This window comes from Streptomyces sp. NPDC056480 (assembly GCF_042795405.1).
Taxonomy (GTDB): domain Bacteria; phylum Actinomycetota; class Actinomycetes; order Streptomycetales; family Streptomycetaceae; genus Streptomyces.
Genome location: NZ_JBHTSA010000008.1, coordinates 1 through 55,002, shown reverse-complemented (window position 1 = coordinate 55,002; position 55,002 = coordinate 1). Strand labels below are relative to the sequence as shown.

The 55,002-nt window shown below is 71.8% G+C and carries 55 protein-coding genes; 38 read left to right on the top strand and 17 right to left on the bottom strand.

The features are described from left to right. Positions 1-40 precede the first annotated feature (40 nt). The 7 genes from ACFQ79_RS06405 to ACFQ79_RS06375 all read left to right on the top strand — a co-directional run bounded on the left by ACFQ79_RS06405 (position 41) and on the right by ACFQ79_RS06375 (position 7,284). The gene (locus ACFQ79_RS06405) at positions 41-913 is read left to right on the top strand and encodes a helix-turn-helix transcriptional regulator (RefSeq protein WP_356551563.1); all 873 of its coding nucleotides are present in this window, start codon (positions 41-43) and stop codon (positions 911-913) included. 101 nt (positions 914-1,014) lie between these two features. Continuing rightward, entirely contained in the window at positions 1,015-2,472 is a 1,458-nt protein-coding gene (locus ACFQ79_RS06400; RefSeq protein ID WP_383579723.1) for an aldehyde dehydrogenase family protein, read from the top strand. A 201-nt stretch (positions 2,473-2,673) separates the two neighbouring features. Next, complete coding sequence (locus tag ACFQ79_RS06395) at positions 2,674-3,213, top strand: DinB family protein (RefSeq protein ID WP_383579721.1); 540 nt, start codon at positions 2,674-2,676, stop codon at positions 3,211-3,213. A 45-nt stretch (positions 3,214-3,258) separates the two neighbouring features. Continuing rightward, positions 3,259-3,873, top strand: a complete 615-nt coding sequence (locus ACFQ79_RS06390; protein ID WP_383579719.1) for a PadR family transcriptional regulator — start codon at positions 3,259-3,261, stop codon at positions 3,871-3,873. Positions 3,874-3,990: 117 nt separating this feature from the next. Continuing rightward, a complete protein-coding gene (locus ACFQ79_RS06385; protein WP_383579717.1) occupies positions 3,991-5,061 on the top strand; it encodes an ATP-binding cassette domain-containing protein in 1,071 nt (356 codons plus the stop codon). After that, positions 5,058-5,822 (top strand): ABC transporter permease, encoded by a 765-nt coding sequence (locus ACFQ79_RS06380; protein WP_383579715.1) that lies wholly within the window; start codon positions 5,058-5,060, stop codon positions 5,820-5,822. The genes ACFQ79_RS06385 and ACFQ79_RS06380 overlap by 4 nt, the downstream gene beginning before the upstream one ends. Positions 5,823-6,177: 355 nt before the next feature. Beyond that, the gene (locus tag ACFQ79_RS06375; protein ID WP_383579713.1) at positions 6,178-7,284 is read left to right on the top strand and encodes a WD40/YVTN/BNR-like repeat-containing protein; all 1,107 of its coding nucleotides are present in this window, start codon (positions 6,178-6,180) and stop codon (positions 7,282-7,284) included. Between the two features lie 96 nt (positions 7,285-7,380). Here the strand turns inward: ACFQ79_RS06375 and ACFQ79_RS06370 are convergent, their stop codons facing one another. Together ACFQ79_RS06370 and ACFQ79_RS06365 are read right to left on the bottom strand one after the other, a co-directional pair. After that, entirely contained in the window at positions 7,381-8,802 is a 1,422-nt protein-coding gene (locus tag ACFQ79_RS06370) for a glutamate decarboxylase (RefSeq protein ID WP_383579711.1), read from the bottom strand. 46 nt (positions 8,803-8,848) lie between these two features. After that, entirely contained in the window at positions 8,849-10,132 is a 1,284-nt protein-coding gene (locus tag ACFQ79_RS06365) for an ion channel protein (protein WP_383579709.1), read from the bottom strand. Positions 10,133-10,326: 194 nt separating this feature from the next. Between ACFQ79_RS06365 and ACFQ79_RS06360 the strand changes: the two genes are divergently transcribed. Next, a complete protein-coding gene (locus ACFQ79_RS06360) occupies positions 10,327-10,566 on the top strand; it encodes a TipAS antibiotic-recognition domain-containing protein (protein WP_383579707.1) in 240 nt (79 codons plus the stop codon). Between the two features lie 112 nt (positions 10,567-10,678). Here the strand turns inward: ACFQ79_RS06360 and ACFQ79_RS06355 are convergent, their stop codons facing one another. Next, positions 10,679-11,047 carry a YbjQ family protein gene (locus ACFQ79_RS06355; protein WP_073907940.1) on the bottom strand — a complete coding sequence of 123 codons (369 nt, stop codon included), beginning with the start codon at positions 11,045-11,047 and terminating at the stop codon, positions 10,679-10,681. Between the two features lie 150 nt (positions 11,048-11,197). On the opposite strand from ACFQ79_RS06355, the gene ACFQ79_RS06350 reads away from it, so the two are divergent. Next, the gene (locus tag ACFQ79_RS06350; RefSeq protein WP_383579705.1) at positions 11,198-11,911 is read left to right on the top strand and encodes a DedA family protein; all 714 of its coding nucleotides are present in this window, start codon (positions 11,198-11,200) and stop codon (positions 11,909-11,911) included. Positions 11,912-12,102: 191 nt separating this feature from the next. Here ACFQ79_RS06350 and ACFQ79_RS06345 read toward each other — a convergent pair whose 3' ends face one another. Further along, a complete protein-coding gene (locus ACFQ79_RS06345; RefSeq protein ID WP_383579703.1) occupies positions 12,103-13,710 on the bottom strand; it encodes a threonine/serine exporter ThrE family protein in 1,608 nt (535 codons plus the stop codon). A 325-nt stretch (positions 13,711-14,035) separates the two neighbouring features. Next, positions 14,036-14,527 (bottom strand): inorganic diphosphatase, encoded by a 492-nt coding sequence (locus ACFQ79_RS06340; RefSeq protein WP_024758444.1) that lies wholly within the window; start codon positions 14,525-14,527, stop codon positions 14,036-14,038. 102 nt (positions 14,528-14,629) lie between these two features. Between ACFQ79_RS06340 and dacB the strand changes: the two genes are divergently transcribed. From dacB to ACFQ79_RS06300, 8 genes are all read left to right on the top strand, one after another. After that, entirely contained in the window at positions 14,630-16,033 is a 1,404-nt protein-coding gene (dacB, locus tag ACFQ79_RS06335) for a D-alanyl-D-alanine carboxypeptidase/D-alanyl-D-alanine-endopeptidase (protein ID WP_383579701.1), read from the top strand. A 93-nt stretch (positions 16,034-16,126) separates the two neighbouring features. Further along, positions 16,127-17,266, top strand: coding sequence for a zinc-dependent metalloprotease (locus ACFQ79_RS06330; RefSeq protein ID WP_383579699.1), 1,140 nt, complete (start codon positions 16,127-16,129; stop codon positions 17,264-17,266). A gap of 208 nt (positions 17,267-17,474) precedes the next feature. Beyond that, entirely contained in the window at positions 17,475-18,494 is a 1,020-nt protein-coding gene (tilS, locus tag ACFQ79_RS06325) for a tRNA lysidine(34) synthetase TilS (protein WP_383579697.1), read from the top strand. A 41-nt stretch (positions 18,495-18,535) separates the two neighbouring features. Next, positions 18,536-19,075, top strand: a complete 540-nt coding sequence (gene hpt, locus ACFQ79_RS06320; RefSeq protein ID WP_030219931.1) for a hypoxanthine phosphoribosyltransferase — start codon at positions 18,536-18,538, stop codon at positions 19,073-19,075. A 172-nt stretch (positions 19,076-19,247) separates the two neighbouring features. Further along, entirely contained in the window at positions 19,248-21,266 is a 2,019-nt protein-coding gene (gene ftsH / locus ACFQ79_RS06315; RefSeq protein WP_319316256.1) for an ATP-dependent zinc metalloprotease FtsH, read from the top strand. A 100-nt stretch (positions 21,267-21,366) separates the two neighbouring features. Beyond that, positions 21,367-21,972, top strand: coding sequence for a GTP cyclohydrolase I FolE (gene folE / locus ACFQ79_RS06310; RefSeq protein WP_383579694.1), 606 nt, complete (start codon positions 21,367-21,369; stop codon positions 21,970-21,972). Between the two features lie 69 nt (positions 21,973-22,041). Next, entirely contained in the window at positions 22,042-23,034 is a 993-nt protein-coding gene (locus tag ACFQ79_RS06305) for a hypothetical protein (RefSeq protein ID WP_383579692.1), read from the top strand. A gap of 56 nt (positions 23,035-23,090) precedes the next feature. After that, positions 23,091-23,621, top strand: a complete 531-nt coding sequence (locus ACFQ79_RS06300; RefSeq protein WP_383579690.1) for an SMI1/KNR4 family protein — start codon at positions 23,091-23,093, stop codon at positions 23,619-23,621. Positions 23,622-23,648: 27 nt separating this feature from the next. Here the strand turns inward: ACFQ79_RS06300 and ACFQ79_RS06295 are convergent, their stop codons facing one another. From ACFQ79_RS06295 to ACFQ79_RS06270, 6 genes are all read right to left on the bottom strand, one after another. Beyond that, the gene (locus tag ACFQ79_RS06295) at positions 23,649-24,131 is read right to left on the bottom strand and encodes a DUF3180 domain-containing protein (protein ID WP_383579688.1); all 483 of its coding nucleotides are present in this window, start codon (positions 24,129-24,131) and stop codon (positions 23,649-23,651) included. Between the two features lie 62 nt (positions 24,132-24,193). Next, positions 24,194-24,793 carry a 2-amino-4-hydroxy-6-hydroxymethyldihydropteridine diphosphokinase gene (gene folK, locus ACFQ79_RS06290; protein WP_383579686.1) on the bottom strand — a complete coding sequence of 200 codons (600 nt, stop codon included), beginning with the start codon at positions 24,791-24,793 and terminating at the stop codon, positions 24,194-24,196. Beyond that, complete coding sequence (gene folB, locus ACFQ79_RS06285) at positions 24,790-25,149, bottom strand: dihydroneopterin aldolase (protein ID WP_056569486.1); 360 nt, start codon at positions 25,147-25,149, stop codon at positions 24,790-24,792. Before folB ends, folK begins: the two co-directional genes overlap by 4 nt. A 144-nt stretch (positions 25,150-25,293) precedes the next feature. After that, entirely contained in the window at positions 25,294-25,761 is a 468-nt protein-coding gene (locus ACFQ79_RS06280) for a nuclear transport factor 2 family protein (RefSeq protein WP_383579684.1), read from the bottom strand. Continuing rightward, positions 25,758-26,618 (bottom strand): dihydropteroate synthase, encoded by an 861-nt coding sequence (gene folP / locus ACFQ79_RS06275; protein WP_383579683.1) that lies wholly within the window; start codon positions 26,616-26,618, stop codon positions 25,758-25,760. Before folP ends, ACFQ79_RS06280 begins: the two co-directional genes overlap by 4 nt. 28 nt (positions 26,619-26,646) lie before the next feature. Continuing rightward, positions 26,647-28,491 (bottom strand): phosphatidylglycerol lysyltransferase domain-containing protein, encoded by a 1,845-nt coding sequence (locus tag ACFQ79_RS06270; RefSeq protein WP_383579682.1) that lies wholly within the window; start codon positions 28,489-28,491, stop codon positions 26,647-26,649. 165 nt (positions 28,492-28,656) lie between these two features. On the opposite strand from ACFQ79_RS06270, the gene ACFQ79_RS06265 reads away from it, so the two are divergent. Further along, positions 28,657-29,769 (top strand): alpha/beta hydrolase, encoded by a 1,113-nt coding sequence (locus ACFQ79_RS06265; protein WP_383579680.1) that lies wholly within the window; start codon positions 28,657-28,659, stop codon positions 29,767-29,769. A gap of 13 nt (positions 29,770-29,782) precedes the next feature. Here the strand turns inward: ACFQ79_RS06265 and ACFQ79_RS06260 are convergent, their stop codons facing one another. Next, positions 29,783-30,790, bottom strand: a complete 1,008-nt coding sequence (locus ACFQ79_RS06260) for an ABC transporter ATP-binding protein (protein ID WP_383579679.1) — start codon at positions 30,788-30,790, stop codon at positions 29,783-29,785. Between the two features lie 143 nt (positions 30,791-30,933). Here ACFQ79_RS06260 and ACFQ79_RS06255 point away from each other — a divergent pair, with 143 nt between their 5' ends. The 5 genes from ACFQ79_RS06255 (at position 30,934) to ACFQ79_RS06235 (ending at position 35,047) form a co-directional block, all read left to right on the top strand. Beyond that, positions 30,934-31,620 carry an ABC transporter permease gene (locus tag ACFQ79_RS06255; protein ID WP_383579677.1) on the top strand — a complete coding sequence of 229 codons (687 nt, stop codon included), beginning with the start codon at positions 30,934-30,936 and terminating at the stop codon, positions 31,618-31,620. Position 31,621: 1 nt separating this feature from the next. Then, the gene (locus tag ACFQ79_RS06250) at positions 31,622-32,323 is read left to right on the top strand and encodes an ABC transporter permease (RefSeq protein WP_383579676.1); all 702 of its coding nucleotides are present in this window, start codon (positions 31,622-31,624) and stop codon (positions 32,321-32,323) included. Between the two features lie 6 nt (positions 32,324-32,329). After that, positions 32,330-33,337, top strand: a complete 1,008-nt coding sequence (locus tag ACFQ79_RS06245; RefSeq protein WP_383579675.1) for an ABC transporter substrate-binding protein — start codon at positions 32,330-32,332, stop codon at positions 33,335-33,337. Positions 33,338-33,467: 130 nt separating this feature from the next. After that, positions 33,468-34,562 (top strand): hypothetical protein, encoded by a 1,095-nt coding sequence (locus ACFQ79_RS06240; RefSeq protein WP_383579673.1) that lies wholly within the window; start codon positions 33,468-33,470, stop codon positions 34,560-34,562. Continuing rightward, positions 34,559-35,047 (top strand): GNAT family N-acetyltransferase, encoded by a 489-nt coding sequence (locus ACFQ79_RS06235; RefSeq protein WP_383579672.1) that lies wholly within the window; start codon positions 34,559-34,561, stop codon positions 35,045-35,047. Before ACFQ79_RS06240 ends, ACFQ79_RS06235 begins: the two co-directional genes overlap by 4 nt. A 92-nt stretch (positions 35,048-35,139) precedes the next feature. Here ACFQ79_RS06235 and ACFQ79_RS06230 read toward each other — a convergent pair whose 3' ends face one another. After that, complete coding sequence (locus tag ACFQ79_RS06230) at positions 35,140-36,282, bottom strand: NADH-quinone oxidoreductase subunit D (protein WP_383579670.1); 1,143 nt, start codon at positions 36,280-36,282, stop codon at positions 35,140-35,142. A 4-nt stretch (positions 36,283-36,286) separates the two neighbouring features. Continuing rightward, on the bottom strand, positions 36,287-37,402 hold the full coding sequence (locus tag ACFQ79_RS06225) for an SAM-dependent methyltransferase (RefSeq protein ID WP_383579668.1): 1,116 nt from the start codon (positions 37,400-37,402) through the stop codon (positions 36,287-36,289). A 96-nt stretch (positions 37,403-37,498) separates the two neighbouring features. On the opposite strand from ACFQ79_RS06225, the gene ACFQ79_RS06220 reads away from it, so the two are divergent. Genes ACFQ79_RS06220 through ACFQ79_RS06210 form a run of 3 tightly spaced genes read left to right on the top strand, consistent with a single transcriptional unit; the run spans position 37,499 to position 40,031 of the window. Continuing rightward, the gene (locus tag ACFQ79_RS06220) at positions 37,499-38,707 is read left to right on the top strand and encodes a sensor histidine kinase (protein WP_383579667.1); all 1,209 of its coding nucleotides are present in this window, start codon (positions 37,499-37,501) and stop codon (positions 38,705-38,707) included. A gap of 17 nt (positions 38,708-38,724) precedes the next feature. Continuing rightward, on the top strand, positions 38,725-39,402 hold the full coding sequence (locus tag ACFQ79_RS06215) for a response regulator (protein ID WP_383579665.1): 678 nt from the start codon (positions 38,725-38,727) through the stop codon (positions 39,400-39,402). Positions 39,403-39,419: 17 nt separating this feature from the next. Further along, positions 39,420-40,031, top strand: a complete 612-nt coding sequence (locus ACFQ79_RS06210; RefSeq protein ID WP_383579663.1) for an AAA family ATPase — start codon at positions 39,420-39,422, stop codon at positions 40,029-40,031. 36 nt (positions 40,032-40,067) lie between these two features. Here ACFQ79_RS06210 and ACFQ79_RS06205 read toward each other — a convergent pair whose 3' ends face one another. Beyond that, positions 40,068-41,156 (bottom strand): DUF5937 family protein, encoded by a 1,089-nt coding sequence (locus ACFQ79_RS06205; protein WP_383579661.1) that lies wholly within the window; start codon positions 41,154-41,156, stop codon positions 40,068-40,070. A gap of 147 nt (positions 41,157-41,303) precedes the next feature. Here ACFQ79_RS06205 and ACFQ79_RS06200 point away from each other — a divergent pair, with 147 nt between their 5' ends. Beyond that, the gene (locus ACFQ79_RS06200; protein ID WP_383579660.1) at positions 41,304-41,510 is read left to right on the top strand and encodes a hypothetical protein; all 207 of its coding nucleotides are present in this window, start codon (positions 41,304-41,306) and stop codon (positions 41,508-41,510) included. 161 nt (positions 41,511-41,671) lie between these two features. On the opposite strand, the gene ACFQ79_RS06195 is transcribed toward ACFQ79_RS06200, so the two are convergent. Further along, positions 41,672-42,829 (bottom strand): threonine aldolase family protein, encoded by a 1,158-nt coding sequence (locus tag ACFQ79_RS06195; RefSeq protein ID WP_383579658.1) that lies wholly within the window; start codon positions 42,827-42,829, stop codon positions 41,672-41,674. Between the two features lie 125 nt (positions 42,830-42,954). On the opposite strand from ACFQ79_RS06195, the gene ACFQ79_RS06190 reads away from it, so the two are divergent. From ACFQ79_RS06190 to ACFQ79_RS06145, 10 genes are all read left to right on the top strand, one after another. After that, positions 42,955-43,920, top strand: a complete 966-nt coding sequence (locus ACFQ79_RS06190; protein WP_383579657.1) for a Rossmann-like and DUF2520 domain-containing protein — start codon at positions 42,955-42,957, stop codon at positions 43,918-43,920. Continuing rightward, positions 43,917-44,999 (top strand): pantoate--beta-alanine ligase, encoded by a 1,083-nt coding sequence (gene panC / locus ACFQ79_RS06185; protein WP_383579655.1) that lies wholly within the window; start codon positions 43,917-43,919, stop codon positions 44,997-44,999. Before ACFQ79_RS06190 ends, panC begins: the two co-directional genes overlap by 4 nt. After that, positions 44,996-46,690, top strand: a complete 1,695-nt coding sequence (locus ACFQ79_RS06180) for an L-aspartate oxidase (RefSeq protein WP_383579654.1) — start codon at positions 44,996-44,998, stop codon at positions 46,688-46,690. Before panC ends, ACFQ79_RS06180 begins: the two co-directional genes overlap by 4 nt. Then, positions 46,691-47,713: a carboxylating nicotinate-nucleotide diphosphorylase gene (gene nadC / locus ACFQ79_RS06175; RefSeq protein ID WP_383579653.1), complete on the top strand. Its 1,023-nt coding sequence runs from the start codon at positions 46,691-46,693 to the stop codon at positions 47,711-47,713. After that, positions 47,713-48,519 carry a type III pantothenate kinase gene (locus tag ACFQ79_RS06170; protein WP_187621655.1) on the top strand — a complete coding sequence of 269 codons (807 nt, stop codon included), beginning with the start codon at positions 47,713-47,715 and terminating at the stop codon, positions 48,517-48,519. The genes nadC and ACFQ79_RS06170 overlap by 1 nt, the downstream gene beginning before the upstream one ends. Positions 48,520-48,849: 330 nt before the next feature. Next, a complete protein-coding gene (locus ACFQ79_RS06165) occupies positions 48,850-49,431 on the top strand; it encodes a hypothetical protein (RefSeq protein ID WP_383579842.1) in 582 nt (193 codons plus the stop codon). 14 nt (positions 49,432-49,445) lie between these two features. Continuing rightward, entirely contained in the window at positions 49,446-49,628 is a 183-nt protein-coding gene (locus ACFQ79_RS06160) for a hypothetical protein (RefSeq protein ID WP_383579651.1), read from the top strand. Positions 49,629-49,818: 190 nt separating this feature from the next. After that, on the top strand, positions 49,819-50,268 hold the full coding sequence (locus tag ACFQ79_RS06155) for a BlaI/MecI/CopY family transcriptional regulator (protein WP_383579650.1): 450 nt from the start codon (positions 49,819-49,821) through the stop codon (positions 50,266-50,268). A gap of 29 nt (positions 50,269-50,297) precedes the next feature. Continuing rightward, a complete protein-coding gene (locus tag ACFQ79_RS06150; RefSeq protein WP_383579648.1) occupies positions 50,298-50,843 on the top strand; it encodes an amino-acid N-acetyltransferase in 546 nt (181 codons plus the stop codon). Positions 50,844-51,030: 187 nt separating this feature from the next. Then, on the top strand, positions 51,031-51,366 hold the full coding sequence (locus tag ACFQ79_RS06145) for an Lsr2 family protein (protein ID WP_030324199.1): 336 nt from the start codon (positions 51,031-51,033) through the stop codon (positions 51,364-51,366). On the opposite strand, the gene ACFQ79_RS06140 is transcribed toward ACFQ79_RS06145, so the two are convergent. Beyond that, entirely contained in the window at positions 51,345-51,935 is a 591-nt protein-coding gene (locus ACFQ79_RS06140; RefSeq protein ID WP_383579647.1) for an SCO3374 family protein, read from the bottom strand. The genes ACFQ79_RS06145 and ACFQ79_RS06140 overlap by 22 nt on opposite strands. A gap of 494 nt (positions 51,936-52,429) precedes the next feature. Between ACFQ79_RS06140 and ACFQ79_RS06135 the strand changes: the two genes are divergently transcribed. Further along, positions 52,430-54,952 carry an ATP-dependent Clp protease ATP-binding subunit gene (locus ACFQ79_RS06135; RefSeq protein WP_030324202.1) on the top strand — a complete coding sequence of 841 codons (2,523 nt, stop codon included), beginning with the start codon at positions 52,430-52,432 and terminating at the stop codon, positions 54,950-54,952. Positions 54,953-55,002: the final 50 nt, after the last annotated feature.

Genomic DNA, 55,002 nt, shown 5'->3' with positions numbered 1-55,002 from the left:
CTCGACGGGGGCTCGACACCGTAAGGGGAGGCTGGGAGCCGTGACCGCAGGCGAATCGGGCGGAGCGAGCGGGAGTGTGGTGCGGCGCATCCTGCTGGGCTCACAGCTGAGGCGGTTGCGCGAGTCGCGCGGGATCACCCGCGAGGCGGCCGGTTACTCGATCCGCGCGTCCGAATCCAAGATCAGCCGTATGGAGTTGGGACGGGTGAGCTTCAAGGCCAGGGACGTCGAGGATCTGCTCACGCTGTACGGGGTCGGGGACGAGGCCGAGCGCGGCTCGCTCCTCGGGCTCGCCCGCGAGGCCAACGTCGCCGGCTGGTGGCACAGCTTCGGCGACGTCCTGCCGGGCTGGTTCCAGACGTACGTCGGCCTGGAGGGCGCCGCCTCCCTCATCCGCGTCTACGAAGTCCAGTTCGTCCACGGCCTGTTGCAGACCGAGGCGTACGCCCAGGCCGTCGTCACCCGGGGCATGCCCGGCGCCCCGGCCGCCGAGATCGACCGCCGCGTCGCGCTCCGCCTCGAACGGCAGAAGGTCCTCGTCTCCGAGCGCGCCCCGCAGTTCCACGCCGTGCTCGACGAGGCCGCGCTGCGCCGCCCCTACGGCGACCGGTCCGTCATGCGGGGCCAGTTGAGGCATCTGATCGAGATCTCCGAGCACCCGGGCGTCACGCTCCAGATCATGCCCTTCAGCTTCGGCGGGCACGCCGGCGAGAGCGGCGCCTTCACGATGCTGAGCTTCCCCGAGTCCGACCTCTCCGACATCGTCTACCTGGAGCAACTCACCAGCGCCCTCTACCTCGACAAGCGCGAGGAGGTCGCCCAGTACCAGCGTGTGATGGAGCGGCTGCAGAAGGAAGGGCCGGATCCGGCCGAAAGTCGGGACCTTCTTCGGGGACTCCTCCAACTCACCTGACACATCAGTACGATGACGTGACATCAGTGCCGACGTTTCGGCGTTTCCACGTCACTTCTGTCATCCGTGCGGAAGTAGAGCGGGTAGAGGGGTCTCGATCCATGTCGCACTTCACCGACCTGGCCCACCAGTACATCGACGGCGAGTGGAAGCCCGGCAGCGGCTCGTGGGACATCATCGACTTCAACCCGTACACGGGGGAGAAGCTCGCGTCGATCACGGTCGCCACCGCCGGTGAGGTCGACCGCGCGTACCGTGCCGCGGAGCGCGCCCAGGCCGAGTGGGCCGAGACCAACCCGTACACCCGTCGGCTCGTCTTCGAGCGTGCGCTGCGGATCGTCGAGGACCGTGAGGAGGAGATCGCCGAGACGATCGTCGCCGAGCTCGGCGGCACCCGTCTCAAGGCGGCCTTCGAGCTGCACCTCGCCAAGGAGTTCCTGCGCGAGGCGGTGCAGCTGGCGCTGCGCCCCGAGGGGCGCATCCTGCCGTCCCCGGTCGACGGCAAGGAGAACCGCGTCTACCGCGTCCCCGTCGGCGTCGTCGGTGTCATCTCCCCCTTCAACTTCCCCTTCCTCCTGTCGATCAAGTCGGTCGCGCCCGCGCTGGCCCTCGGCAACGCCGTCGTCCTCAAGCCGCACCAGAACACCCCGATCTGCGGTGGCACCCTCGTCGCCAAGGTCCTGGAGGAGGCCGGCCTCCCGGCCGGTCTGCTGAACGTCGTCGTCACCGACATCGCCGAGATCGGCGACGCGCTCCTGACCCACCCCGTCCCGAAGGTCATCTCCTTCACCGGCTCCGACAAGGTCGGCCGCCACGTCGCGACGGTCTGCGCGCAGAACTTCAAGCACGCCGTCCTCGAACTCGGCGGCAACAGCGCCCTGATCGTCCTCGACGACGCCGACGTGGACTACGCGGTCGACGCGGCCGTCTTCAGCCGCTTCGTGCACCAGGGGCAGGTCTGCATGGCCGCCAACCGGATCCTGGTGGACCGGACGGTGGAGGAGGAGTTCACCGAGAAGTTCGTGGCGAAGGTGAAGACCCTGCGCGTCGGCGACCCCGCCGACCCCGCCACCCACATCGGTCCGCTCATCAACTCCCAGCAGGCGGAGGCCGTCTCCTCGCTCGTCGACCAGACGGTCGAGGCGGGCGCCACGGCGCTCCTGCACGGCACGGTCGACGGCAACCTCGTCTCCCCGTCCGTCCTCACGGGCTTCGCCCCGGACGACGCGATCCTGGGCCAGGAGATCTTCGGACCGGTCGCCCTGATCGTCCCGTTCGACGGCGAGGAGGAGGCCGTACGGATCGCCAACGACACCCCGTACGGGCTCAGCGGTGCCGTCCACACGGGGAACGTCGAGCGGGGCGTACGGGTCGCCAAGCGCATCCACACCGGCATGATCCACATCAACGACGGCACCGTGCACGACGAGCCGATCGTGCCCTTCGGCGGCGAGAAGCACTCGGGCGTCGGGCGGCTCAACGGCGAGGCGATGGTGGAGAGCTTCACCACCCAGAAGTGGATCTCGATCCAGCACGGCCGGAGCCGTTTCCCCTTCTGATTCCCCCTGGGGGCGGTCCCCGCCTGAGGACACTGCCCTCTTGAGGGCACTCCCCGCTTGAGGGCACTCCCCGCTTGAGGACGCTGCCCGCTTGAGGACGCTGCCCGCTTGAGGACACTGCGCTCTTGAGGACACTCCCTGTCCGCAAGCCTCCGTAGCGTGGTCGGTGTCGAAAAGGTTCAGCTACGGAAGGCGGACATCATGGTGGCTCTGGTTCCCACGGAGGCTCACGGCGACGAGCGCGGCGCGCTCCTCAACTTCGTCGAGGCCCAGCGTGCCGCGATCCGCCGCTCCCTCCTCGGTCTCACCGAGGAGCAGGCGGCGAGTCGCCCCAGCGCCAGCGAGCTCAGCCTCTCCGGGCTGCTCAAGCACGTCGCCGAGGTCGAGCTGAACTGGCTCCGGCTGGCCCAGCAGTCGCCGAACGAGCGGCAGCGCTCCCAGGAGACCTGGGGCGAGGGCTTCCGGCTCGTGGACGAGGAGACGATCCCCGAGATCGTGGAGTTCTGGGCGGGCGTGGCGAAGGAGACCGAGGAGTACATCCGCTCGGTGCCGAGCCTGGACGACACCTTCCCGCTGCCCAAGGCGCCCTGGTTCCCCGAGGACGGGCGGGTCTCGGTCCGCTGGATGCTGCTCCACCTGGTGCAGGAGGCCGGCCGGCACGCCGGGCACGCGGACGTCATCCGCGAGTCCCTGGACGGCAAGACCTCCTTCGAACTGATCGCGGCGGAACAGGGGCGGTGACCACGCGCGCGTACCCTGGTCAAAATTGACTAGGAGGTACGTGGGATGTCGGCGATCCGTCTTCTCGTCCTGGGCGCGGTCAAGCAGCACGGCCGCGCCCACGGCTACCAGGTCCGCAACGACCTGGAGTTCTGGGGCGCGCACGAGTGGTCCCACGCCAAGCCCGGCTCGATCTACCACGCGCTGAAGCAGATGGCGAAGCAGGGACTGCTGCACGCGCACGAGGTGGCGCCGAGCGCGGTGGGCGGGCCGCCGCGCGTCGAGTACGAGCTGACGGAGCGCGGTCTCGAGGAGTACTACGCCCTGCTGCGCGAAGCGCTGACCACGTACGACCAGAAGATGGACGTCCTGTCGGCGGGCATCGGCTTCATCGTGGACCTGCCCCGGGCGGAGGCCGCGGAGCTGCTGCGGCAGCGGGTGCGGGCGCTCGACGAGTGGCGGACCGCGGTCACGGAGTACTACACGCCGGAGGGCGGCCCCGGTCAGCTCGGGCACATCGGCGAGATCATGCACATGTGGGTCCACTCGGCGGACGCCGGCAAGGAGTGGACGCTCGGCCTGATCGAGCGGATCGAGGGCGGGGCGTACGTGTTCGCGGGCGAGGGCGAGCCGTTCGTCGGCGTGCTCGCGGAGGGCGAGGAGAACCCCTTCGCGACCTGATCGCGCGCACGGCCCGAAGAAGCTAATCAAGTTTGACTAACCCCCGGGAAGGGCATAGCTTGCTCCGTCGGCGGCAGCTGGTCAAATTTGACTAAGACGATTTCTGGAGGAATCGACATGGCAGTGACTGGGGACGCGATCCTCGTGGAGGGCGCGCGCAAGCGGTACGGCGAGAAGGAGGCCCTGGCCGGTCTCGACCTCACGGTCCGGCGCGGCACGGTCCACGGCCTGCTCGGGCCCAACGGCGCGGGCAAGACGACGACCGTGCGGATCCTGGCCACCCTGCTCCGCCACGACGAGGGCCTGGTGCGGGTGGCGGGGCACGACGTGCGGACCGAGGCCAGGGAGGTACGGCGGCGGATCGGGCTGCTCGGGCAGCACGCGGCCCTCGACGAGGAGCTGGGCGGCCGGCAGAACCTGGAGATGTTCGGCCGGCTCCACCACCTGGGCGGGCGGCGCGCGGGCACGCGGGCCGACGAGCTCCTGGAGCGGTTCGGTCTCACCGACACCGGCCGCAAGCCGGTCAAGCAGTTCAGCGGCGGGATGCGGCGGCGGCTCGATCTGGCGGCCTCGCTGATCACGGAGCCCGAGGTGCTCTTCCTCGACGAGCCGACGACGGGACTCGACCCACGCGGGCGTGGCGAGGTCTGGGAGTCGGTGCGCTCGCTCGTCGGCGGGGGCACCACGGTGCTGCTGACCACGCAGTACCTGGAGGAGGCCGACCAGCTCGCCGACCGGATCTCGGTCGTGGACCAGGGGCGGGTCGTGGCCGACGGCACGGCCGACGAACTCAAGGCGCGGGTCGGCGTGGACCGCATCGACGTGGTCGTACGGGACGGGGCGCGGCTCGACGAGGCGGTCGGGCTGCTGCCCGTGCCGCGGGCCGAGGTGAGCGTGGACGCCGACCGCCGGCTGCTCAGCGCGCCGGTGGCGGACCGGATGGCCTCGCTCACCGAGACCGTGCGGGTGCTGGCGGCGGCCGGGATCGAGGCGGAGGACATCGCCCTGCGGAGGCCGACGCTGGACGAGGTCTTCCTCCATCTGACGGGTGCGCCGGATGCGGCGGGTGCGTCGAGCGTGGCGGGTGCGTCGGGTGCGTCGGGTGCGTCGGGTGCGTCGGGTGCGGCGGGCGCGTCAGGTGCGGCGGGCGCGTCGGGTGCGCGTGAGGACAAGGAGGTGGCGGCATGAGTGCGGCGTACGTGGTGAGCGACTGCTGGACGATGACCCGCCGGGAGCTGGCGCACTGGGCGCGGCAGCCGGTGCAGGTCCTGGTCGGGCTCGTGTTCCCGGTGATGATGCTGCTGATGTTCGGCTACCTGGTCGGCGGCGGGCGGAGCGTCGACGGCGACTACGTCGACTTCCTGGTGCCCGGGATGCTCACGCTGACCATGGTGTTCGGGCTCGAAGGCACCATGACGGCGGTGACGCAGGACCTGAACAAGGGCGTGATCGACCGGTTCCGGGCGATGCCGATGACGGACGGCGCGGTGCTCGTGGGGCGGGCGGCCGCCGACATGCTCCAGTCGACGGTGGGGCTGCTCGTGATGGTCGGCGTCGGGTACGCGATCGGCTGGCGGGCCGACGGCGGACTGGGGAGCACCCTGGGGGCACTGGGGCTGCTGCTCCTGCTGCGGTTCGCGATGCTGTGGATCGGGATCTTCCTCGCGCTGGTCGCGGGGCGGGCCGAGCTGGTGCAGGCGGTGCAGATCCTGGTCTGGCCCATCGGGTTCCTCTCCAACGCCTTCGCCTCGCCGGACTCGATGCCGGGCTGGCTCGGCACGTTCGTGGAGTGGAACCCGATGTCGGCGACGGCGACGGCGGTCCGTGACCTCTTCGGCAATCCGGGTGGCGAGCCGGGGCACGTCTGGGCGGCGGTGGTGTGGCCGCTGGTGCTCCTCGCGGTCTTCTTCCCGCTGGCGGTACGGAAGTTCGGGCGGCTCGGGAAGTAGCCGGGAACCGGTGGCGCGGAGGTGGGAACCCGAGGGCGGTGAGCGGTGTATTGAAAGCAGCGGTTCACCGCGGACCGCCCGAGGGAGGACAGGGGGACGTGCGATGCGCAGGCCCGTGGGAGGAGTGGCCGGCGCCGTCGTGGCGCTGGTGCTGGTGGTGTTGAGCGGGTGTACGGGGTCGAAGCCGGCTGTGGAGGCGGGGGGACCGGGGGCCTCGGGGAGTCCGGGGGCTTCGGGTGGCCCGAGTGCTTCGGGGAGTCCGGGTGCCTCGGGAGGTTCGGGGAGTCCGGGGGCCTCGGGTGGCCCGAGTGCTTCGGGAGGTTCGGGCGCTTCGGGAGGGGCCGGCAAGGGGCCGGTGGCGCGTCCGGATCCGGGGCTGTTCGGGGCGCCGCCCCGGGTTCCCTCGGCCCCGGGGCTGCCCGGCTGGGCGCACAGTCTGGGCTTCGCGCGGGACGGCAGCGGGTTCGCCCTGCTCGCCTCGTGCGTGAGCGACCCGGCGGCCCCGGAGAACGGCTTCTGCCGGCAGCACGTGGCCGTCCGGGACGCCGGGGCGAAGGAATGGGTGCTGCGCCGGTCCCCGCTGCCGCGGGTGTCGGGGACGGACGGCGTGTCGGCGAACCTGGTGGCCCTCGGCCCCGGCCGGGCGCTCGTCGAGGAGGGCGGCGCGGGGTTGGGCGCGCGGACCTGGTTCACCGAGGACGGCGGGCGCAACTGGCGGGCGGGTGAACGGCGTACGGTCGGGACGACTCCGGAGATACCCGAGGGGGCGGTGCTCGGCACCGACTGCGCCGCGCCTTCCGAGGCCCTGCCCGACGACTGCGCGCGGGAGCGTCTCGTGGTGATCTCGCCGCAGGACGGGCGGCGCCGGGCGCTGGCCCGGATGCCCCTCCTGGGGGCGCATCCCCGGCCCCAGGAGCAGCCGGAGCCCGACGGGTCCTGGTGGGTCTCGGGCACGGACCCGCTGTCGGGGCGGGCGGCGGTCGCCGTCTCCCGGGACGGGGGGCGTGGCTGGACGGTCAGCCGGCTGCCGAGTCCCGTCGCGAGCCCCGGGTGGCACACGGCGGTGGCGGTGGGCAGGGACGCGGTGTACGCGGCGGAGATGGGTGAGCTGGTGGGAGGTGAGCCCGTCAAGAACCCGATGCGCGCGCTGCACCGTTCGGTGGACGGCGGGAGGACCTGGCAGCGGATGTGGACGACGGGGCCGGGCGAGCAGCCCCGCACCCTGCTCGGTCTGCCGGTCCCGGGGCCCGGTGGCCGGGTGGGGATCGGCGCGGAGCTCTCGGGGTACGAGAGCGTGGACGGCGGTCGTACGTTCGCCCGGCGCGACGACGGGACGCACTACACCCGCCGCACCCCGCTGGGCCTGCTGCGGGAGGCGTCGCGCTGCCAGTACGCGCTGACCGTGGACGGGGTGCGCTGGTCGGAGTTCCGGCTGGCCTGCGACGCCCCGGTCGGCGACTGACCGGGCGGGGCGCCGCAGGCGCCTTGGGGCCGCCTGCGGCGGATCACGGGCGGACGGGCGTCGGCGCCGGTCCGGCCCCGGTCCGCCGGACAGGCCCTAGTGGTGGAAGGAGGTCGCCGCGCTCGTGTCCTGGGTGAACGGCTGGGACTGGCTCCGCAGTTCGGGCAGCAGCCGGACCAGATCCTCGATGAGGAGTCCGGCGAGGTCGGCGGAGAAGCCGTTGCGGCAGACCACGCGCAGCACGGACAGGTCCTCGCGGTTGGCGGGGAAGGTGTAGGCGGGGACCAGCCAGCCCTGTTCGCGCAGCCGCCGGGAGACGTCGAAGACGTTGAAGGAGGTGACGTCGGGGGCGGTGGTGAAGGCGAAGACGGGCAGTTCGTTCCCGTGGGTGAGGAGCTGGAAGTCGCCCATGGCCTCGATCCGCTCGGCCAGGCCGCGGGCGATGTCGCGGGAGGTCTGCTGCACCGCCCGGTAGCCCTCACGGCCGAGCCTGAGGAAGGTGTAGTACTGCGCGACGACCTGGGCGCCCGGCCGGGAGAAGTTGAGGGCGAAGGTGGGCATGTCGCCGCCCAGGTAGTTGACGCGGAAGACGAGCTCCTCGGGGAGTTCGTCGGGGGAGCGCCACAGGGCCCAGCCGACGCCCGGGTAGACCAGTCCGTACTTGTGACCGGAGGTGTTGATGGAGGAGACGCGGGGGAGCCGGAAGTCCCAGATCAGGTCTTCGTCGACGAAGGGGGCGACCATGGCGCCGGATGCGCCGTCGACGTGGACGGGGATGTCGAGACCGGTGCGTTCCTGGAGGGCGTCCAGGGCGGCGCAGATCTCGGCGACGGGTTCGTAGGAGCCGTCGAAGGTCGAGCCGAGGACGGCGACGACGCCGATGGTGTTCTCGTCGCAGAGCGCGGCGGCGGTCTCGGCGTCGAGGTGGAAGCGGTCGCCCTCCATGGGGACGAGCCGGGCCTCGACCTCCCAGAAGTTGCAGAACTTCTCCCAGCAGACCTGGACGTTGACGCCCATGACCAGGTTGGGGCGGGCGGTGCCCGGGTAGCGGTCGGCGTTCCGCTTGGTCCAGCGGCGCTTGAGGGCCATGCCGGCGAGCATGCAGGCCTCGCTGGAGCCGGTGGTGGAGCAGCCGACGGCGGTGGCCGGGTCCGGGGCGTGCCACAGCTGGGCGAGCATGGCGACGCAGCGGCGCTCCAGTTCGGCGGTGCGCGGGTACTCGTCCTTGTCGATCATGTTCTTGTCTCGGCACTCGGCCATCAGGACGCCCGCCTGGGGCTCCATCCAGGTGGTGACGAAGGTGGCGAGGTTGAGCCGGGAGTTGCCGTCGAGCATCAGCTCGTCGTGGACGAGCTGGTAGGCGCTCGCCGGGGGAAGCGGTCCCTCGGGCAGCCGGTGGTGCGGCGGGGCCTCGGTCATGCCGCCGACCGGGTTCGCGGCCTCCCCGAAGAACGGATTGAGGGCGAGCCGGCGGGTGGGCTCGGCGGGGGAGGCGGCGGGACCGTGGTGGAGCGGCATGGGGACTCCTTCTGTCCGGTGGGGAGGTTCTCCCGAGGGGGCGGGGTCAGTGCAGGGACTTGCCCTGGGCGTCGAGTTCGAGCTGGGGGCGGCCGGTGACGATCAGCCAGGCGGGGAGGGAGGCCAGGCAGAGCATGGCGAGCAACGAGGGCGAGGCGGAGAGGACAGCGGCGACGAACAGGCTGATCCAGCCCTGCCGGGTGGTGGCGAGCAGGACGCCGAGGACGGCGGAGGAGACGGCGACCGCCGGGTGGACCTCGGGGACGAGGGCCTGGGCGAGCAGTCCGAACGCGGCGCCGATGAAGACGGCGGGGAAGATCCGGCCGCCCCGGAAGCCGCAGGCGGCGGCGACGAGCAGGGCCAGCAGTTTGATCACGGCCAGCTTGGCCAGTTCGCCGGAGGACCAGCTGCCGATCGAGGAGGCGAGCTCCTTGACCTCGTCCAGGCCCTTGAAGAGGGTCAGCTGCCCGCCGACGGCGCCCAGGAGGCCGAGGACGAGGCCGCCGACGGGCAGCATCAGCATCGGGTGGCGCAGGCGGTGGAAGGCGGAGTGGGCGTAGGGGAAGAGATAGCACGCGGCGAGGCCGAAGACGGCCGCGGCGGAGGCGATCACCAGGGCGGCGAGCAGGTCGCCCCAGCCGGGGTCGGTGAGGGGCGGGAGCCCCATGTCGAAGGTGGGCTCGGCCAGCAGCTGGGTGGTCATGGACCCGGCGCCGGCGGCGACGAGCGGGGCGAAGAGCCGGTCCCAGAGCGAGCCGCGACCCGGTTGGCCGACGAGGGCCTCGGAGATGACGAGGGCGGCGGCCACCGGGGTGCCGAAGAGGGCGCCGATGGTGGCGGCCGAGGCGAGGGCGACCCAGAAGGCGCCCGGAACGGTGGGGGCGGCCTTGCGGCCCAGCCAGTAGGCGAGGGCGATGTTGGCCTCGATGATCGGGTTCTCGGGGCCGAGGCTGACCCCGCCGGCGAGCGTGAGCGTGCTCGCGAGCAGCAGGCTCGGTACGACCCCGGGGGCCAGCGGTGTGCCGCCGAGGCCCAGGGCGGCCGGATCGGGCCCGGCGTGTCCGGGGACCTTCCAGATGACGAGGCCCACGGCGATGCCCGCCGCCGTGAGCATGCTGATGATCCAGAGGGAGGAGTAGTCGCCGATGCCGAGGGCGTCCGGCAGGTCCTCCCAGAGGACGTCCTGGAGTTGCTCCGAGAGGGCCTCGATCCCGAGGAACAGCAGGCTCGCCGCGACGCCGACCACGAGCGCGGGCAGCACCTGGGGGAGCAGGACCCGGAGCGGGCTCGTGTCGGCGGGGGGAGGAGGCGGAGCATGATCGGTGGCCACCGACCCACCATAAGTGAGCAAATGCCGCAGAACATCCCGAAATTCAGGTCGAACGGACGTGCACCTCACGTCGTGTCAGGCCGGAGGTCGACCCGCGTACCTCGACCGGCTCCGGCGGATCCCGTTCTCCCGGACGCTCGGCTTCCCCCTCGACGAGGTCGCCGTCCTCCCGGGGCGCCGCCTACGCCGACCTCATGGAGCGGGGTCTGGCCCGCCCCCCCCCCGCTGCGAGGCGGCGGTGGACCTCGCCGAGGCCCACCGCCGCCCGCATCACCACCGGGTTCCTCGAGTGCCACCCGAAGAACCATGAGGGGCTCGCCGGGACGTACCTCGCCGACGAGAACTTCCACGCCTTCCAGGACTCGATCCACGCGGGCCTGCCCGAGCACCTCCACGCCGCCGTCCGGGCGAACGCACGACGCCCGGGCGCCTGACGTGCGACGTCCGGGTACGGCCGGGGAGCCCGGGCGCCTGACGCGGGAGCGCCCGGGCACCTGACCGGGGAGTCCGGCCGCCTGACGCGGGAGCCCGGGCCCGGCCGCGGGCTCAGGCGCGCGGTGCGATCACCACCGCCGTGCCGTACGCGCACACCTCCGTGCCCACGTCCGCCGCGTCCGTCACGTCGAAGCGGAACATCAGCACGGCGTTCGCTCCGCGCGCCCGAGCCTGCTCCACCAGCCGCTCCATGGCCTGGTTCCGGGTCTGCACGAGGGTCTTCGTCAGACCCTTCAGCTCCCCGCCGACCATCGACTTGAGGCCCGCGCCGATCTGGCTGCCCAGATGGCGGGAGCGGACGGTGAGCCCGAAGACCTCACCGATCACCTGCCGGATCTCGAAGCCCGGCACGTCGTTCGTCGTCACGACCAGTACGTCGGGGTGCGACCCCTGGCCGCCTCCGTACTCCTCGATGCCCATCGGCATACACCTCCTGGCCCACAGCCTCGGGGGAGCGGGCCCTCTCCGCATCCTGTGGGCCCCGGGTGGAACCGGCCGGGTTCAGTTCACGTTGATAGCTTGGGGCCAGCCGTCCCCCATGCCCCCATTGACCGCAGGAGCCCGGAACCCGTGAACACGCTTGCCCTCGGACCGAGCTGGTTGGACCCGGACTATTTGATCCAGACCTTTGGTCCGATCGGTGTCCTGGCCATTGTCTTCGCCGAGTCCGGCCTCCTCATCGGGTTCTTCCTGCCCGGCGACTCGCTGCTCTTCACCACCGGCCTGCTGATCACGACCGGCAAGCTGGACATGCCGCTGTGGCTGATGTGCACGCTGATCGTGGCCGCGGCGGTCCTCGGCGACCAGGTCGGATACCTCTTCGGCCGCAAGGTCGGACCGGCCCTCTTCAAGCGCCCCGACTCGAAGCTCTTCAAGCAGGAGAACGTCGAGAAGGCGCACGAGTTCTTCGAGAAGCACGGCCCGAAGTCGCTGATCCTGGCCCGCTTCGTCCCCATCGTGCGGACGTTCACGCCGATCATCGCCGGCGTCAGCCGGATGAACTACCGCCTGTTCATCACGTACAACATCATCGGCGGCGTCCTGTGGGGCGCGGGTGTGACCATCCTCGGCGCGCTGCTCGGCAAGATCGACTTCGTGCACCAGCACATCGAGATGATCCTCGTCGGCATCGTCCTGATCTCCGTCGTGCCGATCGTGATCGAGGTCCTGAGGTCCCGCTCCCAGTCGAAGAAGGAGCAGGCCAGGGGTGACCACGGCACCCCCGGTGACCACGACGCCCCCGGCACCCCCAACCCGCCCCGCGGCCGGCACGCCAAGCGCTGACCCGGACCCGCTCGAAGCGCCGGAAGGGCCCCGCACACCGTGCGGGGCCCTTCCGCGTGCCCGGTCCTCCGTAACAGCCGGGCCAGTTCCGAACACGTACCAGGCCCGGCCCGCCCGGCCCCGCCCGGCTCGGCCCCGCCCTGCCCGGCCCGGTCTTCCGGAACCGACCGGGCCCCCCCGCACCGCAGGTTCTAGAAGCCCCTGGTCCGCTTGGCCGCGCGGCGGGCCGCCGCGGCACCGGGCGCCTGCATGAAGAGGCGGGCCAGCTCGCCTCCCAGGTTCACCCCGATCGCGATCGCCAGAGCCAGGGCCGCCGCCTTCGCCAGCGAGGCGAAGCCCTGGTCCAGGTTGTTCTGCGCGATCGCGAGCACCCCGAAGTACGTCGCCGAACCGGGCAGCAGCGGGCCGATCGCCGCCGTCACGTACGGCAGCGACGAGGTGTGCTCGTATCGCGCGATCAGCTGCCCGAAGAGGCCCACCAGACCCGCCGCCACCGCCGTCGCCATGACCGTCGACCCGTCCGCGGTCACCGCTATCGACGCGTAGATCACCCACGCCACCCCGCCGTTCAGGGTCGCGAAGAGCACCGTCGCCCGCGACTGCTGCAACAGGATCGCGAAGGTCGCGCACAGCACCATCGACGCCAGGATCTGCGTCACCGGCCGCTCCACCGCCTGCAGCTTCCCCTCCGGGTTCAGCTGCGCGTCGAACTGCACGGCGATGTACAGCACCGACAGCACGCCCACCACGATCGCGACGAAGAAGTACGCGACCTCCAGGAGCCGGGCCGAGGCCGTGATGTAGAAGCCGGTCAGACCGTCCTGCACCGCCGCCACCAGCGCCCGCCCCGGGATCAGCGCGAACAGGCCACCGGTGATCACCGCCGACGGCCGCAGATCGGCGTGCAGCATCGTCAGGAGCACGCCCATCGCCGCCGGCGGCATCGCCGCCACCAGGAACTGGTAGAACTCCGGCATGCCGCGCCCGGCGAACAGCCACGCCAGCCGGTCGCCGAGCACCGCGCCGAGCGCCGCCACGAAGAACACCGTCGCACCGCCGCCCAGCAGCACCGAGGCCGCGCCGGCGAGCACACCCGCCGCCGCCGTCAGGACCCAGCCGGGGTACGGGTGCCGGTTGCGCCGTATCTCCGCGAGCCGCCCGTACGCCTCCTCGGGCGTCACCTCGTGCGCCCGCGCGTTGATGTCCGCGAGCAGCGTGTACACCGCCGCGAGCCGCGTGTAGTCCGTGCCCCGGCGCCGTACCGTCCGGTTCGCCGTGATCGGATCGTCCACCAGCGACGGCTGGTACGTGACGGACAACAGGGTGAACGTCACCGTCGGCTCGACCCGGTCCAGACCGTACGAGCGGCAGATCGCGAACATCGCCGCCTCGACGTCCTCCGCACCCTCCCCGCCCGCGAGCAGCAGCTCGCCGATACGCAGGGTCAGGTCGAGCACACGCGGCACCGAGGGACCGCTCTCGTCCTCCTTGCGCAGCGCCTCGGGCACCGGCCGCTCACCCACCGGCAGCCGCAGCATGGTCCGCATCCGGTCCTGCCACGGCGCGTTCTGCGAGAGCCGCACCAGGGGCACCCCGTACGCCGGGGTGAAGGCGGGCGGCGAGTTCTTCGCCGAGTAGGTGGCGGGCGGCGCGAACGCCGAACCCTCCTGCTCGGCCGGCGGCTCCGCCGTCAGCCCCCGGGGAAGAGCGAACTCGGAGGTCGGGTGCTCCTCCTCCGGCGGCGCGGGCTGCTCCACCCCGACCGGCGGCACGAAAGCGCTCCGCGCCTCGTCCGACACCGGCTTCCGATCCTCCGGAGAGACCGCCGGAGAGACCGCCGGGAAGTCCGCGGGTTCCGCCGGGGAGTCCTCCGGAGAGACCGCCGGGGAGTCCTCAGGTTCCGCCGGGGAGTCCGCGGGATCTGCCGGGGAGTCCGCGGGGACCCCTGACGGACCGTGCTCCGGACCGCCCTCCGGATCGTCCTTCGAGCCGTCCGGCTCCGCCACCACTCTGTCCGCCTCACTTCCCGGGAACCGTGGATTCCAGTATGAGCGTGCGACGGATGTGCGAAAGGCGGTGCACCCAACGGGTGCACCGCCTTCACACGCTCAGAACAGAACAGGCTCAGTGGCCGCCCTGCTCCTTGGCACGCGCGTACGACTTCTCGATCTCTTCCTCGGCCTCGGCGCGCCCGACCCAGTCCGCGCCCTCGACCGACTTGCCCGGCTCCAGGTCCTTGTAGACCTCGAAGAAGTGCTGGATCTCCAGGCGGTCGAACTCCGCCACGTGGTGGATGTCCCGCAGGTGCTCCATGCGCGGGTCCGTGGCCGGGACGCACAGCAGCTTGTCGTCGCCGCCCGCCTCGTCCGTCATGCGGAACATGCCGATCGCGCGGCACTTGATCAGGCAGCCCGGGAACGTGGGCTCGTCGAGGATGACGAGCGCGTCCAGCGGGTCGCCGTCCTCACCGAGGGTGTTCTCGACGTAGCCGTAGTCGGTCGGGTAGGCCGTCGACGTGAACAGACGGCGGTCCAGACGGATGCGACCCGTCTCGTGGTCGACCTCGTACTTGTTACGCGATCCCTTGGGGATCTCGATGAGAACGTCGAACTCCACGGGTGGCTCCTCCTGAATCAACACAACTGAATGCTCGCGACGACGCGCGGTGATTAAGTGTCCCTCACGCACGTGTGTGATCGCGAAAGGGGCTGGTCAGCAATGCCCGAGCCGAGGATGTGGCAGCTCACGGCGGGCTCCGCCGCCCTCGGACTGGCCCTGGCCGCCGTGGCGGTGACCGCGGCAGGTCCGTGGGACTCCGGTCAGCGTACGGCGGAGCGGGCCCGCGCCGCCGCCCCGGCGGCGGGTGGCGCGCGTCACGCCCCGCCCCCCGCGCCCGCCCCGCCGAAGCGCCCCGCGCCCGCCCCGAGCGCCCCCGGAGTCCTCACCGCCCTGCACGCCCCGGCCCCCGCCGGCCGCCCCGCGGACCTCACCGCCCGCCTCGTACCGCTCCTCGCCGACCCCGGGCTCGGCCCGCTGCGCACGGCCTCCGTCGTCGACACCGCCACCGGCAGACAGCTGTACGGCGAGGGCGCCGGCACCCCCATGACCCCCGCGTCCACGGTCAAGATCGCCACCACCGCCGCCGCGCTCTCCGCCCTCGGCCCCGACCACCGCATCGCCACCACCGTCACCGCCGCCCCCGACGGCCGGACCGTCACCCTCACCGGCGGCGGCGACCCCACGCTCGACCCGGCCCGCCTCAAGGCCCTCGCGACCGACACCGCCCGCGCCCTCACCGCCCGCGGCCACACCTCCGTACGCCTCACCTACGACACGAACCTCTACCAGGGCCCCTCGATCCACCCCATCGGCCCCAACGAGAACCTCGCCCCCGTCGTCGCCCTCATGACCGGCGAAGGACGCCTCGACGACAGCGAGAGCGGCCCCGCACCCCGCACCGGCGACCCTGCGGGCGACACCGCCGCCGCCTTCGCCGGCCACCTCGCCGCCGCCGGCGTCAAGGTCACCGGCGACCCGGCCCCCGGCCGCACCCCGAAGGCCGCCCCCCTCGCCCGCACCTACTCCGCCCCCCTCGCCGACCTCGTCGAGCGCACCCTCACCCACAGCGACAACGACCTCGCCGAAGCCCTCGCCCGGCAGACCGCCCTCGCCCGCAAGAAGCCCGCGAGCTTCGACGGCGCCGCCCAGGCCGTCCGCGAGGAACTCACCCGCCTCGGCCTCCCCGTCGCCGGCGCCCGCTTCGCCGACGGCAGCGGACTCGACCGCCGCGACCGCGTCTCCGCCGCCCTCCTCACCGGACTCCTCACCCGAGCGGCCGACCCCGCCCGCCCCGCCCTGCGCCCGCTCCTCACCGGACTGCCGGTCGGCGGCTTCACCGGCACCCTCGCCGGCCGCTTCGACACCGCGCCCGCCACCGAGGGAGCCGGACTCGTCCGCGCCAAGACCGGCACCCTGACAGGCGTCAACACCCTCGCCGGGACCGTCGTCACCGCCGACGGCCGCCTCCTCGCCTTCGCGTTCCTCGCGGGCGGCACCCTCTCCCCGTACGAGGCACAGCCCGCCCTCGACCGTCTCTCCGCCGCCCTCGCCGCACAGGACTGACCCCCGCCCACCCCGTCACGGACACCGCCCCGACCCGCACGGAAGCCGTCCCGAACCCACCCCGAACAGCCTTCGAGACCGTACGGTTGACGCATGACGAGCATCGGTGGCGCAGGCACATCCGGGATGGTCGACTGGAACCTCGCGGTCGCGACCGCGACCCGCCTCGTGCGGCCCGGACCCGAAGTCAGCCGCGACGAGGCCCGCGAGGTCGTCGCCGAACTCCGCAAGCACGCCAAGGCCTCGGAGGAACATGTCCGGGCCTACACCCGGATGATCCCCGAGGGCATGGAACCTCACGACACGCCCGTCCTCGTCGTCGACCGGGCCGGCTGGATCAAGGCCAACGTCGCCGGCTTCCGCGAACTCCTCACCCCGCTCCTCGGCAAGATGCAGGACCGCCGCTCCACCACCCCGGGCAACGCCGTCCTCGGCGCCGTCGGCGGCAAGGTCACCGGCGTCGAACTCGGCATGCTCCTGTCGTTCCTCGCCTCCCGCATCCTCGGCCAGTACGAGACCTTCGCCCCCGCCACCCGCGACCTCCCCGCCGGCGCCAACGGCGGCGGACGCCTCCTCCTCGTCGCGCCCAACATCGTCCACGTCGAACGCGAACTCGAAGTCTCCCCCCACGACTTCCGGCTCTGGGTCTGCCTCCACGAGGAGACCCACCGCACCCAGTTCACCGCCGTCCCCTGGCTCCGCGACCACCTCCAGGGCGAAATCCAGTCGTTCCTCGCCGCCACCGACGTCGACCCCGGCACCGTCGTCGAACGCCTCCGCGAAGCCGCCCAGACCCTCGCCGGCGGCCGCCCCGAAGGCGAGGAGGGCGAACCCGCCCCCTCCCTCGTCGAACTCGTCCAGACCCCCGAGCAGCGCGAGATCCTCGGCCGCCTCACGGCCGTCATGTCCCTCCTCGAAGGCCACGCCGACTACGTGATGGACGGCGTCGGACCCCAGGTCGTGCCCTCCGTCGCCGAGATCCGCGAGAAGTTCCAGCAGCGCCGCGCCCGCGGCGCCTCCCGCCTCGACCTCGCCCTCCGCAAACTCCTCGGCCTCGACGCCAAGCTCCGCCAGTACCGCGACGGCGAGCGCTTCGTCCGCGCCGTCGTCGACCAGGTCGGCATGGACGGATTCAACCGCGTCTGGACCTCGCCCAACACGCTCCCCACCAAGACCGAGATCGCCGCCCCCGCCGACTGGATCGCGAGGGTGCACCGTAGGGCAGACTCGTGAGACAGGTGCGGCACACGGCACAGGAACACGTCGCAACACCCCGCCAATCACCCATCCGAGGGACCCTGGGCATGGGGTGAGGCGTGCAATGCTCGGGTAACGGCCGGGTTTCTGTCACCATCGACGCACTCTGAGTGACCGAACCCCCCATTCCGACCGTTAAGACTCCGACCGAGGCACCCCACCCCATTCACGAAGGGCACCGGACATGGGTCCCCATCCTGCGGTCGCGGCGATACGCCTGGCGGTCCGCCGCGTACTCCACGACGTTCTCACCGAGCACCAGACCGACCCCGCCCCCGCACGCGACGCACACACCCCCCTCGTGCTCGTCGCCTGCTCCGGAGGCGCCGACTCCATGGCGCTCGCCTCCGCCCTCGCCTTCGAGGCCCGCAAGCTTCCCGTGCGCGCCGGCGGCATCACCGTCGACCACGGACTCCAGGACGGCTCCGACACCCGCGCGGGCGAGGTCGTCGCCCGCATGACCGCCCTCGGCCTCACCCCCTCCGAGGCCGTCGCCGTCACCGTCGGCCGCGAAGGAGGACCCGAGGCCGCCGCACGCGACGCGCGGTACGCGGCCCTCGACGCCGCCGCCGAACGCCACGGAGCCACCGCGATCCTCCTCGGCCACACCCGCGACGACCAAGCGGAAACCGTCCTGCTCGGGCTCGCCCGCGGCTCCGGCATCCGCTCGCTCTCCGGCATGGCCGCGATCTCCGGCGCCTCCGGCCGCTACCGGCGCCCCTTCCTCCAGCTCGACCGCCAGACCGTCCGCAAGGCCTGCGTCGCACAGGAACTCGCCGTCTGGGACGACCCCCACAACAGCGACCCCGCCTACACCCGCTCCAGGCTCCGCCACGAAGGCCTCCCCGCCCTCGAGAAGGCCCTCGGCAAGGGCGTCGTCGAAGCCCTCGCCCGAACGGCCCAGCTCTCCCGCGACGACGCCGACGCCCTCGACACCTGGGCCGCCGACGCCGAGACCCGCGTACGCGACGAGGCGGGCGCCCTGGAGTGCGCCAAGCTCTACGGCCTGCCCCCCGCCGTACGCCGCCGCGTCCTGCGCCGCGCCGTCATCGCCGAGGGCGCACCCGCCGGTTCCCTCTTCGCCCGCCACATCGAAGAAGTCGACCGGCTCATCACCGGCTGGCGCGGCCAAGGGGCCATCAACCTGCCCGGCCGCGTCGAAGCCCGTCGTCAGGGTGGCAGACTGGTCATCCGGCAAGGCTGACGCACGCTGCAACGAAAGTGACCCGGGTGAACGAGAAGGACATGGGCACCGACCTCCAGTCGGTGCTCATCACCAAGGAAGAGATCGACGCCAAGCTGGCAGAGCTGGCCGCGAAGATCGACGCGGAATACGCGGGCAAGGACCTGCTCATCGTCGGCGTCCTCAAGGGCGCGGTGATGGTGATGGCGGATCTGGCTCGCGCCCTTTCCACCCCCGTCACCATGGACTGGATGGCCGTGTCCTCCTACGGCGCCGGCACCCAGTCCTCGGGCGTCGTCAGAATCCTCAAGGACCTCGACACCGACATCAAGGGCAAGCACGTCCTGATCGTCGAGGACATCATCGACTCCGGCCTGACCCTGTCCTGGCTCCTGTCGAACCTCGGCTCGCGCGAGCCCGCCTCCCTGGAGGTCTGCACGCTGCTCCGCAAGCCCGAGGCCGCGAAGGTCGCGATCGACGTCAAGTGGATCGGTTTCGACATCCCCAACGAGTTCGTCGTGGGCTACGGCCTCGACTACGCCGAGAAGTACCGGAACCTTCCGTTCGTCGGCACGCTCGCCCCGCACGTCTACGGCGGCTGAACACCAGCGCCGTACGGGGAACCCGCACCGCCTTCCCCCCGTTGAACCACGGGAAGGCGGTCGCGGGCGACGATGCTGAGGTACCGTCCGAAGAACAGCTTTTTCACACAGCAGCTCTCACAGCAGCATTTTCCTACGGGCAGGAGGGACGGGGCGTTCTCGCTCCGTATGGATGGACGTGAAGCGATACTTCCGTGGGCCGGTCATGTGGATCGTGCTGGCCGTCCTCGCCGTGGTCGTGCTGATGCAGGTCGTCGGCTCGTCCGAGGGCTACAAGACGGTGGACACCGGCAAGGTCGTCCAGGCGATCGACAAGAACCAGGTCAAGCAGGCAAAGGTCACCACCGGTGACGAGCAGATCATCAAGATCGAGCTCGTCGACGGTCAGAAGATCGACAACAGCAGCAAGGTCCAGGCCAGCTACATCGGCTCCCAGGGCGTCGACGTCGCCGACAAGCTGCAGGAGAAGTTCGAGGCCGGGCAGATCGAGAAGGGCTACACCGTCTCCCCGACGAAGCAGTCGCCCTTCGTCTCGATCCTGCTCTCCCTCCTCCCCTTCGTCCTCATCGTGGTCGTCTTCCTCTTCCTGATGAACCAGATGCAGGGCGGCGGCTCCCGCGTCATGCAGTTCGGCAAGTCCAAGGCGAAGCTCATCACCAAGGACACGCCGAAGACCACCTTCGCCGACGTCGCGGGCTCGGACGAGGCCGTCGAGGAACTCCACGAGATCAAGGAGTTCCTCCAGGAGCCGGCCAAGTTCCAGGCCGTCGGCGCCAAGATCCCCAAGGGCGTCCTGCTCTACGGCCCGCCCGGAACCGGCAAGACGCTCCTCGCGCGCGCCGTCGCCGGCGAGGCCGGGGTGCCGTTCTACTCGATCTCCGGCTCCGACTTCGTCGAGATGTTCGTCGGCGTCGGCGCCTCCCGGGTCCGTGACCTCTTCGAGCAGGCCAAGGCCAACGCACCCGCCATCGTCTTCGTCGACGAGATCGACGCCGTCGGACGCCACCGCGGCGCCGGCCTCGGCGGCGGCCACGACGAGCGCGAGCAGACCCTCAACCAGCTGCTCGTCGAGATGGACGGCTTCGACGTGAAGGGCGGCGTCATCCTGATCGCCGCCACGAACCGGCCCGACATCCTCGACCCCGCCCTCCTGCGCCCCGGACGCTTCGACCGGCAGATCGCCGTCGACCGCCCGGACATGCAGGGCCGTCTGGAGATCCTCAAGGTCCACCAGAAGGGCAAGCCGGTCGCACCGGACGTCGACCTCGGCGCCGTCGCCCGACGCACCCCCGGCTTCACCGGCGCGGACCTCTCCAACGTCCTCAACGAGGCGGCGCTCCTCACCGCCCGCAGCGACCAGAAGCTGATCGACAACGCGGCACTGGACGAGGCGATCGACCGAGTGGTCGCGGGCCCGCAGAAGCGGACCCGGATCATGTCGGACAAGGAGAAGAAGATCACCGCGTACCACGAGGGCGGCCACGCCCTCGTCGCGGCGGCCTCGCCGAACTCCGACCCCGTCCACAAGATCACCATCCTGTCCCGCGGCCGCGCCCTGGGCTACACGATGGTCCTGCCGGACGAGGACAAGTACTCGACCACCCGCAACGAGATGCTCGACCAGCTGGCGTACATGCTGGGCGGCCGTGCGGCGGAGGAACTGGTCTTCCACGACCCGACCACCGGCGCCGCCAACGACATCGAGAAGGCCACGGCCACGGCCCGCGCGATGGTCACCCAGTACGGCATGACCGAGCGTCTCGGCGCGATCAAGTTCGGTGGCGACAACACCGAGCCCTTCCTCGGCCGTGAGATGGCGCACCAGCGCGACTACTCGGAAGAGGTCGCGGCGCTGGTCGACGAAGAGGTCAAGAAGCTCATCGAGACCGCGCACAACGAGGCCTGGGAGATCCTCGTCGAGAACCGCGACATTCTCGACAACCTGGTCCTCGCCCTGCTGGAGAAGGAGACGCTGGGCAAGGAGGAGATCGCCGAGATCTTCACCCCCATCGTCCGGCGCCCGGCCCGCCCGGCCTGGACCGGCTCCTCCCGCCGTACCCCGTCCACGCGTCCGCCGGTGCTCTCCCCCAAGGAGCTCGCCCTGACGAACACGGCGAACGGCTCGGCGACCCCCGCGGTCGACACCACGAAGGGCATCGAGATCGCCCCGGTGGACACCCCGGAGGACTGACCGTCCCGCACCCCCGGAATGGCTGCCGCGCCCCCACAGGTTTTAGCCTGTGGGGGCGCGGCATTTCGCGCACATCAGTCAGACGGAACGAGGCACAGAGATGACCGACCCGGTGACGCTGGACGGCGAGGGCACGATCGGCGAGTTCGACGAGAAGCGCGCCGAGGCAGCCGTACGCGAGCTCCTCATCGCGGTCGGCGAGGACCCGGACCGCGAGGGTCTGCAGCAGACGCCGGCGCGGGTGGCGCGGGCGTACAAGGAACTGTTCGCGGGGCTGTGGCAGAAGCCTGAGGACGTCCTGACGACGACGTTCGACCTGGGACACGACGAGATGGTCCTGGTGAAGGACATCGAGCTGACAGCCACCTGTGAGCATCATTTGCTCCCATTTCATGGCGTAGCCCACATTGGTTACATTCCGGCTGAATCGGGCAAGATCACCGGACTGTCCAAGCTGGCGCGCCTCGTCGACGTCTTCGCCCGCCGCCCGCAGGTGCAGGAGCGCCTGACGACGCAGATCGCCGACTCGCTGATGCGCATCCTCGATGCCCGTGGTGCGATCGTCGTCATCGAGGCCGAGCACATGTGCATGGCTTTGCGCGGCGTCCGCAAGCCGGGCGCGAAGACGACCACCTCGGCGGTACGTGGTCAACTTCGTGACGCTACCACCCGGGCTGAGGCTATGTCCCTGATATTGGCCCGTTAGTAGCGAGCTGTCCTTCTTGCTCCATACCGTCCTTGATCAGTGAAGTTAATCGCTGATCAAGGGGGCGGTATGGGGTACGGGCCGACCAGCAAGATGCTGGTGAACCTGGTGGGCGGCTGTGTCCAGGCGAAGAACGTGACGCTGGGCAGCACCATGTGGACGCTGGACGGGGACCGGACGGTACGGACCACGGTCGCGGGCGTGACGGCGGTGAAGGGACGGGCGGCGGTGGATGTGGTCACGGACCGCATCACCTTCACCGCCAGTCCGGACCTGCTGCTGGCCGGGCCGGACGGGTGGACGCCCGCCGCGTATGCGACGGGGCGGACGATCGCCTGGACGCATGCGAAGAAGCTGTGCCGCGAGCGGCTGACGATCAGGCCGGGGTACGAGTTCGGCTACTTCGTGGGTGCCACGTGTGCCGACGGCACGGTGGGCAAGAACTATGTGTCGCTGGTCGTGAACGAGGAGTGGTTTGCGTCCCGGTACGCGACCGCACTGAGGGCCTGCATGGGGCTGTCTGCCCGACTGGAAGCGGTGACCCGGCCATCTGGCTATCTGAAGCGTGATCTGCCCGGTTTCCGCGTGCGGGTGGTCTCTTCTTACCTGTCCGACGCGATGCGGCACTTCGTGGGTGGAGATGCCCACCACATGCGGCAGGGATGTCCGCGAGTGGTGTTGAGGGACATCGACACTCTTCAAGGGTTCCTCGACGGATACATCGACGGTGACGGCTACAACGTCAAGCACGCTCATGGACGAATGATTGCGAGCAGCAACGTCCCTTTCCTGGAAGAGCTGGCGCAGATCATCGGAGCGCGATTCACGCCCTCAAAGCAAGGGCTCGTCTCGCAGCTCTACGTGTCGAATCGCTGGGCAGACCGCAACACCTTCCACCCTGAGCACCACTCCCTCCACCCGCCCGAGTCCTCCTGGATCAAGGTTCAGGAAGTCCGCCCCCGCCCCGCCCTCGGCGCCAAGCCCTTCACCTTCTACAGCTACCGGCTCGCCCCGTACCCCACCTTCCTGGTGAACGGGCACCTCGTGCGCGAGGCCTGGTAGTGCCTGGGCCGGGCCCGGCAGGCGGTGGTGTCAGTGAAGGCGGCTAGCCTGCGCGGATGATCGAGACGTTCGGCGGCGACCGCCGCTTTCCTGACGCGTTGGCCGCTGTCGCCCGGGTCGAGTTCGACTACGGCGAAGAGGGTGAGGGCGTCGACTTCGAGCCGTACAACGCCTTCGACTCCGCCGAGGAGACCACTGACTGGCTCCGGCATTGGACCGGCAACCACGCGCTCGACGGCGGTGACTACAGCGTCTTCGGGCAGGACGGGACCGGAGGTCTCGCGGCGATCTGGTGGGTGCGGCCGGGGCAGCCGCTTGTCGAGCAGCCCGTGGTGTTTATGGGGTCGGAGGGCGAACGCGGTGTGGTCGCCGGGAACCTGTCCGACTTCCTGTGGGTGCTCGCCGACGGCTTCGGGCCGATGGAGGCTGCTCTGTACGTGGAGCGGGAGGCGCGGCCGGATCCGGACCTGGCCGATCTGGCCGGGCGATTCGCGACCACGCCGCGCCGGGCTGCTCGGGAGATCGTCGGAGAGGCGCAGGCCGAGTTCGCGAGTTTCTCGGAGGATCTCGACGAGCTCTGCCGCTGAGTGCGGGAGTTCTCGCCGTACGGGGCGCTAGACCCGGGCCTTGCCCGGGCCCTCGTCGTCGTCTTCCGGGAGTTTGCAGATGCGCTCCAGGAAGAGGGCGGCCGCGATGACGGCGATGCCCGCCGCTACCGAGAAGGCCGCGTAGAGGGCCTGGTCGCGGCGGGCCGGGACGTCGAGGAAGCCCAGGAGGTAGACGCCCGTGCCGCCGTACATGCCGGCGACGAGGGCGGCCACCAGGGCGCTCGCCTGGCCGAAGACCACCGCGCGGGCCGCCATCAGGGGTTCGACGCCCTTGGCGCCGGGGCGGCGCTCGCGCTGGGCCTTGAGGCGGACGCGGATGGAGAGGGCGGTCGCGGTGAGGACGGCCGCGATCACGGCGAGGACGATGGGCGCGGCGATCGGCACGCTGGGCAGGGTGCCGACCGCGTCCCAGAGCCGTGCGGCGCCCCAGGAGAGGACGCCGGCCACGAGGAACAGTCCGGCGAGCACCTTCAGCCGCAGTTGTTTCACCGGTGTCCTTCTCCTGGTCGTCGGTCGTGCTCCGCTGTGCGGTCTGCCACGAAGCGTAACGACTACTCGGGCAGACGGAGTTCCAGGTCGGCGCGGCGGGCGATGCCTTCGTCGCCGAGGGTGGCGAGGAGTGCGGCGACGGTGCCGTGGCCGGGGAGCTGGGCTTCGGGGTCCACGTCGTGCCAGGGGGCGAGGACGAAGGCGCGCTGGTGGGCGCGGGGGTGCGGGAGGGTGAGGACGGGGTCGTCGGAGACGACGTCCGCGTAGGCGACGATGTCGACGTCGATGGTGCGGGCGCCCCAGCGCTCCTCGCGGACGCGGTGGAAGGCCTCCTCGACGGCGTGGGCGCGCTCCAGGAGGGAGGAGGGCGGCAGTGTCGTCTTCACGAGCGCGACGGCGTTGAAGTACGAGGGCTGGGTGTCGGGGTCGACGCCCCAGGGCTCCGTCTCGTACACGGGGGAGACGGCCTTGACCCGGAGGCCCGGGGTGTCGGCGAGGGCGTCGACGGCCCCCTGGAGGGTCTCCAGGCGGTTGCCGAGGTTGGCGCCGAGGGCCACGACGGCCCAGCGGGGGTTGGACAGCGTCGTGTCGGCGGCGTCGACGGTGGCGACGACGGAGGCCGGTACGGGCTGGACGGTGGGGTCGCTCTGCATCGGCTTCATCGTCGGCTCCGGGTGATCGTGATGGTCACGTCGTCGAACGGCACGGTGATGGGCGCGTCCGGTTTGTGGACGACGACCTCCACCTCTTGTACCCCGGCGTGGCTGAGGCATTGCTGTGCGATGCGCTCGGCGAGCGTTTCGATGAGGTCGACGGGCTCGCCCTGGACGACGTCGACGACCTCTTCGGCGACGATCCCGTAGTGCACGGTCTTCGTCAGGTCGTCGTCGGCGGCCGCCGGGCGGGTGTCCAGGCCGAGGACCAGGTCCACGATGAAGGTCTGGCCTTCCTCGCGCTCCTTGGGGAAGACGCCGTGGTGGCCCCGGGCCTTGAGGCCGCGCAGCGCGACACGATCCACGCGAATCACTCCTGCTGTCGTAGTTCGGTGGCCACGCAGCCGGGTGCGGACGGCCGGGTGTCCAGCATCGAATCTACCTGCGGGGACCGACAGGGCTTGCCTGTGGGGGCCGTGGGCGGGTCCGCGGGGTGGGTGGCGGAGTGGTCACGGGGTGTCGCCGCCGGGCTCCTCTTCCGGTGTCTCCTCGGTGTCCGTGAGGACCGGGGAGGCGTGGTGGGACCAGATCCGCCAGCCGTCGGGTGTGTGGCGGAACACATTGGTGGCGACGACGAGCTGTCCGACGAGGGGGCCCAGTTCGGCGCCCTCCTCGGCGGGGCCGCCGCTGAGGATGTTCTCGGTGCAGGTGACGACGGCGGTGTGGCCGGCGAGGGAGATCTTGAGGTCGGTGAGGAAGAACTGGATGTACTCGGTGTTCGCCATGATCAGCGCGTACGAGCGGAGCACCTCGCCGCGGCCGGTGAGGACGGGCCAGCCGGGGTGGACGCAGGTGATGGGGGTGGCTCCGTCGTCGAGCCAGAGTGCCGAGACGCCCTCGAAGTCGCCGGTCTCCATCGCCTCGTAGAAGGCGGTGTTGGCGGCTTCGACGGCCGCCTCGTCGGCGCTGCGGCTCACGCGGCTCCCTCGACGGCGCGGGCGACGCGTACGGCGTCGGCGGTGGCCCGGACCTCGTGGACGCGGACGGCCCACGCGCCCGCGTGTGCGGCGAGGGCGGAGACGGCGGCGGTGGCGGCGTCGCGTTCGCGCGCGGGCGGCGGCGAGGCGCCCTCGCGGGCGAGGACGTGGCCGAGGAACCGCTTGCGGGAGGCGGCGACGAGGAGGGGGCGGCCGAGGGCGCGGAGTTCGGGGAGGTGGGCGACGAGGGCGAGGTCGTGGGGGGCGAGCTTGGCGAAGCCGAGGCCGGGGTCGACGACGATGCGTTCGGGGTCGATGCCGCCGTCGATGACGGCTTCGAGGCGGGTGCGGAGTTCGCCGACGACCTCGGTGACGACGTCGTCGTACACGGCGAGGCTGTTCATGTCCTGGCTGAATCCGCGCCAGTGCATGACGACGAAGGGGACTTCGGCGGCGGCGACGGCGGGGACCATGGCGGGGTCGGCGAGGCCGCCGCTGACGTCGTTGACGAGGAGGGCGCCGGCTTCGACGGCGCGGGCGGCGACGCGGGCGCGCATGGTGTCGACGGAGACGGTGACGCCTTCGGCGGCGAGGCCGCGGACGACGGGGACGACGCGGCGGAGTTCTTCCTCCTCGTCGACGCGGCTGGCGCCGGGCCGGGTGGACTCGCCGCCGACGTCGACGAGGTCGGCGCCCTCGGCGACGAGGTCGAGGCCGTGTTTGACGGCGGCCGTGGTGTCGAACCAGCGGCCGCCGTCGGAGAAGGAGTCGGGGGTCACGTTGACCACGCCCATGACCGCGCAGCGGTCCCACTCCGGCAGGCCCCGGGGGGTGCCCCGGTCGATCGTCGTACTCATGCGTCCAGCGTAGGGCCCAGGGGCGGCATCAGGCCGCGCGGACCTCGCGCTCGGCGGGGGTGGGGACGATGTGGGCGCAGGGGCGCGGGGCGGGGGCGGGGCGCCTGCGGGTGAAGGGGCGGGGCAGCGCGAGGTTCACGAAGCCTTCGGCCTGCATGGCGGCGAAGCCGATGCGGGGGAGGTCGCGGCTCTTGCGGTAGACGACGAAGCGGGGTTCCCAGCGGGGCTGGAACTTGGCGTTGAACTTGTACAGCGACTCGATCTGGAACCAGCGGGAGAGGAAGACGAGGAGTCCGCGCCAGACGCGCAGGACGGGTCCTGCGCCGATCTTCTCGCCGCGGGCGAGGGCCGAGCGGAACATGGCGAAGTTGAGGGACACGCGTGCGATGCCGAGGCCGGGGGAGGCCTGGAGGGCGGCGACGATGAGGAGCTCGTTCATGCCGGGGTCGGCGGAGCGGTCGCGGCGCATGAGTTCGAGGGACATGCCGTCCGGGCCCCAGGGGACGAAGTGGATGATCGCCTTGAGGTCGCCGTAGGCGGAGTCGGGGTCGTCTCCGGCGTCGGTCTTGTGGGCGGTCGCTATGACGGCGTCGCCGTCGCCGGGGGCGCCGATGCGGCCGAGGGCCATGGAGAAGCCGCGTTCGGTGTCGGTGCCGCGCCAGTCGGCGGCGGCGCGGCGGACGTGTTCGAGTTCGGCGTCGTCGAGGTCACGGACGCGGCGGACCCGGGTGGTGTAGCCGTTGCGTTCGATGCGCTTGACCATTTGCCGGACGTTGCGCATGGCCCGTCCGGAGAGGGAGAAATCCGCGACGTCGACGACCGCCTCGTCGCCGAGTTCGAGGGCGTCGAGGCCGGTCTCGCGGGTCCAGACCTGGCCGCCGGTCTCGGAGCAGCCCATGACGGCGGGGGTCCAGGAGTGGGCCTTGGCCTCGTCCATGAAGCGTTCGATGGCGCCGGGCCAGGCTTCGACGTCGCCGATGGGGTCGCCGCTGGCGAGCATGACGCCGGAGACGACGCGGTAGCAGACGGCGGCCTTTCCGCTGGGGGAGAAGACGACGCCCTTGTCGCGGCGGAGTGCGAAGTGGCCGAGGGAGTCGCGGCCGCCGTGCTGGTCGAGGAGGGCGCGGAGGCGGATCTCGTCCTCGTCGGTGAGGCGGGCGGCGGGGTGCTCGGGGCGGAAGGCGAGGTAGATGGTGGTGAGGGCGGTGAGCATGCCGAGGGCGCCGAGGGAGTAGCCGACGGTCCAGTCGACGCCGTTGCTGTAGCCGACGGGGCCTTCGACGCCGAAGAGTCCGTAGAGGACGTGTTCGAGGCGGTCGGCGAGGCTGGGGCTGCCGATGACGCGGCGGGGGTGGGCGCTGACGATGACGAGGCCGAGGGCGAGGGATCCGGCGCCCATGAGGACGAAGTTGGCGAGTGCGCGCCAGCGGCTGCGTGGGTCGGGCAGGGCGGCGAACTCGCCGCGGTGGCGCAGGAGGAGTGTGAGGAGTACGAGGGAGAGGAGGGCGCCGAGGACGGAGTGGCGCCAGACGAACTGGGCGGCGGCGCCGAGGGGGAGGAGGACGACGGCGGCGCGCCAGGCGCGGCGCTTGTGCCGCTTGAGGCCGTGGGCGAGGAGCAGCAGGAGGACGCCGGCGCTGAGGGAGAGGGCGGCGGAGAGGGGGCCGAGGGTGCCGGGGAGGACCTCGGCCACGGCGTGCATCCGGCTGGCGCGGAAGCGGGGGAAGACGCCGGCGGCGATGTCGATGAGGCCGATCAGGGTGCAGGCGGTGCCGACGAGTGCGGGGACCTTCTCGGGGCGGGGGCCGCGGAGAATCCGGCGTACTCGAACCGGAACCAATCCGGATTTGTCCCCATCTACTGTGACAGACATGGCTTCCCGTGCTTCCCGTGGTCCTGCGAAGGGTCCTTGACTCCGGTCGGGCCCTGCGGCGCATTCGGCGGGCCGTACCGGTTGGTGCGCCTTCTAGGACGGAGCCGTGCGGAGTCGGGTTCATCGGTCCACAGGAAATTCTCAGAAAGAAGGCTCGGTCGTCCCATGGGTCTCACCAGCAGCAAAGTCCTCGTGGTGGCGGTCGTGCTTGCCGTGGCGTTGTTCCTCGTCACGGTCTGGTTCTGGCCTCGGCTGGCGCGGCGTGGCTGGCGCGCGGTGGTGGGGCGGATCGGGCTGCTGCTGATGACGCAGCTGGCGCTGTTCGCCGCGGTGGGCCTGACGGCGAACCGTTCCTTCCTCTTCTACGGCTCGTGGGCCGACCTGTTCGGGCAGGAGCAGGACATGGGCGTGGTCGTCGACCACGCGGCCGGTTCGAAGGACATCAAGGTGGTGGGGACGCAGGGGCTCGACGTGCCGGGCGGCGGCCGTCCGACGACCGCCGGCCAGATACAGAAGGTCGTCGTGGCGGGGGAGCGGTCCGGGATCGTCTCGCCGGCCTATGTGTATCTGCCGCCGGAGTACTTCCAGGCGAAGTACGCCAAGCGCACCTTTCCGGCCACGGTGGTGCTGACGGGGTATCCGGGCACGGCGGAGAACCTGATCAAAGGGCTGAAGTACCCGAAGACGGCCTACCTCCAGGCGAAGGAGGGCCGGATGCAGCCGATGATCCTCGTGATGCTCCGCCCGACGGTGGCGCCGCCGCGGGACACCGAGTGCGTGGACATCCCGGGTGGTCCGCAGACGGAGACCTTCTTCGCGGAGGATCTGCCGAAGGCGGTCTCGGAGACGTACCGGGTGGGCATGAAGCCCCGCAACTGGGGCTTCATGGGGAGCTCCACCGGCGGGTACTGCGCGCTGAAGATCGCCCTGCACCATCCCGACCGGTTCGCCGCCGGGGTGGGACTGTCCGCGTACTACCGGGCGGCGGAGGACGTGACGACCGGCGATCTCTTCCACGGGGACGACAGCCTGCGCAAGCGGGGCGACCTGCTGTGGAGCCTGGACCACCGGCCGCAGGGCCCGTCGTCGTTCCTGGTGTCGACGTCGAAGCGGGGCGAGGGCAACCGGCGGGCGACGCTCGACTTCATCAAGAAGGTGAAGAGCCCGGCGAAGGTCTCGTCGATCACGCTGGAGAGCGGCGGCCACAACTTCAACACGTGGAACCGCGAGATCCCGCCGGGGCTGGTCTGGATGAGCGGCAAGCTCAGCGCGACCTGAGTCCGAGCCGTGCTCAGGAGGCCGGGGCCGGGGCGGAGGCCGACGCCCGGCGCAGGGCGCGGTGGACGCCCTCCGGGGTGAGGACGCCGAGCGGCCGGCCGTCCTCGCCGGTGACGGTGAGCCGGCCCGTGTCGTGCTGGAGGAGTACGGCGAGGGCGTCCTTGAGCGAGGTCCCGAGCGGGACGGGGTCGGGGGCGCCGTCGCGGCTCGGGGTCTTGTCCGTCACCGCGGGACCTCCCGCCGGTACGGGGTCGAGGTCGGCCTCCGTGACGGGGGTGACCGCGAGCCGCTTCAGGCCGCGGTCGCTGCCGACGAAGTCCGCGACGTACGGGGTGGCGGGGGCGCCGAGGACGGTGGCGGGCGCGTCGAACTGCTCGATGCGGCCCTGCCCGTAGACCGCCATGCGGTCGCCCATGCGGACGGCCTCCTCGATGTCGTGGGTGACGAGGAGGACGGTCTTGCGGACGGTGGCCTGGAGGGCGAGGAACTCGTTCTGGAGGCGCTCGCGGACCACCGGGTCGACGGCGCCGAACGGTTCGTCCATGAGGAGGACCGGCGGGTCCGCGGCGAGGGCGCGGGCCACGCCGACGCGCTGGCGCTGACCGCCGGAGAGCTGCGCGGGGTAGCGGGAGCCGTAGACGGCCGGGTCGAGGCCGACGAGGTCGAGGAGTTCGGCGGCACGCGCGCGTGCCGCCGCCTTCTTCCAGCCGAGGAGGGCGGGGACGGTCGCGGTGTTGTCGAGGACCGTGCGGTGGGGGAAGAGCCCGACCTGCTGGATGACGTAGCCGATCTTGCGGCGCAGGGCGACGGGGTCGACGTCGGCGATGTCCTCGCCGTCGACGAGGACACGGCCGGAGGTCGGCTCGACCAGCCGGTTCACCATCATCATCGTGGTCGTCTTGCCGCACCCGGACGGTCCGACCAGGGTGACGAGTTCGCCCTCCGCCACCTCGAAGGAGAGGTCGTCGACGGCGGTGGTGCCGTCCGGGTACCGCTTGGTCACGTGCTCGAACCGGATCATGGTTCCCCATTCTGGCCCCTGGATGCCGGGGGTGTGTGAAGGGCGTGTTGCCGCATTGTGGCGGGTCTCGGGGATTGTCGGTGACGGGGGTTAGGGTCGTCAGACATGCGTTCGGAAGATCGACGACCCGGGGGGAGGGACGGATGAGCGCACCGAATTGTCTGGTCGCGAACGACTGGATCTGCGGTGAGTATCTGCGCACCCGCTCCCAGGAGTTGACCGACGCCACGCTCCAGCATGTGGGAATCACGGTCGTGTCCGTGCTGATCGCGCTCGCCGTCGCGGTGCCGCTCGCACTGCTCGTCCGGGCCAGGCCCCGCTTCGCGGGCCCGGTCCTCGGACTGACCACCCTGCTCTACACGGTGCCGTCGCTCGCCATGTTCTCCCTGCTGCTGCCCCTGTTCGGGCTCTCGTCAGCGCTCGTGGTCACCGGTCTCGTGCTGTACGCGCTGACGATCCTCGTGCGGAACACGCTGGCGGGCCTCGCCGCCGTGCCCGCCGAGACGCGGGAGGCCGCCCGGGGCATGGGGTACGGCTCGCTGCGCCTCCTGTGGCAGGTCGAACTGCCGCTGGCGCTCCCGGTGCTGATGGCGGGGATACGGATGGCGACGGTCTCCACGATCGCGCTGACGACGGTCGGTTCGGTCGTCGGGCGCGGCGGCCTCGGCAATCTCATCGAGGACGCGCTGCCCACCTTCTTCAAGGCGCAGATGCTCGCCGCCTCCGTGCTGTGCGTGCTGCTCGCGGTCGTCGCCGATCTGCTGCTTCTGGGCCTCCAACGGCTGCTGACGCCGTGGACCCGGATACGGACCGCGCCGGGAGGTGGGTGAGATGGGCGTAGTGACGGATGCCTGGGGCTGGCTCACCACCGGCGCGCACTGGACGGGCGAGGAGGGCATCGGACAGCGGCTCGCCGAGCACGTGTACGTGAGCGGGGCGGCGCTGCTGATCGCCGCGGCGCTCGCGCTGCCGCTGGGCCTCTGGCTCGGCCACCTCGGCAAGGGCGGGGCGCTCGCGGTGAACGTGTCGAACGTGGGGCGGGCGATTCCCGTCTTCGCGGTCCTCGCCCTCTTCATGGTGTCCCCCCTGCGGAACGCCGGATACGTGCCGACCGTCGTGGCCCTCGTGCTGTTCGCGATACCCCCGCTCCTCACCAACGCGTACGTGGGGATGCGGGAGGTGGACCCGGCCGCGGTACGGGCCGCCCGGGGCATGGGGATGACCGGCGCGCAGCTGTTCCGGCAGGTCGAACTGCCGCTGGCCCGGCCGGTGGTGATGACCGGGGTGCGCTCGGCTGCGGTCCAGGTGGTGGCCACGGCGACGGTCGCGGCGATGGTCGGCCAGGGCGGCCTGGGCCGGATCATCACGGCCGGCTTCGCCACGTACGACACGGCGCAGGTCGTCGCGGGCGCGGTCCTGGTGGCCCTGCTCGCCCTCCTGGTGGAGGGCGTCCTGGTGGGCGCGGACCGGCTGCTCTTTCCGCGCTTCGAGCAACGGCTCGACCAACGATTCGATCAACTGAGCAAACGCTGACTGGGGATGGGTGATCTCGTGAACAGGGTCTCGCGTATCGCGGGCGCGGTGCTGGGGACGGCGGCACTGACCGTCGCGCTGGCCGCGTGCGGCGGTGACAGCCTGGAGGAGGGCAAGAAGAAGGGCTCGGGAAGCTCCGGGGACGCCGGGAAGCCCGGGGGCGGCGAGAAGGGCTCGCTGGTCGTCGGCGCGGCGGCCTTCACCGAGGCCAAGGTGCTCGCCGAGCTGTACGCCCAGGCGCTGCGGGACGCCGGATACTCCGTATCCATCACCACGGTGAAGAATCGCGAGCTGTACGAGCCGTCGCTGGAGAAGGGCGAGATCGACGTCGTCCCGGAATACGCGGCGACCATCGCGGAATTCCTCAACGCGAAGGTGAACGGGCCGAAGGCGCCCGAGGACAAGCCGGTCGCGTCCGGTGACGCGGCGGCCACGGTCGAGGCGCTGCGCAAGCTCGCCGAACCGCGCGGCCTGAAGGTGCTCGCGGTCGGTGAGGCGGTCGATCAGAACGCGTTCGCGGTGACGAAGGAATTCGCCGCGAAGAACAAGCTGAAGACGCTTTCCGATCTCGGCGGTTCGAAGCTGAAGGTGAAGATCGCCGCCGGTGACGAATGCGCGGTGCGGCCGTTCTGCGCGCCCGGCCTGAAGAAGACGTACGGGATCGACGTGACCGGGATCGACCCCAAGGGCGTCGGTACCCCGCAGGCCAAGCAGGCGGTGAAGGACGGGGTGGACCAGCTCGTCCTGACGACGACCACGGACGCCACCGTCGACAGTTACGGCCTGGTCTTCCTCGAGGACGACAAGAAGCTGCAGAACGCCGACAACGTGCTGCCCGTGGTGAACGCCAAGGACGCCGGTTCCCCCGAGATAGCCGCCGCTCTGGACAAGATCACCAAGGTGCTGACCACAGCGGATCTCGCCGAACTCAACCGCAAGGTCGACGCCGAGCGGGCGAAGCCGGAGGACGTCGCCAAGGAGTATCTGGAGACGAAGGGGCTGCTCAACAAGTAGGCGTCGGGTGAGGGGCGTCGGCCCGAAACGGAACCGGAACGGTGGATATCCACTTCTGGTGACGAGAAGTGGCCAAGAGATTGCCGGGCCGACACCCCACACGGCGCCTACGCACGGTAAATTTCAGGCCATGCCACGTGGACGCCACCGCCATTCCCCGCCTCTGCACAAGCTGCTGCCGCCCTCCGCGGTCGCCGGCGCCGCGGTCGTGTGTGCCGCGGCCGCCTGGCTGCCCGGTGACCTGATCGTCGTACGGCTGCTCGCGGCCGCCGCGGCGGCGGCCGCCGTCACCGGTGCCGTCCTCATGCGCCAGTGGGACCGGAGCGCCGGGCTGCGGGTCGCCGAGCTCGACCGGGCCCGCACCGCCGACCAGTGGAAGGCCGAGGAGCGGGTCGCCGAGCTGGAGTCCGACCTCGAAGAGGCCCGCGCGCTCCGCTCCCGGCTCGACGCGAAGCTCCGCGCCAAGCGGGTGGAGCTGGCCGGGCTCCGTGGCGAGCACGCCGATCTGCTCCGCCGCTACGCCACGGCCGAGACCGAGCGGGCCAGCGCGCTGGAAGGCGCCCGTGTCCTGGCGCTGGAGTCGGCGAATGGCACGGCCGGCGACGTCAAGGCACTGCCCGCCGGGGGCTCCACGCCCACGCCCGAGGCCTACCGCCGCGCCGCCCAGGCGCTGCGCGACCTCCCGCGCAACGCCGCGGCCCAGCAGGCCCGCCGCACCACCGAGGCCGCCCGTGCGCGCGACCTCGCCGAGCGGGCCCGTGAGACGGAGGAGCCGCAGGGGAAGCACGCGGCGGCCGCCGGAGCCGAGCACAGCCGACCGGCCGCCCGCACCCTCGCGCTCCCGCCCGCGTCCACGAAGGTCCCCGCGGTGCCGACGGCGTCCGCGATCGTTCCGTACGCGGCCCGCAGGCCCGTCCCGCGGCCCGAGGGCGGCTTCGACTTCTTCGGTACGCAGAAGGCGGCGGCCGCGATCGAGGCGGTGCAGCACACGGACCTCGCCGACGTCGTGGGCGAAGAGGTCCTCGAGGAGGCCCTGGCGGCGCAGACGGCGCTCGGCGCGCCGCTGCTCACCCCGATCAGCCCCACGGGGACGCCGGGGAACCCGCTGGCGCCGGCGCGGACGAAGGCGCAGGTGCAGGCGGTGGGCCAGGTCATCGACCTCACGGCGCACGACGAGACCGAGCAGCTCGACGTGGCCGAACTGCGCGGAGCGGTGAACTCGTGACGTACCGCCTCACCGACCTCCCGGCCGGTGAGGCCGCCGGGCACCGTGACGAACTGCTCGCCCTGAGCGCCCAGGCCTTCTGCGGTGCTCCCTGGCACGAGCCGCCGCTCGGCGCCGTGCGCACGGTGGACCGGCTGCTCGACTCGGCCGCGCGGCGGGACGACTTCACCGCGGTGGTCGCGGTCGACGCCGACGGCGCCCTGCTCGGGTTCGCGGCCGGCTGGACCGACACCGTCCTGACCGGCGGCGGGACCGCCTTCGAACTCGCCGAGCTCGTCGTCGCCCCCGGTCACCAGGGACGTGGCATCGGCCGCGGTCTCCACGACGCCCTGCTCGCCGCCGGGACGCCCGGCCCGGCCCTCCTCATGACCCTCGACGTACCGGAACTGACGGACCGGTACGCGCGCTGGGGCTGGGCGGTCGTCGACCGGCGCCGCCCGGGCAAGGAGGAGCGGGAGTACGTCGTGATGCGCCGGGAGCGCTGACCCCGGCCGGGCCCCGGTGCCTGACCCCGGCCTGGCCCCGGTGCCTGACCCCGGCCGGGCCCCGGTACCTGGCCCCTGGGGCCGGGCCCTCGCTACTTGTCGATGTCGCCGACGACGAAGAACAGTGAGCCCAGGATCGCCACCATGTCCGCGACCAGCGTCCCCGGCAGCAGTTCCACCAGCGCCTGGATGTTGTTGAACGACGCCGAGCGCAGCTTCAGCCGGTACGGGGTCTTCTCACCCTTGGACACCAGGTAGTAGCCGTTCACACCGAGCGGATTCTCGGTCCACGCGTACGTGTGGCCCTCCGGCGCCTTGAGCACCTTCGGCAGCCGCTGGTTGATCGGCCCCGGCGGCAGGTCCGCCATCCGGTCCAGGCACGCGTCCGCGAGGTCCAGGGAGTTGTGCGTCTGCTCCAGCAGGCACTCGAACCGGGCCAGGCAGTCGCCCTCCTCGCGCAGCGCGACCCGCAGGGTGTCCTGGAGCTCCCCGTAGGCCAGGTACGGCTCGTCGCGGCGCAGGTCGAAGTCGACGCCCGAGGCGCGGGCGATGGGCCCCGACACCCCGTACGAGTGGACCGCCGCCGGGGACAGCACGCCGACCCCCCGCGTACGGCCCCGGAAGATCTCGTTGCCGAGGACGAGCCCGTCGTACACGTCCATCCGCGAGCGGACGTCGGCGACGGCCTGGCGGGCCCGGCCCAGCCAGCCGGCGGGCAGGTCCTCCTTGAGGCCGCCGACCCGGTTGAACATGTAGTGCATCCGGCCGCCGGAGACCTCCTCCATCACGGCCTGGAGCTCCTCCCGCTCCCGGAAGGCGTGGAAGACGGGGGTGATGCCGCCCAGTTCGAGGGGGTACGAGCCGAGGAACATCAGATGGTTGAGGACCCGGTTCAGCTCGGCGAGGAGCGTACGGGTCCACACCGCGCGCTCCGGTACCTCCATGCCCAGCATCCGCTCGACGGCCATGACCACGCCGAGCTCGTTCGAGAAGGCGGAAAGCCAGTCGTGACGGTTGGCCAGCATGATGATCTGCCGGTAGTCCCGCGCCTCGAAGAGCTTCTCGGCACCGCGGTGCATATAGCCGATCACCGGCTCGGCCTCCCGCACGACCTCGCCGTCGAGCACGAGCCGGAGCCGGAGCACACCGTGGGTCGAGGGATGCTGCGGCCCGATGTTCAGCACCATGTCGGTGCTCTCCGCCGCGCCGCCGATGCCGACCGTCGTCTCCGTCATGCGGTCAGTATCCCCCCTGCCCCAGGGGCCTCGTAGCCCCGCCCGTGACCCGCCGGGTCAGCCAGAGGAAGTCGCCGAGACCGCCGTGGGCGGTGAGCTCGGCGGCCTCCCCGGCGGAGGAGAGGGCACGGACGTACGCGACCGGATCGGTCGAGGCCAGCGAGAGCGGCGGCCGCCCGCCGGAGACCCCGAGCCGCCCCAGCGCCTCCCGCTGCGTGACCAGCTCGGCCCCGCACGGCCCGTCGCCGCCGCTGTCGCCGCCGTCGCCGCCACGGCGGCCGGTACCGCCGTCGCCGACCGCCGCCGCGCACGCGTCCAGTGCCACATGTGCCGTCAGGTCGCAGCTGCCGTCCGGCACCGGCGGGACCTCGCGGCCCGCGCGGAAACCGGTCAGCGAGCCGAAGGGCGGTCGGGCGTCCCGTACGTGCGCGTAGTCCACGGCCACCGCGCGGCCCGCCGACAGCGAGGCCACCGCCGACGCCCAGGCCTCGTCGCGCGGCCGGCCGATCTCGGCCCGCGCGCCCGGCTCCCGCAGCGGCCACCAGCGGGCCAGCCACTCCGCGTCCGCGCCGGAGACGGGCTCGCCGAGCCGTTCCGCACCGTCCGCGCGGACCTCCACGTACCGGGCCGTGCCCTCCGCGTCCGCCTCGGCGACGTCCACCGGCACGTTGTCGAGCCACTCGTTCGCGAAGACCAGCCCCCGCACGCCCCGGGGCAGCCGGTCGGTCCACTCGATCCGGGGATCGAGCCCGGCGGGCCGGCCGGCGCGCTCGACGGCGTACGCCCTGACCGTCAGGCCGGCCCGCCCGACGGAGCTCGTGACACCGCCCGTGCGCCCGCCCGGGGCGCCGTCACCGCTCCCGATCGCGGTGAGCACCCCCGTGAGCAGTTCCCCCCGCCCCGCGCCCACGTCGACCAGATCGACCTCGGACGTTCCCAGCTCCTCCGCGACCTCGGCGAGCAGCCGTGCCACCGCCGCCGCGAACAGCGGGGAGGCGTGCACCGAGGTGCGGAAGTGCCCCGCCGGTCCCTCGGGCCGCAGGTAGAAGCCCCCCGGGCCGTACAGCGCCCGTTCCGTGGCCTTCCGCCACCCCTGCCACTGACACGTCTCATCCGTCACGCGCCCCAGTCTCCACCTCGGGGAGTACGGGCCCCGCGCCAAGGATCGACCCCACGGTTGATCCCTGCACCATCTCCCTTCCCTACTCTGGGTGACGTGCAGCGCCTTTACGACTTCATCCGCAGACACCCGACGGGCGTCGACACCTTCTGGGCGGTCGTCCTCCTGGGGTTCTCCATGCTGTGGGTGGTGTCGGCGGGCACCGGCTCGGTGGAGGGCCACCCCGTCGGGTACGCCCTCGTGGGTGTGCTCTTCTCCCTGGTCGTGGCCCTGAGGCGACGCGCCCCGGAGAAGATGCTGGTCCTCGCGGTCGGCCTCGGGCTGGTACAGCTCGCCTTCGGCCTGACGCCGTTCATGGCCGACTTCGCCATGCTCGTGATCATCTACACCGTCGCCGCGCACGACGGACCCCGCTGGGCGTCCCGCCTCGCGCTGGCCGGCGGACTCTCCGCCGCGACGCTCTCGCAGCTGAGATGGCCGGTGGAGGGTCCGCAGTCCGGCGCGGCCCAGGTCTTCTTCACGATCATCATGACCGTGCCGTTCGCGCTCGCCTGGGTCCTCGGCGACTCGCTCCGCACCCGCCGCGCCTACTTCGCGCAGCTGGAGGAGCGGGCCTCCCGCCTGGAGCAGGAGCGCGAGGCCCAGGCCAAGGTCGCGGTCGCCGCCGAGCGGGCCCGGATCGCCCGCGAACTGCACGACGTCGTCGCGCACAACGTGTCGGTGATGGTGGTGCAGGCCGACGGCGCCGCGTACGTCATGGACTCCTCCCCGGAGACCGCCAAGCAGGCCCTGGACACCATCTCCACCACCGGCCGGCAGGCACTCGCCGAGATGCGCAGGCTGCTCGGCATCCTGCGGACCGGTGAGCACCAGGAGGCCGGGGAGTACGTGCCGCAGCCCGACGTGAAGCAGATCGAGGACCTGGTCGAGCAGGTGCGGGGGGCCGGACTGACCGTGGACTTCGCGATCGAGGGGAGCCCGCGTCCACTGCCCAGCGGCGTCGAGCTCACCGCGTACCGGATCGTGCAGGAGGCCCTCACCAACTCGCGCAAGCACGGCGGTCCTGACGTCGGGGCCAGCGTCCGGCTGGTGTACTTCGACGACGGCCTCGGACTGCTCGTCGAGGACGACGGCCGGGGAGCGCCGCAGGAGATGTACGAGGACGGGGGTGCCGACGGCCGGGGCCACGGTCTGATCGGCATGCGGGAGCGGGTCGGCATGGTCGGCGGCACGCTGGACGCGGGCCCGCGTCCCGGTGGAGGCTTCCGGATCAGCGCCCTGCTCCCTCTCAAGCCCGCCCACTGACGACCCGAAGGAATCTGATGTCCATCCGCGTGATGCTTGTCGACGACCAGGTGCTGCTGCGCACCGGCTTCCGTATGGTGCTGGCCGCCCAGCCGGACATGGAGGTCGTGGCGGAGGCGGGCGACGGGGTCGAGGCGCTGGAGGTGCTGCGCTCGACGGCGGTCGACGTCGTGCTGATGGATGTCCGCATGCCCAAGCTCGACGGGGTGGAGACGACCCGGCGGATCTGCTCCCAGCCGGACGCGCCGAAGGTGCTGATCCTCACCACCTTCGACCTCGACGAGTACGCGTTCTCGGGGCTGAAGGCGGGTGCGAGCGGCTTCATGCTGAAGGACGTGCCGCCGGCGGAGCTGCTCGGCGCGATCCGCTCGGTGCACAGCGGTGACGCGGTGGTGGCGCCCTCGACGACCCGGCGGCTCCTCGACCGTTTCTCGCCGATGCTGCCGTCGTCGGGCAGGGAGCCTGAGCGCAAGGAGCTGGGCCGGCTCACCGACCGGGAGCGCGAGGTGATGATGCTGGTCGCGCAGGGCCTGTCGAACGGTGAGATCGCGGCCAGGCTCGTCCTCTCCGAGGCGACCGTGAAGACCCACGTGGGCCGCATCCTGACCAAGCTGGGCCTGCGCGACCGGGTCCAGGTCGTCGTGCTCGCGTACGAGACGGGCCTGGTCCGGGCGGGCGGCGGCGCGGCGAGCTGAGCGGAGGGGGCGCCTCGATGCTGCTGTGGATCAACGGTCCCTTCGGCGGCGGCAAGACCCAGACCGCGTACGAGCTCCGGCGTCGGCTGCCGGGCAGCGTGGTGTGCGACCCGGAGCACATCGGCTTCGGGCTGCACCGGACGCTGCCGCCCGCGCTCCGAGGCGACTTCCAGGACCTGAGGGCCTGGCGGCAGGGCGTGCACGAGGTGCTGGACCTGGCGCTGCGGGAGTACGGCCATGGGCCCGTGATCGTGCCGATGACGCTCACCGACCCGGCGTACTTCGCCGAGATCGTCGGCTGGCTGCGCGCGGACCACGGCACGGACCGGGTGTGCCACGTCGCGCTGCTCGCCGGGCGGGAGACGGTTCTGGGGCGGCTGGCGGAGCGGGGCCTCGGGCGGGGACTGAAGCGGGAGAGCTTCGCCGTGGCCAAGCTGGACGAGTGCCTGGAGCGCTTGGCGGCCCCCGAGTTCGCCCACCATCTCCGCACGGACCCGCTGACGGTCCCGGAGGTGGCCGACCGGGTCGCGGAGCTGGCGGGGCTGCGCCCCGAGCCGAACACGGACGGGCCGTTGCGGCACCGGCTGCGGCGGATCCGGGTGGGCCTCTCCCACCTCCGCTTCGACTGAGTCCGGCAGAGCCGCCGAGGCCCGGCCGGGCCTCGGCTACCGGAGCACGCTCTCCAGGAAGTCGCTGCCGAGGCGGGCGACGACGGCGACGTCCAGCTGGTGCAGGACGTAACGGCCGCGCCGCTGGGTGGTGATCAGACCGGCCTTCTTCATGACCGCGAGATGGCGGGAGACCTCGGGGGCGCTGATGCCGTACGCGTCGGCCAGCTCGCTCGTGGAGTACGAGCCCCGGGCGAGGCTGCGGCTCAGCCGCATCCGCATCGGGTGGGCGACCGCCTCCAGACGCAGCTTGACCGTGTCGACGGGGGCGCCGCCGCCGAGGTCGCGGGCGGGGACCGGGTACTGGATCACCGGCTGCCAGCCGGGCGCGTGCAGCGCGAAGAGGTGCGGCCATCCGAAGGCGGTCGGCAGGAACGTCACGCCCGAGCCCTCGGCACTGGTGCGGCCCTGGACCAGCTTGTCGACGACGATCCGGGAGCCCGCCTCGTCCTCCTCGAGGACCATCGCGGACGACGCGTCGGCGACGGCCTCGGCCAGGCCCTTGTGACGCATCAGCTCCGTCTTGTGGCGGGCGTCGGCGGCGAGCTGGACCCGGACGCGGCGCCAGGTGTCGGCGAAGAAGGCCTCGTCGCAGTCCTCCATGAGCCGCCGGATCCACGCGCGCGTACCGGGCGGGTCGGCGAGCATCCGCTCCACGAACGCGGCCTGGCGCGGTCCGCGCGCGGCGGCCAGTTCGAGCGCGCGGCGCCGCATCCGCTCGTCGACGAGCGGCGAGGGGGCGCCGTGCGAGTAGCGGCTGGCGCAGGAGATCTCCAGGGCCGATCCCACGTACTTCTCGTCGTCCATGCGGTCGAGGTCGTCCAGCTCCTCGGCGAGTGTCTCCCGGGGCCGGGCGGGCAGCAGGATGTCGGAGCGGGTGGACCGCCACATGAAGTCGGCCTCGTGCAGCCGGTCCGCGAGCTCGGGCTTGAGCGCGGCGGCGGTCGTGGTGGTCCAGGCGTGGAGCCTGGCGTGGTGCGCGGGCTCGGCGAGGGCGTGCAGGGCGGCGCCCAGCTCCGCCAGGGGCGAGGGGCAGAAGGCGATCCGCTCGTGCGGCAGTCCGGTGATGTCGATCGTCACGCTCACCCCTCCATGGTGCGGGGTGGGCCGGGGGAGGTGTCGCGACGTTTGACGAGGGCCGTCAATCGACGCGCCGGCGGGCCCGGGACCGCCGTTTGACGGGAGCCGTCAAACGGCGAGCCAGGCGGCTGGGGCCGGGCGCACGGTGAGGACATGAACGCGCTGCATCAGTACCTCTTCGACACGTACCGCGCCGCCCGACTCGGTGAGCCGATGCCGCCGGCGCCCGGCACCCACGACGTCGCCGTCCTGCGGTCCGTCCGCGACCGGCGCCGCTTCGAGCGGGTCCTGGCGGGCCGGCCGGCGCGAGGCGGTCTGCGTGCCGCCCTGCGCCGCCGACTGCACCCGGGCGCTTCCTGAACACCCCGGGTTCCGGCGCCTCCGACCGCCCGAGGCACCCCGGCACCTCCTGACCGCCCTGGGACCCGGTGCCTCTCCTGCCCGCCCCGGACCCCGGCGCCTCTCCTGCCTTCCCCGGGACCCGGCGCCTCCGGACCGGGGGCGCACGAGAGCGGGTGCCGCTACCCCAGCCGGGACAGGAACTCCCGTACCGCCGCCTTCACGTCCTCCGCCGTCCACTCCAGGCCCGGTCCCGCCACCGTCAGCTCCGTCACGGCGACCCCGGGCGGGCCGCCCGCGCCCGGGGTGAACCAGCGGCGGAAGAGGAGCGTGCCGGTGGCCTCGGTCTGGGCGAGGGACGCCGCCGTCAGCCGCTCGGCGTCGTACGGCAGCCAGACCTGGAACTGGTGGGTGTGCGGGGTCTCCGGGTGGACCCGGAACCACCCGGTGTCCGCCTCCGTGAGTGCCTCCCGGACCGCGTCGGCCACCACGCTCGCGTGGGCCACGTACGAGGGCAGCCGGGGCAGCTCCTCGTCCAGGCCCCGGAGCGCGGAGAGGGCCGCCGGGTACTGCTGGAAGACCTGGCCCCCGTACCGGTGCCGCCACACCCTCGCCTCGGCCATGACGTCCTCGGGTCCGGCGAGCACGGCGCCTGAATGCCCGCCGAGCGACTTGTAGAACGAGAGGTAGACGCTGTCGGCGAGCCCCGCGATCTCCGCGAGCGGACGGCCGAAATGCGTCGTGCACTCCCAGAGCCTCGCCCCGTCGAAGTGGACCACGGCGTCGCGCTCGCGGGCCGCCTCCACCACCGCGATCAGCTCCTCCCAGGACGGCAGCACGAAGCCCGCGTCCCGCAGCGGCAGCTCCAGCATCAGCGTCCCGAAGGGCTCCGGATGGTCCCGTACCTCCTCGGCCGTCGGCAGCCGGGGCGCGTCGGTCGGGTGGACGGTACGGAGCCCGGAGACGGCCCCGAGCGCCCCGCTCTCGTGGACCTCGGGGTGGGCGAGCGGGTGGAGGGCGACGACGGGGCTGCCGGTCCGCCCTGCCCAGCAGCGCAGGGCCACCTGCTGCGCCATCGTGCCGGTGGGGAAGAAGACGGCGGCGGGCAGGCCGAGCTCCTCGGCGACGCGCCGTTCCAGCTCCTCGACGAGCCCGTCCCCGTAGATGTCGAGCGGCCCCTCGCCGTGGCCCGAGGACTCGGTCCAGTCGGCGAGTTCACGCAGCCGCGCGCCCACCGTGCCGTCCACCTGGGTGCGCCACAGGGTCCGGTCGGCGCCGCCCCAGACCTTCGCCCGGTAGAGCCGGGCCGCTTCCTCGTCCACAGGGTCCACAGGATTCATGCACCGATCATCACACCACCGCCCACACCCTGTGGACAGCCACGGAGCACCACGAAACGCTGGCGTAGCATGACCAGAAATCGTCCGGTACCCGCCGAGGACTGGAACGGAAGGCCGTCCCCACCGTGAACGCATCAGCAGCGCCAGAGCCCCGAGCCGAGGACCGACCCGCCCGGCTCACCGTCGGAGTCGTCGGCGCCGGCCGCGTGGGCCCCGCCCTCGCCGCCGCCCTCCGGCTCGCCGGACACCGGCCCGTCGCCGTCTCGGCGGTCTCCGACGCCTCCCGGCGCCGCGCCGCGGAGTTCCTGCCCGACGTCCCCGTCGTGGAGCCCGCGCGCGTCCTCGCCCTCGCCGACCTGGTCCTGCTGACCGTGCCGGACGACGCGCTGCCCGGTCTGGTCGAGGGGCTCGCCGACACCGGGGCCGTACGCCCGGGACAGCTGATCGTGCACACCTCCGGGCGGTACGGGGCCCGGGTCCTGGACCCCGTCCGGCGCGCGGGCGCCCTGCCGCTCGCCCTGCACCCCGCGATGACCTTCACCGGCACCCCCGTCGACGTCCAGCGCCTGGCCGGCTGCTCCTTCGGGGTCACCGCGCCGGAGGAGCTGCGGCTGGCGGCCGAGGCCCTGGTGATCGAGATGGGCGGCGAGCCCGAGTGGATCGCCGAGGACGCCCGCCCGCTCTACCACGCGGCCCTTGCGCTCGGCGCGAACCATCTGGTCACCCTGGTGGCCCAGTCGATGGAGCTGCTGCACAAGGCCGGGGTCGCCGCCCCGGACCGGATGCTGGGCCCGCTCCTCGGCGCCGCCCTGGACAACGCGCTGCGGTCCGGTGACGCGGCCCTCACCGGCCCCGTCGCGCGCGGGGACGCCGGCACGGTCGCCGCCCACGTCGCCGAGCTGCGCAAGCACGCGCCCGGCACGGTCGCCGGCTATCTGGCGATGGCCCGCACGACCGCCGACCGCGCGCTCGCGCACGGCCTGCTCAAGCCCGAGCTGGCCGAGGACCTGCTGGGCGTGCTCGCCGACCCCTCGGCGGGCACCACCGGAGCCGCCGGAGCGGCCGACGGGCCGCAAGGAGACGACCGATGAGCCTGTTCGCCCGTGACCGCGCCGCGAGCGGCCGGCCCGTCCGCCACCGGCCGGCCGAACTCCTGCGCACGGTCGAGGACCTCCACGACGCCGCGGCCCGCTTCGGCGCCCCCGGCGGGAACGCCGTGGTCATGACCATGGGCGCCCTCCACGAAGGCCACGCCTCCCTCGTCAGGGCCGCCCGCGAGCGCGTCGGCGACCAGGGCTTCGTCGTCGTCACCGTCTTCGTCAACCCGCTCCAGTTCGGCGCCGGCGAGGACCTCGACCGCTACCCCCGCACCCTCGACGCCGACCTGGAGGTCGCCTTCGACGCGGGCGCGAGCGCCGTCTTCGCGCCCTCCGTCGACGAGGTCTACCCGGGCGGAGAGCCCCAGGTCAGGATCACCGCGGGCCCCATGGGCGAGCTCCTCGAAGGCGCCTCCCGGCCCGGCCACTTCGACGGAATGCTGACCGTCGTCGCCAAGCTGCTCCACCTCACCGCCCCCGACCTGGCCTTCTTCGGGCAGAAGGACGCCCAGCAGCTGGCCCTGATCCGCCGCATGGCCCGCGACCTGAACTTCCCGGTCGAGATCGTCGGCGTGCCGACGGTCCGCGAGACGGACGGCCTCGCCCTCTCCAGCCGCAACCGCTACCTGTCGGCCGACGAGCGCCGCACGGCCCTCGCGCTGTCCGGCGCGCTGTTCGCCGCCCGTGACCGGCTCGTGGCCCAGGAGGCGCTGTGCGCGCGGGCCGCGGTCCTGCCCGGCACCCAGGACCGGGCCGAGGCCCTCTCCAGACTCGGCGAGGCGCGGGCCGCCGCCGACGCCCACGCGGTCGCGCAGGCCGCCGAGGGCTGCGGCGCCGAGGCCGTGCGGGCCGCGGCGCGCACGGTGCTCGACGACGCGTCGAGGACCGAGCCGCCGCTCGTCCTCGACTACCTGGCCCTCGTCGACCCGGCCGACTTCACCGAGGTCGCCGACGACCACGACGGGGAGGCGATCCTCGCCGTGGCCGCGCGCGTGGGCGCCACGCGGCTGATCGACAACATCCCCCTCCTTCTCGGAGCCACCATGTCCACCATGTTCGGAGCCACCCAGTGACCGGAATACGGCTGCACGCCCCCGCCCCCGGCTGGGACATCGACGCCGACGTCGTCGTGGTCGGCTCCGGCGTCGCCGGCCTCACCGCCGCCCTGCGCTGCACCGCCGCCGGGCTCCGTACGGTCGTCGTCACCAAGGCACGGCTCGACGACGGGTCCACGCGCTGGGCCCAGGGCGGCATCGCCGCCGCGCTCGGCGAGGGCGACACCCCCGAGCAGCACCTCGACGACACCCTGGTCGCCGGCGCCGGGCTCTGCGACGAGCGCGCCGTCCACGTCCTCGTCACCGAGGGCCCCGACGCCGTCCGCCGGCTGATCGCGACCGGCGCCGACTTCGACAAGACCGCCGACGGCGAGATCGCGCTGACCCGCGAGGGCGGCCACCACCGCCGCCGCATCGCGCACGCGGGCGGGGACGCGACCGGCGCCGAGATCTCCCGCGCGCTGGTCGAGGCGATACGGGACCGGGGCGTGCGCACCATCGAGCACGCCCTCGTCCTGGACCTTCTGACGGACGCCGAGGGCCGCACGGCGGGCGTGACCCTGCACGTGATGGGCGAGGGCCAGCACGACGGCGTCGGCGCCGTCCACGCGCCCGCGGTGGTCCTCGCCACCGGCGGCATGGGCCAGGTCTTCTCCGCCACCACCAACCCGGCGGTCTCCACCGGTGACGGCGTCGCGCTCGCGCTGCGCGCCGGGGCCGAGGTCTCCGACCTGGAGTTCGTCCAGTTCCACCCGACGGTGCTCTTCCTCGGCGCCGGCTCCGAGGGCCAGCAGCCGCTGGTCTCCGAGGCGGTACGGGGCGAGGGCGCCCACCTGGTCGACGCCGACGGGGTCCGCTTCATGCTCGGGCAGCACGAGCTGGCCGAGCTGGCGCCCCGGGACATCGTCGCCAAGGCGATCACGCGCCGCATGCAGGAGCACGGCACCGAGAACATGTACCTCGACGCCCGCCACTTCGGCGCCGAGATGTGGGAGGAGCGCTTCCCCACGATCCTCGCGGCCTGCCGCTCGCACGGCATCGACCCGGTCACGGAGCCCGTCCCGGTCGCCCCGGCCGCCCACTACGCCTCCGGCGGCGTCCGCACCGACCTCCGGGGCCGGACGACCGTCCCGGGCCTGTACGCGTGCGGCGAGGTGGCCTGCACGGGCGTCCACGGCGCCAACCGGCTCGCCTCGAACTCGCTCCTCGAAGGCCTGGTCTTCGCCGAGCGGATCGCCGACGACATCATCGCCGCCGCCCCGCGCGTGGCCGGCGCCCCGGTGCCGCACGCGACCCCGGTGACCCTGCCGCTGCCCGTGGCCGGCGCCCGGACCCGTATCCAGCGGATCATGACGGCGGGCGCCGGCGTGCTGCGCTCCGAGGCCAGCCTGCGGGAGGCCGCCGAGGCCCTCGACGCGCTCCACAGCGACGCCGTCGCGGGCGGCACCGACGACACCAAGGCGGGCGAGCCGGGCGTGGACTCCTGGGAGACCACCAACCTGCTCTGCGTCTCCCGGGTCCTGGTCGCCGCCGCCCGCCGCCGCGAGGAGACCCGCGGCTGCCACTGGCGCGAGGACCACCCGGACCGCGACGACACGGACTGGCGCCGGCACCTCGTCGTACGTCTCACCCCGGAGCGGACCCTCGACGTCCGGACGACCGGCACGCATGACTTTCCCCCCACCTCCGAAGCCCCCAGGGAGCCGTAAGTGACCACGCCCGAGGAAGCCCGTCCGAAGCCCGTGGACGTCCCTCTCATCCAGATCAACTCGGTCGCCTCCGACGAGGAGGCCGGTGGCTGCGGCGACGGCTGTGGCTGCGGCGGCGGCGAGGAGTTCGAGTGCGGGCTCGACCCCGCGCTCGCCGAGCTCCTCGCGGACGCCGGCCTCGACCCCGTACAGGTCGAGGACATCGCCCACCTGGCGATCGCGGAGGACCTCGACGGCGGCGTCGACGTGACGACCGTGGCGACCGTCCCCGAGGACGCCGTCGCCACCGCCGACTTCACCTCCCGCGAGGCCGGCGTGGTGGCCGGTCTGCGCGTGGCCGAGGCCGTGCTCTCGATCGTCTGCGACGACGAGTTCGAGGTCGAGCGGCACGTCGAGGACGGCGAGCGCGTCGAGGCCGGGCAGGTGCTCCTCAGCGTCACCGCCCGCACCCGCGACCTGCTCACCGGCGAGCGCAGCGCGCTCAACATCCTGTGCCGCCTCTCCGGCATCGCCACCGCCACGCGCGCGTGGGCGGACGCCCTGGAGGGCACGAAGGCCAAGGTCCGCGACACCCGCAAGACGACTCCGGGGCTGCGCGCCCTGGAGAAGTACGCGGTCCGCTGCGGCGGCGGCGTCAACCACCGCATGTCGCTCTCCGACGCGGCCCTGGTGAAGGACAACCACGTGGTGGCGGCCGGCGGCGTGGCCGAGGCATTCAAGGCCGTGCGCGAGCTGTTCCCCGAGCTGCCCATCGAGGTCGAGGTCGACACGATGCACCAGGTCCGCGAGGTCCTGGACGCGGGCGCCGACCTGATCCTGCTCGACAACTTCACCCCGGGCGAGACCGAGGAGGCCGTCGCCCTCGTCGCGGGCCGCGCCGTCCTGGAGTCCTCGGGCCGGCTGACCCTGGAGAACGCCGCCGCGTACGCCGCGACCGGCGTGGACTACCTGGCGGTCGGCGGTCTCACCCACTCCTCCCCGATCCTCGACATCGGCCTCGACCTGCGCGAGGTGCGCGCCTGATGCTGCTCACCATCGACGTCGGCAACACGCACACGGTCCTCGGTCTCTTCGACGGTGACGAGATCGTCGAGCACTGGCGGATCTCCACCGATCCGAGCCGCACCGCCGACGAGATGGCGGTCCTGCTCCAGGGCCTCATGGGCATGCACCCGCTGCTCGGCGTCGAGCTGAGCGACGGCATCGAGGGGATCGCCATCTGCGCGACGGTCCCCTCGGTGCTGCACGAGCTGCGCGAGGTCACGCGGCGGTACTACGGGGACGTTCCTGCGGTCCTGGTGGAGCCCGGCGTCAAGACGGGCGTCCCGGTCCTCACGGACAACCCCAAGGAGGTCGGCGCGGACCGCGTGATCAACGCGGTCGCCGCCGTCGAGCTCTACGGCGGCCCGGCGATCGTCGTCGACTTCGGTACGGCGACGACGTACGACGCGATCACCGCGCGCGGGGAGTACGCCGGCGGGGCGATCGCGCCGGGCATCGAGATCTCGGTCGAGGCGCTCGGGGTCAAGGGGGCCATGCTCCGCAAGATCGAGCTGGCCCGGCCGCGCAGCGTCATCGGCAAGAACACGGTCGAGGCGATGCAGTCCGGCATCGTCTACGGGTACGCGGGCCAGGTCGACGGCGTCGTCGCCCGCATGAAGCGGGAGCTGGTCGGCCCCGGCGGCGACCCGTCGGACGTGACGGTGATCGCGACCGGCGGCCTGGCGCCGATGGTCCTCGCCGACTCCAAGGAGATCGACGAGCACGAGCCCTGGCTGACCCTGATCGGCCTGCGCCTGGTGTACGAGCGAAACGTCTCCCGCATGTGACCACCGGGGCCGGCCCGGCCACCCCGGCCTCCGGCTCCGTCGGTCCCGGTCTCCGGCCTTCGCCCCGGCCTGCCGCCCCCCCGGCCCCGGCCTGCTCTCCGGCCCCGCCCCACGGGCCCCGGCCCCGGCCTGCTCCCCGGCCCTGCCGGACCCAGCCTGCGGGGCCTGCTCTCCGGCCCCGGCCCCGCGGCCCCGCGGACCCCCGGCCCCCGTTCCCGCCCCCTGTGCCCCCCCCGCGCCACCGGCGCGCCGGGATGATCGCTAAGAGAAAATTGTCCGATTAGCGCGTATCGTCGGCCCATGCCCACGCCATACGGATCCCGCGGCGGCATGGCGTTCAGCGCGGACGAGCTGCGTGTGCTCCGCCGTGCCCTCGCCGTCGCCCTCCACCCCGCCCCCCTCCAGGACGAGGACGTCCAGGACGCGCTGCTCCTGGCCGAATCCGTGGACGAGGCCGTACGTGAGGCCGGCCGAATGCGCGCCTTCCTCCTCGACGACCTGGCCCGCTACCGCGAGGCGCTGCCCGGGTCGCTCAGCGGCTACCTGGAGCTCCTCCAGGACTCCCTCGCCGCCGGATGCGACCCCGCGGCCGACGACCTCGCCGCCCTGCGCGCGCTGCGCCGCAATCCCGCGGCCGCCGAGCTGCTCGCCCGCTGCCAGATCCTCGCCGAGCGTTCGGTACGCGCGCGCCTGGCCCGGGTCTCCCAGGCCACCGCCACCCCCCTCGTCGCCACCGCCTCGGCCCCCAGGGCCCGGCTGCTGGCCCTCCCCGGCGGGCGTGCGGCGGCCGACGAGCCCAAGCCGACGCCGCCGGCCCCGGCCGAGCGCCCGGTGCCCAAGCCGTCCGAGGTCTTCCCGCCACGCCGGAGGCCCGTACCCCCGCCCCCGCCGGAGGAGCGGGCCGCCGGATAGCTAGTCTGGTCGCCATGGACTACGTATCCGCGCTCGTGCCGCCCGTCGTGATGGCCGTCTTCTTCTTCGCCGTGGTCGCCATCATCATCAAGAGCCAGGGCGGGCCGAACAAGGCCAAGGAGGACGCGATCGTGGACGCCGCGATCGCCCGCGCCGAGGCCGTGCGTCAGCCGGCGGACAACGGCGCCAGGGACTGAGGTCCGAGACGGGCCACGCACCACGGGCCACGCACCACGGCCCACGGACCACGGCCCACGCGCCACCGCGGACCGCCGTGAGCGATCGCGGTACCCGGGACGTACGACCCTTCGAGGTCGTACGTCCTTTTTGTTGCGTTTCCTTCCCTCAATGGCCCGTTATCGACTCTTTGCGCACTAAAGTGGCGCTGTGCCCCGTCCTTTGGGAGAGCTCGAAGACGCCGTCATGACGCGCGTCTGGCAATGGAACCGTCCGGTGACCGTCCGGGAAGTTCTCGAGGACCTTCAGCAGGAACGGTCCATCGCCTACACCACCGTCATGACCGTCATGGACAATCTCCATCAGAAGGGCTGGGTCCGCAGAGAAGTCGAAGGCCGCGCCTATCGATATACGGCGGTCTCCACCCGCGCCGCATACGCGGCCGCGCTGATGAACGAGGGATGGGCCCAGAGCGACAACCCGGCCGCCGCCCTCGTCGCCTTCTTCGGGATGATGTCGCAGGACCAGCGCGAGGCCCTGAACGACGCCATCCGTATCGTCCAGCGCGACAACCCGCTTCCCGCCCCCGCCCCCGCCGCGCCCGAAGAGGGAACCGAGGGGGCCGGAGGAACCGGGGGAACCGGGGCCCAGGAGCGATAACCGCGGCCCGGGGGCGATAGCGTCCCCCCATGTCGCCGTCCGCTTCCCAGGCCGCCTCCGCGCCCTCCGCCAAAGCCGTCACCGTACGCAGGGCGCGTACCGGAGATGTCGCCGCGGTCCGCCGTCTCGTCGATCCCTTCGTCCAGCGCGGGATCCTGCTCGACAAGGCGACCGTCACCCTTTACGAGTCCATCCAGGAGTTCTGGGTGGCGGAACGCGACGAGGACGCCACCGTCGTCGGCTGCGGAGCCCTCCATGTGATGTGGGAAGACCTCGCGGAAGTCCGTACTCTCGCCGTCGATCCCGACTTCAAGGGCGCCGGCGTAGGGCATCAGGTGCTGGACAAGTTGTTGCACACGGCCCGATGGCTCGGGGTGCGGCGGGTATTCTGCCTGACCTTCGAAGTCGACTTCTTCGCGAAGCACGGCTTCGTCGAGATCGGCGAGACCCCGGTCGACGGAGATGTCTACAGCGAGCTCCTCCGTTCCTATGACGAGGGAGTCGCCGAGTTCCTCGGTCTCGAACGAGTGAAGCCGAACACCTTGGGCAACAGCCGGATGCTTCTGCACCTGTGACACGGAACGCCGGGGAACCCCGTGGAACGCCGGACGGAACCCCGTGGGGAACCCCTGCGGAACCCTATGTCCGAATCGCGCACGTTTCCCGCGTTGCCGAGGTTCTGAACCTCTGCCAGGGGTTTGTGTTTTTCCGGGAAAAGCGGTTTCCTTTCCGCGTACTGCATTTTCGATGAAAGGAAATCCGGTGGCACAGAAGGTTCAGGTCCTTCTTGTCGACGACCTCGACGGCGTCGAGGCGGACGAGACCGTGACGTTCGCGCTGGACGGCAAGACCTACGAGATCGACCTCACCACCGCCAACGCGGAAAAGCTCCGTGGCCTGCTCGAGCCGTACACCACGAGTGGCCGTCGTACCGGTGGCCGTACCACCGGTGGACGCGGCAAGGGCCGCGCCGTGGCGACGGGCAGCCAGGACACCGCGAAGATCCGCGCGTGGGCCAAGGAGAACGGCATGAACGTGAACGACCGTGGTCGCGTTCCCGCCGACATCAAGGCTGCCTACGAGGACGCGAACCGCTGAGGCGACAGCTGCTGAGCCACCGGCCCCCGGGCACGGGCACTCAGCAGCCGCACCCGGTGGCACTCCGCGGCGGCGGCGGCCACGAGACGCACCAGGCACGGGGCGGTCCCATCGCCCCACGGCGCGGACCGCAGCGCCGGCAGCGAGGACTCGACCTCGCGGCCCGGTGCCGGGGGCCGCAGCCACACGGCGGCGCCCGGCGCGCCGGATCCGCCCCGCCCCGGGGGAAGGGGCGCGGTCATCCGGCCGTCGGTGCCCAGCGCGGCGAGATCCAGCGAGATCCCGCCCCATTCGAGCCAGTCGAGCAGTCCCGGCAGTTCCTCCGCGCTCCCCGCGGCCACGAGCAGCCGCATGCGGCGCCCCAGCAGAGCCACCGGACCCGTCGCGGGGCCCATCCTGCGCAGTACGCCGTGGCCGGCCGCCGCGGGCAGCTCCAGGGCGTCGAAGCGCAGTCCCGTGACCAGCTGCACCGGCGGTCCCGCCACCGTCGCCCAGCCGAGCTCGTGCTCGTACCACCGTGCGAGACCGTCGTCGATCGGCGTACGGGGAAGCGGGACGGTGAAGGGCATGTCCGGGGAACTCCCGGAAGGGCGTGTTGGTTACGCCCGACGGGGTGCGACGGCCGCCCGACTCCCCGTTCCCGGTGACGCACCGTCCCCCTCCGAACGCGCAAGGTGTCCGTGATGGGGCGTACGAGTGCATTCGGCAGCGCAAGGGTGTTCGCTGGTAGCGGAGGGAACCGGGGTGCGCCGCATGGAGTGTCCGTCCTTACGGGTAAGACATTCCTAGTGGAGAGGGGCGACTCGCGGGCTTCGGCGTCTCACGTTCGCCATCGGCGTACTGATGGCGCGGGTAACTACTTGGCCTGCGGGAACATCGTCTCGCACCATCGGGTTGGAGCATTTGTCGGCTGTTCGGCAGCAGGTCTCCCCGCGGAAGTGGGGGTGATCCGGACGGATGTCGGCAGTTGGAATGAGCGGTCCCCGCTTGCGGGACTAAGCTGCGGAAGGACAGGGAGGGGATCGACCCCTAACTGACTGACCGCTCTGAGGAGCGATTAACGATGTTCGAGAGGTTCACCGACCGCGCGCGGCGGGTTGTCGTCCTGGCTCAGGAAGAAGCCCGGATGCTCAACCACAACTACATCGGCACCGAGCACATCCTTCTGGGCCTTATCCACGAGGGTGAGGGTGTCGCCGCTAAGGCCCTGGAGAGCCTCGGGATTTCGCTCGAGGCGGTCCGCCAGCAGGTGGAGGAGATCATCGGGCAGGGGCAGCAGGCCCCGTCCGGGCACATCCCCTTCACCCCTCGCGCCAAGAAGGTCCTGGAGCTCTCGCTCCGTGAGGCCCTCCAGCTCGGCCACAACTACATCGGCACCGAGCACATCCTGCTCGGCCTGATCCGCGAGGGCGAGGGCGTCGCCGCCCAGGTCCTCGTGAAGCTGGGCGCCGACCTCAACCGGGTGCGGCAGCAGGTCATCCAGCTGCTCTCCGGCTACCAGGGCAAGGAAGCCGCCACGGCCGGCGGTCCTGCCGAGGGCACCCCCTCGACGTCCCTGGTCCTCGACCAGTTCGGGCGCAACCTCACCCAGGCGGCCCGCGAATCCAAGCTCGACCCGGTCATCGGGCGCGAGAAGGAGATCGAGCGGGTCATGCAGGTGCTGTCCCGCCGCACCAAGAACAACCCGGTCCTCATCGGCGAGCCCGGCGTCGGCAAGACCGCCGTCGTCGAGGGCCTGGCGCAGGCCATCGTCAAGGGCGAGGTGCCCGAGACCCTCAAGGACAAGCACCTCTACACCCTCGACCTCGGCGCGCTGGTCGCCGGCTCCCGCTACCGCGGTGACTTCGAGGAGCGCCTGAAGAAGGTCCTCAAGGAGATCCGCACCCGCGGCGACATCATCCTGTTCATCGACGAGCTCCACACCCTCGTGGGTGCGGGTGCCGCCGAGGGTGCGATCGACGCCGCCAGCATCCTCAAGCCGATGCTGGCCCGCGGTGAGCTCCAGACCATCGGTGCGACCACGCTGGACGAGTACCGGAAGTACCTGGAGAAGGACGCGGCCCTCGAGCGCCGCTTCCAGCCCATCCAGGTCGCCGAGCCGTCGCTGCCGCACACCATCGAGATCCTCAAGGGTCTGCGCGACCGGTACGAGGCCCACCACCGGGTCTCCATCACCGACGAGGCCCTCGTCCAGGCCGCGACCCTGGCCGACCGGTACATCTCGGACCGCTTCCTCCCGGACAAGGCGATCGACCTGATCGACGAGGCCGGCTCCCGGATGCGCATCCGCCGGATGACCGCGCCGCCGGACCTCCGCGAGTTCGACGAGAAGATCGCCGGCGTCCGCCGCGACAAGGAGTCCGCGATCGACTCGCAGGACTTCGAGAAGGCCGCCTCGCTCCGTGACAAGGAGAAGCAGCTCCTCGCCGCGAAGGCCAAGCGCGAGAAGGAGTGGAAGGCCGGCGACATGGACGTCGTGGCCGAGGTCGACGGCGATCTGATCGCCGAGGTCCTCGCGACTGCCACGGGCATCCCGGTCTTCAAGCTGACCGAGGAGGAGTCCAGCCGCCTGCTCCGCATGGAGGACGAGCTCCACAAGCGCGTCATCGGGCAGAAGGACGCCGTCATCGGCCTCTCGCGGGCCATCCGCCGTACGCGTGCCGGTCTGAAGGACCCGAAGCGCCCCGGTGGCTCGTTCATCTTCGCCGGCCCGTCCGGCGTCGGTAAGACCGAGCTTTCGAAGGCCCTCGCCGAATTCCTCTTCGGCGACGAGGACGCGATGATCTCCCTCGACATGTCGGAGTTCAGCGAGAAGCACACGGTTTCCCGTCTCTTCGGTTCGCCGCCCGGATACGTCGGCTACGAAGAGGGCGGCCAGCTCACCGAGAAGGTGCGCCGCAAGCCGTTCTCCGTCGTCCTCTTCGACGAGGTCGAGAAGGCCCACCCCGATATCTTCAATTCCCTTCTCCAGATCCTGGAGGACGGTCGCCTGACCGACTCCCAGGGCCGGGTCGTGGACTTCAAGAACACGGTCATCATCATGACCACCAACCTCGGGACCAGGGACATCTCGAAGGGCTTCAACCTGGGCTTCGCCGCCCAGGGCGACACGAAGTCCAACTACGAGCGGATGAAGGCGAAGGTCAGCGACGAGCTGAAGCAGCACTTCCGCCCGGAGTTCCTCAACCGTGTGGACGACATCATCGTCTTCCCGCAGCTGACGCAGGAGGACATCCTCCAGATCGTCGACCTGATGATCGGCCGCGTCGACGAGCGCCTCAAGGACCGGGACATGGGCATCGAGCTCTCCCAGTCCGCGAAGGAGCTGCTCGCCAAGAAGGGCTACGACCCCGTGATGGGCGCCCGGCCGCTGCGCCGGACGATCCAGCGCGAGATCGAGGACTCGCTCTCGGAGAAGATCCTCTTCGGCGAGCTGCGCCCCGGTCACATCGTGGTCGTGGACACGGAGGGCGAGGGCGACGAGCGCACCTTCACCTTCCGCGGCGAGGAGAAGACGGCTCTGCCGGACGCCCCGCCGATCGAGGCGACGGGCGGCACGGGCCCGAACCTGTCCAAGGACGCGTAAGGCTCAGCGCCTGAGCACAAGGGGCGGCCCCGGAACCAGCTGGTTCCGGG

Bases quoted from the DNA above. Each gene is read 5' to 3' on its own strand.
- ACFQ79_RS06400 (WP_383579723.1), top strand. From the start codon at position 1,015: ATGTCGCACTTCACCGACCTGGCCCACCAGTACATCGACGGCGAGTGG.
- ACFQ79_RS06395 (WP_383579721.1), top strand. From the start codon at position 2,674: ATGGTGGCTCTGGTTCCCACGGAGGCTCACGGCGACGAGCGCGGCGCG.
- ACFQ79_RS06390 (WP_383579719.1), top strand. From the start codon at position 3,259: ATGTCGGCGATCCGTCTTCTCGTCCTGGGCGCGGTCAAGCAGCACGGC.
- ACFQ79_RS06385 (WP_383579717.1), top strand. From the start codon at position 3,991: ATGGCAGTGACTGGGGACGCGATCCTCGTGGAGGGCGCGCGCAAGCGG.
- ACFQ79_RS06380 (WP_383579715.1), top strand. From the start codon at position 5,058: ATGAGTGCGGCGTACGTGGTGAGCGACTGCTGGACGATGACCCGCCGG.
- ACFQ79_RS06370 (WP_383579711.1), bottom strand. From the start codon at position 8,802: ATGCCGCTCCACCACGGTCCCGCCGCCTCCCCCGCCGAGCCCACCCGC.
- ACFQ79_RS06360 (WP_383579707.1), top strand. From the start codon at position 10,327: ATGGAGCGGGGTCTGGCCCGCCCCCCCCCCGCTGCGAGGCGGCGGTGG.
- ACFQ79_RS06355 (WP_073907940.1), bottom strand. From the start codon at position 11,047: ATGGGCATCGAGGAGTACGGAGGCGGCCAGGGGTCGCACCCCGACGTA.
- dacB (WP_383579701.1), top strand. From the start codon at position 14,630: ATGCCCGAGCCGAGGATGTGGCAGCTCACGGCGGGCTCCGCCGCCCTC.
- ACFQ79_RS06330 (WP_383579699.1), top strand. From the start codon at position 16,127: ATGACGAGCATCGGTGGCGCAGGCACATCCGGGATGGTCGACTGGAAC.
- tilS (WP_383579697.1), top strand. From the start codon at position 17,475: ATGGGTCCCCATCCTGCGGTCGCGGCGATACGCCTGGCGGTCCGCCGC.
- hpt (WP_030219931.1), top strand. From the start codon at position 18,536: ATGGGCACCGACCTCCAGTCGGTGCTCATCACCAAGGAAGAGATCGAC.
- ftsH (WP_319316256.1), top strand. From the start codon at position 19,248: ATGGACGTGAAGCGATACTTCCGTGGGCCGGTCATGTGGATCGTGCTG.
- folE (WP_383579694.1), top strand. From the start codon at position 21,367: ATGACCGACCCGGTGACGCTGGACGGCGAGGGCACGATCGGCGAGTTC.
- ACFQ79_RS06305 (WP_383579692.1), top strand. From the start codon at position 22,042: ATGGGGTACGGGCCGACCAGCAAGATGCTGGTGAACCTGGTGGGCGGC.
- ACFQ79_RS06300 (WP_383579690.1), top strand. From the start codon at position 23,091: ATGATCGAGACGTTCGGCGGCGACCGCCGCTTTCCTGACGCGTTGGCC.
- folK (WP_383579686.1), bottom strand. From the start codon at position 24,793: ATGAAGCCGATGCAGAGCGACCCCACCGTCCAGCCCGTACCGGCCTCC.
- folP (WP_383579683.1), bottom strand. From the start codon at position 26,618: ATGAGTACGACGATCGACCGGGGCACCCCCCGGGGCCTGCCGGAGTGG.
- ACFQ79_RS06270 (WP_383579682.1), bottom strand. From the start codon at position 28,491: ATGTCTGTCACAGTAGATGGGGACAAATCCGGATTGGTTCCGGTTCGA.
- ACFQ79_RS06265 (WP_383579680.1), top strand. From the start codon at position 28,657: ATGGGTCTCACCAGCAGCAAAGTCCTCGTGGTGGCGGTCGTGCTTGCC.
- ACFQ79_RS06260 (WP_383579679.1), bottom strand. From the start codon at position 30,790: ATGATCCGGTTCGAGCACGTGACCAAGCGGTACCCGGACGGCACCACC.
- ACFQ79_RS06255 (WP_383579677.1), top strand. From the start codon at position 30,934: ATGAGCGCACCGAATTGTCTGGTCGCGAACGACTGGATCTGCGGTGAG.
- ACFQ79_RS06250 (WP_383579676.1), top strand. From the start codon at position 31,622: ATGGGCGTAGTGACGGATGCCTGGGGCTGGCTCACCACCGGCGCGCAC.
- ACFQ79_RS06245 (WP_383579675.1), top strand. From the start codon at position 32,330: ATGGGTGATCTCGTGAACAGGGTCTCGCGTATCGCGGGCGCGGTGCTG.
- ACFQ79_RS06240 (WP_383579673.1), top strand. From the start codon at position 33,468: ATGCCACGTGGACGCCACCGCCATTCCCCGCCTCTGCACAAGCTGCTG.
- ACFQ79_RS06230 (WP_383579670.1), bottom strand. From the start codon at position 36,282: ATGACGGAGACGACGGTCGGCATCGGCGGCGCGGCGGAGAGCACCGAC.
- ACFQ79_RS06215 (WP_383579665.1), top strand. From the start codon at position 38,725: ATGTCCATCCGCGTGATGCTTGTCGACGACCAGGTGCTGCTGCGCACC.
- ACFQ79_RS06210 (WP_383579663.1), top strand. From the start codon at position 39,420: ATGCTGCTGTGGATCAACGGTCCCTTCGGCGGCGGCAAGACCCAGACC.
- ACFQ79_RS06200 (WP_383579660.1), top strand. From the start codon at position 41,304: ATGAACGCGCTGCATCAGTACCTCTTCGACACGTACCGCGCCGCCCGA.
- ACFQ79_RS06195 (WP_383579658.1), bottom strand. From the start codon at position 42,829: ATGAATCCTGTGGACCCTGTGGACGAGGAAGCGGCCCGGCTCTACCGG.
- panC (WP_383579655.1), top strand. From the start codon at position 43,917: ATGAGCCTGTTCGCCCGTGACCGCGCCGCGAGCGGCCGGCCCGTCCGC.
- ACFQ79_RS06170 (WP_187621655.1), top strand. From the start codon at position 47,713: ATGCTGCTCACCATCGACGTCGGCAACACGCACACGGTCCTCGGTCTC.
- ACFQ79_RS06165 (WP_383579842.1), top strand. From the start codon at position 48,850: ATGGCGTTCAGCGCGGACGAGCTGCGTGTGCTCCGCCGTGCCCTCGCC.
- ACFQ79_RS06160 (WP_383579651.1), top strand. From the start codon at position 49,446: ATGGACTACGTATCCGCGCTCGTGCCGCCCGTCGTGATGGCCGTCTTC.
- ACFQ79_RS06150 (WP_383579648.1), top strand. From the start codon at position 50,298: ATGTCGCCGTCCGCTTCCCAGGCCGCCTCCGCGCCCTCCGCCAAAGCC.
- ACFQ79_RS06140 (WP_383579647.1), bottom strand. From the start codon at position 51,935: ATGCCCTTCACCGTCCCGCTTCCCCGTACGCCGATCGACGACGGTCTC.
- ACFQ79_RS06135 (WP_030324202.1), top strand. From the start codon at position 52,430: ATGTTCGAGAGGTTCACCGACCGCGCGCGGCGGGTTGTCGTCCTGGCT.